General features: G+C 41.1%; 42 protein-coding genes, 1 pseudogene and 1 riboswitch. Of the genes and pseudogenes, 35 read left to right on the top strand and 8 right to left on the bottom strand.

The features are described 5' to 3' along the window. Positions 1–200 precede the first annotated feature (200 nt). Both ACIQ0C_RS15570 and tagD read right to left on the bottom strand, forming a co-directional pair. A complete protein-coding gene (locus tag ACIQ0C_RS15570; protein WP_403061476.1) occupies positions 201–1,364 on the bottom strand; it encodes a CDP-glycerol glycerophosphotransferase family protein in 1,164 nt (387 codons plus the stop codon). Continuing rightward, positions 1,357–1,755, bottom strand: coding sequence for a glycerol-3-phosphate cytidylyltransferase (tagD, locus tag ACIQ0C_RS15575; RefSeq protein WP_057278149.1), 399 nt, complete (start codon positions 1,753–1,755; stop codon positions 1,357–1,359). Before tagD ends, ACIQ0C_RS15570 begins: the two co-directional genes overlap by 8 nt. A gap of 917 nt (positions 1,756–2,672) precedes the next feature. Here tagD and ACIQ0C_RS15580 point away from each other — a divergent pair. From ACIQ0C_RS15580 to tagH, 5 genes and pseudogenes are all read left to right on the top strand, one after another. Then, positions 2,673–6,002, top strand: a complete 3,330-nt coding sequence (locus tag ACIQ0C_RS15580) for a CDP-glycerol glycerophosphotransferase family protein (RefSeq protein WP_403061479.1) — start codon at positions 2,673–2,675, stop codon at positions 6,000–6,002. Positions 6,003–6,098: 96 nt separating this feature from the next. Then, entirely contained in the window at positions 6,099–7,637 is a 1,539-nt protein-coding gene (locus ACIQ0C_RS15585) for a glycosyltransferase family 2 protein (protein ID WP_403061482.1), read from the top strand. Positions 7,638–7,774: 137 nt separating this feature from the next. Further along, positions 7,775–8,980 (top strand): annotated as a pseudogene (locus ACIQ0C_RS15590) (CDP-glycerol glycerophosphotransferase family protein); the annotation flags it as partial. Positions 8,981–8,983: 3 nt separating this feature from the next. Beyond that, entirely contained in the window at positions 8,984–9,781 is a 798-nt protein-coding gene (locus tag ACIQ0C_RS15595) for an ABC transporter permease (RefSeq protein ID WP_402835813.1), read from the top strand. Positions 9,782–9,798: 17 nt separating this feature from the next. Continuing rightward, on the top strand, positions 9,799–10,596 hold the full coding sequence (gene tagH / locus ACIQ0C_RS15600) for a teichoic acids export ABC transporter ATP-binding subunit TagH (protein ID WP_034315705.1): 798 nt from the start codon (positions 9,799–9,801) through the stop codon (positions 10,594–10,596). A gap of 37 nt (positions 10,597–10,633) precedes the next feature. On the opposite strand, the gene ACIQ0C_RS15605 is transcribed toward tagH, so the two are convergent. The 3 genes from ACIQ0C_RS15605 to ACIQ0C_RS15615 are packed head-to-tail and all read right to left on the bottom strand — an operon-like array spanning position 10,634 to position 14,786. Beyond that, complete coding sequence (locus ACIQ0C_RS15605) at positions 10,634–11,800, bottom strand: glycosyltransferase family 4 protein (protein WP_403061485.1); 1,167 nt, start codon at positions 11,798–11,800, stop codon at positions 10,634–10,636. 24 nt (positions 11,801–11,824) lie between these two features. Then, positions 11,825–13,351 (bottom strand): murein biosynthesis integral membrane protein MurJ, encoded by a 1,527-nt coding sequence (gene murJ / locus ACIQ0C_RS15610; RefSeq protein WP_403061488.1) that lies wholly within the window; start codon positions 13,349–13,351, stop codon positions 11,825–11,827. A 4-nt stretch (positions 13,352–13,355) separates the two neighbouring features. Then, entirely contained in the window at positions 13,356–14,786 is a 1,431-nt protein-coding gene (locus ACIQ0C_RS15615; RefSeq protein ID WP_403061491.1) for an O-antigen ligase family protein, read from the bottom strand. A 112-nt stretch (positions 14,787–14,898) separates the two neighbouring features. Here ACIQ0C_RS15615 and ACIQ0C_RS15620 point away from each other — a divergent pair, with 112 nt between their 5' ends. The 3 genes from ACIQ0C_RS15620 (at position 14,899) to ACIQ0C_RS15630 (ending at position 17,896) form a co-directional block, all read left to right on the top strand. After that, positions 14,899–15,642: a WecB/TagA/CpsF family glycosyltransferase gene (locus ACIQ0C_RS15620; protein ID WP_402835822.1), complete on the top strand. Its 744-nt coding sequence runs from the start codon at positions 14,899–14,901 to the stop codon at positions 15,640–15,642. An 18-nt stretch (positions 15,643–15,660) separates the two neighbouring features. After that, a complete protein-coding gene (locus tag ACIQ0C_RS15625) occupies positions 15,661–16,764 on the top strand; it encodes a glycosyltransferase family 4 protein (RefSeq protein ID WP_403061494.1) in 1,104 nt (367 codons plus the stop codon). 76 nt (positions 16,765–16,840) lie between these two features. Further along, entirely contained in the window at positions 16,841–17,896 is a 1,056-nt protein-coding gene (locus ACIQ0C_RS15630) for a glycosyltransferase family 4 protein (protein ID WP_403061497.1), read from the top strand. A gap of 205 nt (positions 17,897–18,101) precedes the next feature. Here the strand turns inward: ACIQ0C_RS15630 and ACIQ0C_RS15635 are convergent, their stop codons facing one another. Together ACIQ0C_RS15635 and ACIQ0C_RS15640 are read right to left on the bottom strand one after the other, a co-directional pair. After that, complete coding sequence (locus ACIQ0C_RS15635; RefSeq protein WP_402835828.1) at positions 18,102–19,124, bottom strand: LCP family protein; 1,023 nt, start codon at positions 19,122–19,124, stop codon at positions 18,102–18,104. Positions 19,125–19,302: 178 nt separating this feature from the next. Then, positions 19,303–19,938 (bottom strand): YigZ family protein, encoded by a 636-nt coding sequence (locus ACIQ0C_RS15640; RefSeq protein ID WP_402835830.1) that lies wholly within the window; start codon positions 19,936–19,938, stop codon positions 19,303–19,305. Positions 19,939–20,556: 618 nt separating this feature from the next. Between ACIQ0C_RS15640 and ACIQ0C_RS15645 the strand changes: the two genes are divergently transcribed. The 20 genes from ACIQ0C_RS15645 (at position 20,557) to ACIQ0C_RS15740 (ending at position 37,770) form a co-directional block, all read left to right on the top strand. Next, the gene (locus ACIQ0C_RS15645) at positions 20,557–21,699 is read left to right on the top strand and encodes a sensor histidine kinase (RefSeq protein WP_251426777.1); all 1,143 of its coding nucleotides are present in this window, start codon (positions 20,557–20,559) and stop codon (positions 21,697–21,699) included. A 47-nt stretch (positions 21,700–21,746) separates the two neighbouring features. Next, positions 21,747–22,430: a response regulator gene (locus ACIQ0C_RS15650; protein WP_402835833.1), complete on the top strand. Its 684-nt coding sequence runs from the start codon at positions 21,747–21,749 to the stop codon at positions 22,428–22,430. 188 nt (positions 22,431–22,618) lie between these two features. Further along, a complete protein-coding gene (locus tag ACIQ0C_RS15655) occupies positions 22,619–23,461 on the top strand; it encodes a DegV family protein (RefSeq protein ID WP_403061500.1) in 843 nt (280 codons plus the stop codon). 123 nt (positions 23,462–23,584) lie between these two features. After that, positions 23,585–24,976, top strand: coding sequence for an ATP-dependent helicase ComFA (locus ACIQ0C_RS15660; RefSeq protein WP_403061560.1), 1,392 nt, complete (start codon positions 23,585–23,587; stop codon positions 24,974–24,976). Next, entirely contained in the window at positions 24,969–25,661 is a 693-nt protein-coding gene (locus ACIQ0C_RS15665) for a ComFC family protein (RefSeq protein ID WP_403061503.1), read from the top strand. The genes ACIQ0C_RS15660 and ACIQ0C_RS15665 overlap by 8 nt, the downstream gene beginning before the upstream one ends. Positions 25,662–25,759: 98 nt before the next feature. Beyond that, the gene (locus ACIQ0C_RS15670) at positions 25,760–26,179 is read left to right on the top strand and encodes a TIGR03826 family flagellar region protein (RefSeq protein WP_403061506.1); all 420 of its coding nucleotides are present in this window, start codon (positions 25,760–25,762) and stop codon (positions 26,177–26,179) included. A gap of 224 nt (positions 26,180–26,403) precedes the next feature. Further along, the gene (flgM, locus tag ACIQ0C_RS15675; protein ID WP_253512259.1) at positions 26,404–26,667 is read left to right on the top strand and encodes a flagellar biosynthesis anti-sigma factor FlgM; all 264 of its coding nucleotides are present in this window, start codon (positions 26,404–26,406) and stop codon (positions 26,665–26,667) included. Positions 26,668–26,744: 77 nt separating this feature from the next. Continuing rightward, positions 26,745–27,233, top strand: a complete 489-nt coding sequence (locus ACIQ0C_RS15680) for a flagellar protein FlgN (protein ID WP_403061510.1) — start codon at positions 26,745–26,747, stop codon at positions 27,231–27,233. 30 nt (positions 27,234–27,263) lie between these two features. Next, a complete protein-coding gene (gene flgK / locus ACIQ0C_RS15685; RefSeq protein ID WP_403061514.1) occupies positions 27,264–28,823 on the top strand; it encodes a flagellar hook-associated protein FlgK in 1,560 nt (519 codons plus the stop codon). A gap of 15 nt (positions 28,824–28,838) precedes the next feature. Then, entirely contained in the window at positions 28,839–29,717 is an 879-nt protein-coding gene (gene flgL, locus ACIQ0C_RS15690; protein ID WP_403061517.1) for a flagellar hook-associated protein FlgL, read from the top strand. Positions 29,718–29,761: 44 nt separating this feature from the next. Beyond that, positions 29,762–30,331, top strand: a complete 570-nt coding sequence (locus ACIQ0C_RS15695) for a DUF6470 family protein (RefSeq protein ID WP_403061520.1) — start codon at positions 29,762–29,764, stop codon at positions 30,329–30,331. Positions 30,332–30,347: 16 nt separating this feature from the next. Further along, a complete protein-coding gene (gene fliW / locus ACIQ0C_RS15700; RefSeq protein WP_403061523.1) occupies positions 30,348–30,791 on the top strand; it encodes a flagellar assembly protein FliW in 444 nt (147 codons plus the stop codon). Continuing rightward, positions 30,791–31,024, top strand: coding sequence for a carbon storage regulator CsrA (csrA, locus tag ACIQ0C_RS15705; protein WP_402836347.1), 234 nt, complete (start codon positions 30,791–30,793; stop codon positions 31,022–31,024). The genes fliW and csrA overlap by 1 nt, the downstream gene beginning before the upstream one ends. Positions 31,025–31,162: 138 nt before the next feature. Continuing rightward, a complete protein-coding gene (locus ACIQ0C_RS15710; protein WP_403061526.1) occupies positions 31,163–32,428 on the top strand; it encodes a flagellin N-terminal helical domain-containing protein in 1,266 nt (421 codons plus the stop codon). Positions 32,429–33,400: 972 nt separating this feature from the next. Beyond that, the gene (gene flaG, locus ACIQ0C_RS15715) at positions 33,401–33,763 is read left to right on the top strand and encodes a flagellar protein FlaG (protein WP_403061529.1); all 363 of its coding nucleotides are present in this window, start codon (positions 33,401–33,403) and stop codon (positions 33,761–33,763) included. A gap of 14 nt (positions 33,764–33,777) precedes the next feature. Further along, positions 33,778–35,289 carry a flagellar hook-associated protein 2 gene (locus ACIQ0C_RS15720; RefSeq protein WP_403061532.1) on the top strand — a complete coding sequence of 504 codons (1,512 nt, stop codon included), beginning with the start codon at positions 33,778–33,780 and terminating at the stop codon, positions 35,287–35,289. 24 nt (positions 35,290–35,313) lie between these two features. Further along, positions 35,314–35,715: a flagellar export chaperone FliS gene (gene fliS, locus ACIQ0C_RS15725; protein ID WP_402835859.1), complete on the top strand. Its 402-nt coding sequence runs from the start codon at positions 35,314–35,316 to the stop codon at positions 35,713–35,715. Next, on the top strand, positions 35,715–36,059 hold the full coding sequence (gene fliT / locus ACIQ0C_RS15730) for a flagellar protein FliT (protein WP_403061535.1): 345 nt from the start codon (positions 35,715–35,717) through the stop codon (positions 36,057–36,059). Before fliS ends, fliT begins: the two co-directional genes overlap by 1 nt. Positions 36,060–36,311: 252 nt before the next feature. Continuing rightward, positions 36,312–36,869, top strand: a complete 558-nt coding sequence (gene hpf, locus ACIQ0C_RS15735) for a ribosome hibernation-promoting factor, HPF/YfiA family (protein ID WP_063233921.1) — start codon at positions 36,312–36,314, stop codon at positions 36,867–36,869. A gap of 644 nt (positions 36,870–37,513) precedes the next feature. Next, positions 37,514–37,599: riboswitch (cyclic di-GMP riboswitch) on the top strand. Between the two features lie 30 nt (positions 37,600–37,629). Beyond that, positions 37,630–37,770 carry an anti-repressor SinI family protein gene (locus tag ACIQ0C_RS15740; RefSeq protein ID WP_403061539.1) on the top strand — a complete coding sequence of 47 codons (141 nt, stop codon included), beginning with the start codon at positions 37,630–37,632 and terminating at the stop codon, positions 37,768–37,770. Positions 37,771–37,919: 149 nt separating this feature from the next. Here ACIQ0C_RS15740 and ACIQ0C_RS15745 read toward each other — a convergent pair whose 3' ends face one another. Then, positions 37,920–38,243: a helix-turn-helix domain-containing protein gene (locus ACIQ0C_RS15745; protein ID WP_061141195.1), complete on the bottom strand. Its 324-nt coding sequence runs from the start codon at positions 38,241–38,243 to the stop codon at positions 37,920–37,922. Between the two features lie 421 nt (positions 38,244–38,664). Between ACIQ0C_RS15745 and secA the strand changes: the two genes are divergently transcribed. The 7 genes from secA (at position 38,665) to ACIQ0C_RS15780 (ending at position 47,176) form a co-directional block, all read left to right on the top strand. Then, on the top strand, positions 38,665–41,178 hold the full coding sequence (secA, locus tag ACIQ0C_RS15750) for a preprotein translocase subunit SecA (protein ID WP_403061542.1): 2,514 nt from the start codon (positions 38,665–38,667) through the stop codon (positions 41,176–41,178). A gap of 152 nt (positions 41,179–41,330) precedes the next feature. Then, positions 41,331–42,429, top strand: a protein-coding gene (gene prfB, locus ACIQ0C_RS15755; RefSeq protein WP_402835870.1) for a peptide chain release factor 2 whose coding sequence is annotated in 2 segments (ribosomal slippage) — positions 41,331–41,393 and positions 41,395–42,429 — 1,098 coding nt in all. Because the reading frame shifts where the segments join, the coding sequence is not laid out codon by codon here. 153 nt (positions 42,430–42,582) lie between these two features. Then, a complete protein-coding gene (locus tag ACIQ0C_RS15760) occupies positions 42,583–43,446 on the top strand; it encodes a YitT family protein (RefSeq protein WP_402835872.1) in 864 nt (287 codons plus the stop codon). 49 nt (positions 43,447–43,495) lie between these two features. Continuing rightward, positions 43,496–43,837: a cytochrome c551 gene (gene cccB, locus ACIQ0C_RS15765; protein WP_403061545.1), complete on the top strand. Its 342-nt coding sequence runs from the start codon at positions 43,496–43,498 to the stop codon at positions 43,835–43,837. Between the two features lie 293 nt (positions 43,838–44,130). Further along, positions 44,131–44,817 carry a cell division ATP-binding protein FtsE gene (ftsE, locus tag ACIQ0C_RS15770; protein ID WP_061141190.1) on the top strand — a complete coding sequence of 229 codons (687 nt, stop codon included), beginning with the start codon at positions 44,131–44,133 and terminating at the stop codon, positions 44,815–44,817. Next, positions 44,807–45,700, top strand: coding sequence for a permease-like cell division protein FtsX (ftsX, locus tag ACIQ0C_RS15775; RefSeq protein ID WP_402835876.1), 894 nt, complete (start codon positions 44,807–44,809; stop codon positions 45,698–45,700). Before ftsE ends, ftsX begins: the two co-directional genes overlap by 11 nt. 93 nt (positions 45,701–45,793) lie before the next feature. Further along, complete coding sequence (locus ACIQ0C_RS15780; RefSeq protein WP_403061548.1) at positions 45,794–47,176, top strand: murein hydrolase activator EnvC family protein; 1,383 nt, start codon at positions 45,794–45,796, stop codon at positions 47,174–47,176. Positions 47,177–47,383 lie beyond the last annotated feature (207 nt).

Here is a 47,383-nt window from a genome sequence, read left to right on the forward strand (position 1 = left end):
GGGAAAATAGTATTATTTTACTGGTTTATATTGGTGGTGTTTGAGTATTGAAATCTACAATATTTTCTATATTATGAGTCTTTTTTCACATTGTGGAGTCTTGCGTTTTCATTTGTCATTCCCTGTAAAAATACCTCTGTTTATGGATTGTAAATTTCCATAAAAAAGAAAACCCACTTCGTTTTACGAAGTGGGTGGTTTTATTTAAAAAGGAAATCAACTAAATTCCTGCTTGAATTTCCCGTGGAGTACTCATTCCATTTTTGGTTAAAGGATGCGATCTTCATTAATGAATGATTGGCGGTACGGATTTTCCTTAAGAGATCTTCTGTGGTAGATACCACGGGTCCGGGCATGGAAGAGGAGTAATCCTCCCAGAATCCCCGTTCCTGCACATACTTTTCTAAATCATATGCAAAGAATATCATGGGTCTTTCCAAGAAAGAGAATTCAAATGGAATCGATGAGTAATCGGTTATTAAAAGATCCGTACTGATCAGCAGTTGATTAACGTGAAAATCACTATCGACAGGGTAAATGAATCCCGGGAATTTATCTTGTAAATCATGCTCCGCTTTTACAGCTGGATGCAATTTTAGTACTAACGCATAATTTTCGCCCTTAAGTTCCTTGTAGAGCAATTCCAAATCAAGTGCAATCTCTCCATTGTTCAAACCGTCATTACGAAATGTAGGGGCATATAATATGATTTTCTTATGCTCAAGCTCTGGATACTTGGCCAGCAAAGCATTACGGGCAGTTCTTTTTGATTCATCATTAAAAAAGAAATCGGTCCGAGGTATCCCGGTCCTTAGGATATGGGATGCCGGCAGTTGAAAACTTTCTTGATAAATCTCGGCCATTCTCTCCGAACCTGCAGTAACGTAATCAAATTTATTATATACCTCAAAAAATCTTTTCCTTGCACCGGCTGAACGGTTTTTAATGGAAGGATCTTTTGCTCCGAATTGCTTAATGGCACCTGCCGCATGCCACACTTGGACACAGGTCACTTGCTTTTTGAATGCAATGGCTGAAAGAAAGCCAAAATAATTATCGATGATAATCCATTTTGATGTAGCCAGATGATAAATCGATCGGATCATGGCACTGATATTTTTTGATTCAAACGGAAGGACGATGGTTTCCCCATCGTCCTTAACTTGTATAGAACTGCTTGATTTCATTAAAAATACCTTTTGAACGGAAATGTCCTGCTTGTCCATTTCATCTGCGATATATTGGCAATTGTCCCCGAATGATGTGACAAAGGTCGTTTTGTCATATAAAGGGAAAAGTTTAAAGATAGAGAATAAAACTTTGAAACAAAAAAGATAAATCCCTATCGCGAATTCTTTAGCCATTAGTGACTTGTAGAAGGTCATCTTTAATTTGGGAAGTCGAAATGCCGATTGTTCTTGGAAGGTAGACCACTTCACAAACTTCGGATAATTCATCGAATTGGCCTTTCCAGTCATCACCCATTACAAAGATATCCACACCTTCACGAACGATGTCTTCCCTCTTTTGTTCCCAATTGTCTTCAGGTATGACTTCATCCACATAACGAATTGATTCAAGGATCATTTTTCTGTTTTCAAAGCTGTGATAAGCTTTTTTATCTTTTAAAGCATTGAATTCATCCGTTGAAATGGCAACGATCAGATAATCCCCTAAATCTTTAGCGCGTTTTAATAGATTGATATGCCCCCAATGAAGCAAATCAAAGGTTCCGTAAGTGATTACTTTCTTCATTTTTATTCCTCCTTTAAGACTCTTAAACTGTTATTCAATCAATTAATATATATTTGGTCTAATAGAATATGAAATGGAACAATAAAACAGGCAACTAGCATTTCAATTCTGCTTGATGTTTTTCTATATTTTTAGGCAATGACATTCTCTAACTAATTATAACTTAATAGCTTTACAAATAAACCACAATTTTTTTACAAATAAACCACATTTTTTTACATTGATGATTATTGTAAATATTGATTTTTAAGTTAAAATTAAATGTTGACTAATTTGCATTACACTAAAGGGCATAATAAAGTGTCTATAATTAATGTAAGGATTTATACTGAATGGTATTTAAAAATAATTTTCCTCACATTAATGAATGAAGAAAGATTTCATTATCCTTGCTGCAATCAGAAAGGCCACACACAATTTTACCACGTTTAGTAGAGAACAACTAGAGGAGCTTCATGAATCCCTGTTTTCTAATAGTGAATGTGAAGCGGAAGAATCGCATAAAGGAAAGAGGATGGGTCATCTACAGGCCCTAAATCTATCGCTTAACATTTTATGGTTCCAATTAATGAAGGGCAAGGATAAACAGTTGGCCTGTTTTGAAAGCGTTCACTTTGATTATTAAGAAGCCTTCTTTGTAATTAAAAGATATGTTTTTGCTATTCCCTTTCCATTCTGGCAACATGGAAGGACATGCATATGATTTTTACGGTTTTTTAGTTTTTAGTATGTTCGTTTTCGACAATGAATCAACCCGATAGTCTTTTTTGTTCATAAGAAGACTCAAAGGGAATATATGGGTGATCCCCCTGTCTGTTTAATGATATTGAGGAAAAACCGAAAAAAGTTTATGATTTTAAAGTACAATGAATGATTCATTTTTATTTAAATAAATAATTTGTTATAGGTGGTCTAAAATGATTAAAAAGCTTCTTGGAAAAGGGAAAGCAAAAAAAACTCCTAAAATTAAGCTAAAACAAGTTCTGACCATTGCGCAAGAGGAAAATATGCTATTGATAAAAGGAGAATTTTCAATAGAACATTATTGCGCAAAAGAACTATGGCTATATTCTAGGGAAAACGAAGATCAAAAAATAAAAATAGCTGAATCAGTGAGCTCATCTAAATTTGAGTTTAGAGTAGATATGAAAGATTTAATGCGGAAATTAGCAGATGATGAACCGACTGTTTATGACTGTTATATAAAGGTAGCCGTTCCGGTTGAAAAGCTGAGCAAAAAAACAATACTTAATATCGAACATAAAGCTGAATATGTAGAAGTGAACGAACAGGTTCATATTGAATTTCCAATTCGTCTGGGGCGTTTTCAGGAGACATACACGAACAATTTAAGTATTTGCACCTATGAAGATAAACAAAGTATATTCTCGATTACCAATAAAGGGAATATATCTCTTTACTTCAATAAAGTCCCTAAAGTTCAGATTAAGTCTCAAATTGAAAAAATCAAAAACAATTCGAAAACCATGCAAGTTAATGGTCAAATCTTCACCAAGCATTCCGCGATCATAAAAGGCGAGGGCCTAGTTAGAGGAAGACAAAGTGGCAAAGAATATCAGGCAAATATATCTTTTATTCATAATAAGGAAATGAATATTAAGAAATTTGGACTGAATCGTTATATCTATGATTTGAAATTGGATTTAGAACAATTAGTCAGTGCGGATTTGGAAGATGATGTATATGACATTTACATGAAATTACATTTACATGATCAGGAAGAGCCGAAAATGGTACGCGTCGGAAGACCAACCACCAGAACTAAATTATTTACAAAAAAGACCGATGTCAGCTCGAATAATGTAGTTGCCATCGTCAATCCATATTATACCTTTAAAGCATCCAATTTATCTTTGGAAGTGTTTAACTTCTCTACAGAAAGTTATCGATATTTAAAAAAGATGATGGGGTGGAGGCGTTTTCTGGCTTTATTTAAAAAGAAAAAGGATGTTTGGCTAATTGGTGAAAGAACTTATAAAGCCCAGGATACCGGATATCACTTTTTTAAATATATGAGGGAAAACCACCCTGAAAAAGAAGTGTATTATGTAATAGAAGAAAATTCCGTGGAAGCCAAGAACGTCGAGCTCTTTGGAAATATACTTTATTTCAAGTCAAAGGATCATATTAAAAAAACAATGGAATCTACACGTATCATTTCATCACATCATCCGGATTATTTATATCCATTAAGAACATCTGAATTTAAAAATCGTGTTAAGGGAGTTAAGGTATTTCTTCAACATGGTGTTATGGGCACTAAGAATATGGTGGCAAACTACGGCAAAAATGCAGCCTCCGGTTTTAGTACGGATGTTTTTCTAGTGAGTTCAGACTTCGAAAAGGATATGATTGTAACGGATTTTGGGTACAACGAAAAGGAAGTATTCACAACCGGGCTTTCTAGGTTCGACTCACTGTTTAAGGATGATGTTTTAACAAAGCGGCAATTATTGATCATTCCAACATGGCGAGATTGGATTACATCCGATGAAATATTTTTGGAAAGCGAGTATTTTAAAAGGTATCAGAACTTGGTGAATCACCCGGTGTTACATGAGTTATCTAAAAATAATGGGTTTGAAATCATTTTTTGCCTTCACCCCAATATGCAGAAATTCACGTCTTATTTTAAAGATGCCCCAGTTCGGGTGATTAGTCAGGGTGAAGTGGATGTCCAAAGATTAATTAAAGAAAGCGCGATTATGATCACGGACTATTCAAGTGTTGCTTTTGACTTTAGTTTCCTGCATAAACCGGTTATATACTATCAATTTGATAGAGATCGTTTCATAGGGAAAAGACCGTCACATTTGGATTTGGATAACGATCTTCCGGGTGAAATCGTTGATGAATTGGATGGATTGTTAGGTGTATTAGCCGAATACGCCAACACTGATTTTGTCATGAAGAAAAAGTATATCGATAAGGCCAACCGTTTTATTAAATATCGCGATGTCCATTCTAATTCAAGGATATTCGAAGTGATTCAACATGCAGAGAAAGATCAGAATTCACTTATTAAATTATATAACCACCCGATATCAAAACTCATCATGAATCGATTTAGGAAAAGTGAACAGTATTTCCCTGTCATGAAAAAAGTTTATAAGATCATGTCCAGGATCATACCGGTTGACCGGAACCTTATTCTTTTTGAAAGTGGGATAGGGAAGCAATTCTCCGATAGTCCCAAGTATATTTATGAAGAACTGGTCAAAAGGGATAATAAATATAAAAAAGTTTGGGTGTATAATGGTAATTTGCCGATAAAAGGCAAAAATACGAAGCTGATCAAACGTCTAAGCCCGGAATACTATTATTATTTAGCCAAAGCAGGTTATTGGATAAATAATCAAAACTTCCCTACCTATTTAAGCAAAAGGAAGGAAACGACATATATTCAGACTTGGCATGGTACCCCTTTGAAAAAAATGCTGTTTGATATAGACAATATTCAAGGAAGAGACGAGGGGTACTTGAATCGGGTGCATGGTGCAACGAGAACTTGGGACTATTTAATATCACCAAGTCCATACGCATCCAAAGCCTTCAGGAGTGCTTTCAAATATGAAGGGGAAATACTGGAAACGGGATATCCAAGAAATGATTTGTTTTACAAGGAAGATGCTTCAATAATTGCCAACTCTGTGATGGAAAAACTGAAGATACCGAAAGGGAAAAAAGTCATCTTATATGCTCCTACATTCCGGGATAATCAAACTTCGAAAAACAATAAATTCATTTTCGAGCTGAAATTTGATTTGGAAAGAATGAAGGAAGAACTAGGGGATGAATATATCCTTTTGTTAAGGATGCATGTTGTTATAAGTAATAATCTCAGCATTCCAAGCGAATTCGAGGATTTCGTGATAAATGTATCCAATTATTCGGATATCCAGGAACTTTACCTGATTTCTGATATATTGATTACGGATTATTCTTCCGTAATGTTCGATTTTGCTAATACTGCCCGGCCGATTTTATACTACACGTATGACTTGGAAGATTACAGAGATAACATCCGTGGATTCTATATGGACTTTGAAAAGGAAGCACCAGGTCCATTTTTAAAAACGACTGAGGAGATTATCGATACTATTACCAATATTGATGAAATAAACATGCAATACAAAGAGAGATATGGTTTATTTAGAGAGAAGTATTGTGGAATAGAGGATGGTAAAGCTACACAGAGAATCGTGGATAAATTTTTTAATGATTGATTCCTTAAATAAAGGGTATTGTTGCTTTTAAGTAACTGGTAACTGGCTGCCTGATAGAAACATCTATGTTACCTCTACTTAAAAGGAGGGAATCGTATGAATTTCTTGGTACGTCAAAAAGCGAGGGAACTTTTAAAGAGCGGTAATATTTCAATAAAAAATAATCCTGTAGGCTTAAGGAATAAATTTTTAGGAAAAGTAAAAAAAGTCACTGTAGTCACTGCTGCTTATAATGCTGAAAAATTCATCAGAAAAACGATTGAATCAGTAATAAACCAAACCATGGGTATAGATCAGATTGAATACATCATTATTGATGATTGTTCGACTGATGCTACCAATAAAATCATTCAGGAGTATACAGCTAAATATAAAAATATCTGTTCAGTTACTCTTAAAGAAAATAATGGGTCACCTGGGACCCCCAGAAACATTGGAATAGAATTGGGAACATCCAAATATATAACTTTTTTAGACGCGGATGACTGGCTTGCCCATGATGGACTGGAAAGCCTCTATAACATCCTGGAGGAAACCGGTGATGATTATGTTGTGGGCAAAACGGTAAAAGTCGAATCTGAGGCAGAGAGTGTCATCGGTGAGTTTGCTTCCATTAAAGAAAGAAGAAGCATCACCCCAATGGATGTTCCGCACTTTTTTTATCATATGGGTCCAACGGCCAGGATGATGAATCTGCCTATGGTTAAAGAAAATGAAATTGGTTTTCCGAATATGAAATTCGGTGAAGATAAATGGTTTTTTACTGATGTTTTCTTTAAAGTCAGAGCAGTATCAACTACTAAAAAACCTATTTATTATGTCAATAGGACTTCAGAAAATCCCTCTTCTTTAACACGTGTTACGAATGTGTTGGAAAAAAGAAAAGCGGATATTGACATAATAAAGTATATTCAATCCAAGGACATTGCCATTGAATTGAAAAAGGCGGCCCTTAACCGGATTTATGAGTACGATATTGTCAAAACGTTCGACAGCCAAACTTTCGTGAAATCCAAGAATAAAGAAGATTTTATAGAAATGTTAAGGGAAGCTGTCGAAACTGCGAAAAACTTGTCATATGACTTTAAGAATGAATTTAAGGTGCCTATTTATAAATTAGCTCTTGAATTATTCATGGGGGATCGCATTGGGGATTTCGTAAAGTTATTTGAATGGTTAAAGCGGGATTCCAATAAAAAGTATCATATTAAAGATGGTTTACCATATTATGAACTTCCATTTCTGGAAGATGAATATCGCTTTATCAGGATACCGATGCTTGCCCGTGCAATGGATTCTTTCATCATGGATAATGTCTACCACCAAAGTTTTGAGATTTATGGTGATGATATAGACAACATAGATTCTGTATTGATACGTGATCGAAAAAGAATTGACAATGAAATCAATTGCGAAGTTCAAATAGAAGGTAATAGAGGTCAGTTTACTGTTTCTTTAGATGAAATTGATAAAATGGAAATGTCATTATTTACCGTGTTCATTCGCTACAATGATTATCAATTGGTGAATATTAAAAGGATCCTTAAAAATAAGATGACGTATAATAAGAAAAATGTGGAGTTTTATACAACAGTGGCAAATAATTTGGGACTGGCAATAAAGTCTTTGGAGTAGCTGTTAAAAGTACGCCAAAAATAAGCTCTCCCTTTTATTGGGTGAGCTTATTTTTAGTTCGAAATTAGCATGGTTCAATTATCATTAATCAATAAAAAGGGAGATCGGATATGTCAAATGAAAATGTACAAACCTCAAAGAGACCTTCCTTTCTATCGCTAGTTAAAAATAAGGCTAAAGCAATTATTTTAAGAGGATATAAAATGGCTTTTTCATTGGCGGGCACAGTGTTGCCAGTGGACCAGAAGCTTGTCATTTTTGAGAGCTTTTTGGGCAAGCAGTATAGCTGTAATCCCCGGGCGATTTATGAATACTTGCAGAGTAACCATCCTGAATATAAAATGTACTGGAGCGTAGATAAAAGATATGCAGCTCTTTTCGAAGAGGCAGGCATTCCATATCTCGATCGTTTTTCATTCAGTTGGCTGCTCAAAATGACAAGGGCCCGTTATTGGGTGACGAACAGCAGGCTCCCGCTTTGGATTCCGAAGCCGAGGCACACGATCTATTTGCAAACCTGGCATGGTACTCCATTAAAGAAACTTGCAGCGGATATGAATGAAGTTCATATGCCTGGAACAACGACGGATAAATATAAAGAAAATTTCCATGCCGAATCAAGTAAATGGGATTATTTAATTTCACCGAACGCTTATTCAAGTGAAATCTTTGCCCGGGCCTTCAATGTCGATGCCTCTAAAATTCTGGAAACGGGTTATCCTCGTAATGATATACTTTACAACGGGAATAATCGTGATACAATCGACTCATTGAAACAGAAGTTGGGTATACCAATAGAGAAAAAGATCGTTTTATATGCCCCAACTTGGAGGGATGATGAGTTTTATAGCAAGGGAAAATATAAGTTTGAAATAAAACTGGATCTGGATCGAATGAAACGGGAATTGGGGAACGAGTATGTCATTTTGCTCCGTCTTCATTACTTGGTTTCTGAGAACTTGGATTTATCGGCGTTTCAAGGATTCGCCTATGATTTATCCAGTTATGAAGATATTAGTCATTTGTATCTTATTTCGGATTTATTAATAACCGATTATTCATCCGTATTCTTTGATTACGCAAATTTACAGCGTCCGATGCTTTTCTATGTATATGATATTGAAAATTACAGGGACAAGCTTCGCGGGTTTTACTTTGATTTCGAAAAGAATGCACCAGGTTTGTTAGTCAAAACATCTGATGCGGTCATTGATAGTATCAAGACGATGAAATATGAAAATACCAATGATATCAATCATTTTCACGAGCGGTTTTGTGCACTCGAGGATGGCCAGGCTTCACGCCGTGTCGTAGAAAAAGTGTTTTTAGGAAGGTCTGTGTAATTTATGAGTTCAGCTTTGACCGTTTTAAAAGAACAAATCAAACATTTTTATTTGGTAAGGCGTTTATCTGTTTATGAGATGAAAAGTGCCAACAGCAGTAACTACCTGGGAATCCTATGGGAAATCATCAATCCGATGATACAGATTGCGATTTATTGGTTTGTATTTGGATTTATCATCTTAAATCGCGGGGAAAATTTCCTTCCGTGGCTGATGGCAGGGATCGTTGTCTGGTTCTTTGTGAACCCGGCCATAACCCAAACGTCCAAATCCGTCTATTCCCGAATGAATATGGTATCCAAGATGAGCTTTCCGATGAGTGTCATTCCATCGTATGTCATCTTTGCTAAGTTGTATCAGCATCTCATGCTGCTGGGAGTCATCATCATCCTATTAGGGTTTACAGGTTACCTCCCTACAGTCTACATCTTGCAACTGCCGTATTATGTTGCAGCGACGGTCTTGCTGTTATTTTCATTAGGTTTAATCACTTCAACATTATCAACCATCATTCGTGACGTTCATAATATAATCGTGTCCTTAATGAAAGTCATGTTTTATTTAACACCAATCCTTTGGGTATTGGATGCAAAGGAACACCCTACCATAGTCAACATCATGAAGCTGAATCCACTATATTATATTGTAGAAGGGTATCGAGCTTCGTTGTTGGGGGAATCATGGTATCTGATAGCGCATTGGGAATATACCCTTTATTTCTGGGCAGTCGTTATCATCTTATTTTTGATAGGTTCCTCGCTGCATGTCAGGTTCAGAGATCGCTTTGTTGACTTTAAGTAAACTGGAAGTGAGAAAAATTGGAAAAGTCGGTAATTGTCAAAGATATAACGAAAAAATATAAATTATATAATAAAAACTCGGAAAAATTATTGGATCTCCTTTTGCCTAAAAGCTATGGGGAAGAGTACTTTGCTCTGAGGAATGTTAGTTTTGAAGCAGAAAAGGGCGATGTAATAGGATTTGTCGGGGTCAACGGATCAGGTAAATCCACATTGTCCAATATTATTGCAGGCATTGTCCCGCCCACGGACGGAAATGTCCAAACTAACGGGAAAACGGCCTTGATTGCCGTTTCATCGGGCCTGAATAATCAGTTGACGGGCAGAGAAAACATCGAACTGAAAATGCTGATGCTCGGATTCGATAAAAATCGGATCAAAGAACTTGAGCCCGAGATCATTGAGTTTTCGGAACTTGGTAAGTTCATTGACCAACCGGTGAAATCCTACTCAAGCGGCATGAAGTCCAGGCTTGGTTTTTCCATTTCCGTGCATATCGATCCAGATATCCTGATTATTGATGAAGCCTTATCAGTCGGGGATAAAAACTTTGCTGAGAAGTGTTTAGAGAAAATGAACGAATTTAAGGCAAAGGGCAAAACGATGTTCTTTGTCAGCCATTCAATCGGTCAGATGAAGAAATTTTGCCAAAAGGCGTTATGGCTTGAATATGGAGAGTTAAAGGCATACGGTGCCATGAAGGAAGTAATGCCGCAATATGAGGCATTCTTAAAAGAATATAACGCCATGTCTAAACAAGAACAGAAAAAATACCGTGAAGAGCAAATGAAAAGGCGTAGTTCCGCACTGGTATGAAAGTGAAAGGCAGACCCGGGCTTCGGGTCTGCTTTTTTTAGTTAATCACTTCAACATAAGCTTTCTCAAACCGCTCGGCAGCTGAAAGGTGGGAGTATTCGTTTTCCATTTTATATCTTGCTTTCGCAGCTAACTTTGTTGCATATTCAGGGGCATTAAGCAGAATGGAGATGGCTTGTGCAAGTGCTTTTTCATTTTTTTCCTCTACTAACAGACCATCTTCTCCATCAATGAGAATCTCCTTTAAACCTCCGATTGCGCTTGCAATGACGGGTGAGCGGCAACTCATCGCTTCTAAAGCGGAAATGGAAGTCGCTTCTTCCACCCCGTGGGAATGAACGCTTGGGATGAGTACGATGTCCGATGCTTCATAGAGGTTATGCATTTTCTCGAACGGCACTGAACCCAGGAAAAGTACGGAATCGGATATTTTGAGCCTGGCCGCGGTTTCTTCAAGCCGGCTTCGCTGTTCTCCTGTACCTGCATAGACCAATACCGTTTCACGATGGTTTTCCAGCACCTCCGGCAGGGCAAGGAGCGGGTAGATGACACCGTTCTTTTCCGTCATTCTTCTCGGAACGAAAAGCATCTTTTTATGTAGGGGTATTTGAAAGTCCAGGCGAGTTTGCTCCCGCTTTGCCATCTCCGGTTTAAAAGCAGACACGTCAATGAAGTTCTTGATCGTATCAGCCTCTATATGTGCCAAATGATTTATATAGTCTTTGATCCTTTGATCGACCGTCACAACTTTTGCAGCGGACTGATAAGCTTTTCTTTCTAGCTCGCGAATGATCAAATCTTCTTCACTGTCCGGAAGAAGGGCGCCCCTGCTGACTGCCTCGAATGAATAATACCCATGGACGGTTTGCACCGTCGGTATCCCGGATTCGATGGAGGCAAGCGTTGCGAAAATGTCTTGAGCATTAATGACATCATAGTTCTTTTTCAAGGCATTAATAGATGAAGCCAATAATTTTTGGCGTTGACGGTCATTGAAAAGCTGGCCGCTCCCCTGTTTTACTTTATTTAATAAAAATCCTGGAGCCTGGGCGAGCATCTTCCTCTTGAAAGGTGGTAATTGAGAGAAAGATAATATGTCCACATCATGGCCCCGCGACATTAAACCCTTTTTTAACGTAGTGATATGGCTCGATAGCCCTCCTTCGTGAGGGTAGTTGAAAATCGTTGTGATTAAAATGTTCATATTGGCACTCCTTCTTCTAATGTATTACTTTGATGATCTGATCCTTTTCATCCCTTGCAGGCTGCTTACCTTAAAAAGAATGGATAATGCGAGATATAATCCGAATACCAGCAGCGAGATGATCACCAATTCCATGATGATGGGCAACGTTAGCGTAAGCGGATGGATCCAGAGAGCGATTCCGTAAATGGTGGCCCCGATGATGGTAAGCTTGCCGCTTTCCTGAAAAACATCCAAGAAAGCTGCCTTGTCCGTTCTTTCTGTCTTCAGCCATAGGTAGCCGAAAAGGTAGAGAGATTGCAGGAGCATGGAAATCCCCGATGCTAGAGCAATTCCGCCGACGCCGAGATAACGTGACAGAACCCAGCTGAGCAGCACGTTAAGCAAAACGGCAATCAGGCAGGAATACATGGCCGCTTTCGTTTTCTTCAAGGCGTAGAAGGCATTCATCAAATAATCCCTCAGTGCAAAGAACGGGAGGCAAGCTGAATAAAAGAGGAATGCCCTATAAGTCATATCAGTTGCTGAAGCATCGAAAGCCCCGCGTTGGAAAGCGAGAGTGATTAAGCTGTTTCCGCTGATCAACATGACGACCATGAACGGAATCGCTAAAAATAACAGCGATTTCAACCCTTTTAAGGTCAAATTAAGGAAAGATTGATAGCCTATAAGCGCGCGCTCGACGATTGAAGGGTACAATACGGTAATCAGCGGCGTGAGGACAATGCTCAATGGCAGCCACAGCAGGCGATTCGCATAGTTCAGGGCCGATACGCTTCCGGTTTCGAGCGAAGTCGCGATAATCCGATCGACGACACTATTCAACTGGATCGCCAAAGCGGCGATAATGATTGGATAAAAGGTGAACAGTGTTTGTGCGATCTGCCTTTTATGAGGCAGGAAAGAGACGATGGGCCGGATTCCGTATTTCTTCAATGATGGGTATTGGATAAGGAACTGGCTTGCTGCACCAAACACAAACCCCCAAGCCAATCCTTCAATGCCAAAGGGAGCAGCGAACAATACGGTGGCTGCTATAATGACCGTGTTTTGTGCAGTTGAAGTGAGTGCCGGCAGTATAAAACGCTTATTCGCATTCAGGACCCCCGTCGCCATGTATGAAAGCGTGAAAAATAGTAAACTTGGCAGCATGATCCGGGTCAGTGACTCCGTCAGGGCAAGCTCTGAATCGGAGAAACCCGGGGCTGTCAACATGACGAGCGGCTTTATGAAAATCATGCAGGCAATGGTCAGGACTCCGGCAACCAGCATAAAGAAAGAACCTAAAACACTGATGAATTCATCCGCTTTCTTTGGGTTATCCGCTTTCTTTTCCAAGTAAATAGGAATGACGCCGGCCTGAAGACCGCTGCCGAGAGCCGTAAAAAGAATGGTTGGTATGAGACTTGCCACGAAAAAAACATCCGCCATGGATGATGCCCCGAAATAGGCGGCTATAATCGATTCCCGCCCGAATCCGAGGACTTTTCCAATGGCTGCTATAATGGTGACGAGCCCGACCGATTTAATGACATTTGAAAGAGTAGGCATATTTTCAATCCTTTAAAATGATGTCCTTCTGTAAACAGAATCCCAAACAACTATAAAATATCAGCGTAAACGTTTTATCTTCGAGAATATTGTAGAAAAGTCCTGCTAATAATGCAGCCAACATCAGGCAGATGGTGAACGCAGCTAAAGTGCCTTTTCTCGATTTCAGGATTTTCCTGCAGGTGAAAAAGATGAATGCAAGAACCGCAAGGAAGCCTAGGACACCAGTTTGGACCAGAACCTGGATATATTGATTATCGGTATACATCCTTTCACCAATTTGGTATTCCTGATAGATTGGTGAGGAAAAGGAAAGTGTGGCAGAATCTCCGAAGGTTCCTAGCCCGGTGCCGATTATCGGGTGATCTTTGAAAATTTCAATTCCCTTGATTAGGACATATAATCGGCCCCATTCCGTACTTTGGTGCAGAGTCTTATCAGAGAACATTTCTGAAAAGCGATTGGAGAGGGCATGTTCGTGTTCGGAAGAGGGAGTGCTGCCGATTACCACATTTTCCATCGGAATCGATGCGGATACCTCCACTTTACTTGATGCAAATAAAACTGGGTAATAAATAAGAAGCAAGCCGAGACAAAATGCTCCTGCGGCATATTTGAGAAATGGTTTATTTCTAGTCCAAATCATAAAGACAAGCGCAGCGAACCCGAATGCAATCATCGTGCCCCGTGAATAGGTAAGCAGTAACGTTCCGGAAAGCAGGATGGCTGCCAGAAAGACGATCCATTTATATTTTTTCAGTGACTGAAATAGAAAGAAACTAAGGAATAACTGGATGCTTAAGAATAAGGCAAATACATTAGGATTGGCAGGTGCCCCATAAATCCTCATCCGGTTTGTTGGAGAAAGATTCCACATTTCCCATGCGTGGGGAAGCAGGATCGTACGTGAAAAGATTTTCTCCACTATGCCATGCAGGCAAAGTAAGATTGTGAATATTAGGATTACCTTCAAAAAGCGAAAGATATCCTTTCTTTCTAGATTTAATTCACCGATAATGTAAAGAAGCAAGAATGTAATAAGCAATGCACGGAGTTCAAATAAGATGGGGAGGATTCCCACTCCGTTAATGAGTGCAGCACCGGCACCAATTAAACAAAACAACCAAAATGGCGCAGTAAAATGATATTTCGAAAATGGCCATTCGTTCTTTTTGAGACTTTCAATAAGCAAAGAAATGAATAAGGTGAGGATGATCAGGTCACCTGTATAGGTTAAGCCGCTATTCAGTTCCGTCAATATGGGACGGGCAGGGAAATAAATGAATAGAATTAATAACAGGTTTTTTTTATTTATACCGATAAAAACGAGCATCAACGCCGTTGCCATGTAACCGGCGATAGGGTGAGGCACTGCCGATGGGACGAGCAGGCACAGAAATAGAATGGGTAACGATTGTTTTTCTATAAACTTCAATTGATTAACCACCTTTGAATCAAAAATCATGTTCTATGATGTGTATGAAAAAATTTCTTGAATAATACCCCACCCTTTAGATGTATAGTACATATGAAAGGCTGAAGTGAAAATGACAGAGAAGTTTGTTGAGATACTATCGATACCATTCATTGATAGCAATATGGATGAATTCATGAATGGAATGATCTATCCAAGATTGATGAATCAGGAAAAAACGTTTGTCGTTACGGCAAATCCGGAAATAGTTGAGTATGCAAATGAACATCAGGATTATAAAGACATCATTATATCGGCTGATTACATCACTCCGGATGGCGTTGGTATTATTATGGCCTCTAAATGGCTAAATCAACCTTTACAAGAGCGGATTACAGGATTCGACTTGATGAATGAATTATTTCGGGTCGCTGATGAAAAAGCGCTGAAGGTATATCTGCTTGGAGCGGAGGAAAACGTGATTGAAGCAGCGGCCCTGAAAGTAAAAAAATTATATCCGGGTCTCGAGTTGGTGGGATACAACCATGGTTACATTGATATCAAGGATGATACCCTGCCTAAGTCGATAGCGGAACTTGAACCTGACATCATATTGACTGCATTAGGATTCCCTAGGCAGGAGAAATGGGTTTCCAGACACTATGCGTTATTCAATAAAGGGTTATTCATGGGAGTAGGGGGAAGCTTTGATGTCCTTGCGGGAAAGGTGAACCGTGCCCCGGTTTTCTGGCAAAAAATGCGTCTTGAATGGTTGTACCGACTGATCCAGCAACCTTCACGGTGGAAACGGATGCTTGCGCTGCCAAGATTCGTTTTAAAGGTTAGGCGGTTAAGGAAAACGGTGCAGCGTTCCTGAACATAAGGAGTGGACTGGATGAGAATCTTGCACTTAAACGCTGGTAATGAAACCGGCGGCGGTATGTTTCATATTATGTCCTTACTGAACCAATTGAATAAAGAGGAGTGTTTGCTTGGTGTATTTGAAAAGGGTGAACTATACCGGCGGGCCATGTCCTCCGGGATACAAACTGAACTTTTCAAGCAACATTCCAAATATGACCTTTCAATTTTGAAACCTTTAAGGGACTTTATCCGTCTAAATAATATAGACATCATTCATACACATGGTCCGCGGGCGAATATATATGGTGCTTTTATAAAGCGCCTCATTAAATGCCCATGGCTTCTTACTGTTCACAGTTCGCCTCATCATGATTTTTTAGGGCAGGGCGTAAAAGGAAAATTGTTTACGGGCCTTCATGTAAGGTCATTTCAATATGCCGATCATATACTGGCGGTTTCCGACCGCTTTAAGCAGGACTTGATTGACCAAGGAATCCATTCGACCAAAATAACAAAGATCCTGAATGGAATTGACTTTGAAAAGGAACTGCCTTTCCCGTTTCAAAGAGAAGATTTCGGGTTCGGGAAAGATGATTTCATCATCATCATGCCTGCAAGGCTTGAACCGGTGAAAGGTCATGAATTTGCTTTTGCGGCACTAAGTGAAGTGGTATCGGAATTCCCTCATGTAAAGCTGATCCTTGCAGGGGACGGGAGCAGGAAATCCGCTCTGGAAGAGATGGTCTCGGAAAGGGGATTATCCGATCACGTATACTTTTTGGGGTATCGTGAAGATTTAGATCGAATCTACCCGTTGGGGGACATCACATTATTGACTTCCTTAAGCGAAAGTTTTCCGCTCGTTTTACTTGAAGGAGCAAGATCGGGCCTTCCGGCAATCACTAGTGACGTCGGCGGTGTACAGGAATTGATTCCCGATCGGAGCAAGGGCTGGGTAACGGATATCGGCAATGTCGAACAGCTGAAACTGGCCATCTGCAATGCTTTGGAATTGAAAAAATCCGGGGACCTGACAAAGATAGGGTTGGATTTACAAAAATTTGCAAAAAACAACTTTTCTATAGAGATTTTAGCCAAAAACGTATATAATGTTTATTTGAGGATGAAAAATTAAAATAAGCATTTATATATAGGTTTTCTTATAGATCGTAACGGGTATTAGATTTTTAGTTGAATTGAGGTGGTTTTTGATGTTAGGGGCCTTGTTGGTAGCCTTTTTATTATCCATTTTTTTGACTCCTTTTGTCGCAAAGCTGGCCTTTAAATTAGGAGCTACCGATAAACCGAATGAGCGAAAAGTGCATAGTAAAATTATGCCGCGCATGGGCGGTTTAGCTATATTTTTGAGTTTTTTCATTACCTTCTTGCTTTTCATGGATGATTTTGGTAGTTTTGGGGAGCAGCTGCCCCTTCTGGTGGGAGCCCTTGTCATCATATTGATCGGGATGGCTGATGATATTTTTGAATTAAGGGCTGCACCCAAATTCCTGGGTCAGGTTTTGGCGGCCCTCATTATCGTATTATGGGGCGGTCTTGAAGTGGAATTCATTAATTTGCCGTTCTTTACCGATACACTTGAATTTGGTGTTTTAAGTATACCGATCACCATTTTGTGGATTGTCAGCATCATTAATGCAATCAACCTGATAGATGGACTGGATGGTCTTGCAGGCGGTGTTTCAACGATCGCATTAGTGACAATTGCAACTATGGCCCTTATTAAAGGGGACCTATTTGTTGCCATGGTCGCATTGATCGTGATTGGAAGCACCCTTGGCTTCTTGAAATATAACTTTCATCCGGCAAAGATTTTCATGGGAGATACAGGCGCATTATTCTTAGGTTACATCATTGCCGTTCTGTCCCTGCAAGGGTTTAAAAACGTTACGATGATTTCATTGATCGTACCGATCATCATTTTGGGTGTTCCCATTTCGGATACATTTTTCGCGATTATCCGCAGGGTCGTCAATAAACAGCCGATTTCGGCTGCTGATAAATCCCATTTACATCACTGTTTGATAAACTTGGGATTCACTCATAAGCAAACTGTCTTGCTCATTTACGCTTTAGCTGCTTGCTTTGGCTTAGCGGCAATAATCTTTCAATTTGCAACGGTGTGGGGGGCTTTGTTTCTTGTAACGGGACTTCTCCTGATCATAGAGATTTTTGTGGAGAAAATTGGTTTGGTCAATTCAAACTACCAGCCGTTGCTCAAGATGCTCAACTTTAAAAACAAGCCATGATCATTTTGGAATAGATTACTAGATTCGCTAGTTTTATTGGAAGCCACCAATCGTTTGAAGTAACGGTTGGTGGCTTTTTTGCTGCTAACTACTAAAAGGGGCTAGATCATATTAGAGCCATTCTTGCAGCAGCATGTGACTTCATATAAGAAATGGTAAGGAATGCATCAAAAAACCCCCACTCATGACGAGTGGGGGTTTCACTTTATTCTTGTATTTGTGATTGAACTGCTTCAGTTTGATTGCCTTCAGCTGGTCCCAGGTTCAAGTGGGATTGAAGCAACAGCTTAGTATTCGCTAATGATGTTTCGTTCAGCTGATAATAATAGGTTCCATTAATGGTAGAATCCTGACCTTCAAGTTTGATGGTTTCAAGATTGATGCCTTTATCGGTAGTCACATATTTTATGAAACCTCTCATTTGCGAGAATTGAAGGTTCGTTGTCATATTGTCGCCGACAGCTTCCATTACGTCTGTATATTTCGTTAGTGATCCAGCAGAGGTTGCTTTGGCGATGATGGCTTTCAGGACTTCCTGCTGACGCTCACCACGTTGGATATCACTGTCCTTTTTACGTGTCCGTGCAAACGCTAATGCTTCTTCACCATCAACGGTCTGTAATCCTTCTTCAAGATGGATGGCATTCTTTTTGTCATGTGAATCGATTTCATACATTTCATAAGGGACGTCGACTTCGATGCCATCCAATGAATCTACGACATCGATGAAAGCGTTGAAGTTCATGCGAACATAATAATCGACAGGGACATCGAGTAACTCCTCTACGGTGTCCATCGTCGCTTTCGGTCCGCCGGCTGCATGGGCCGCGTTGATTTTCGTGGTTACGCCCTTGGCTGGCACGTACACATATGAATCACGCGGAATGCTTAATAGTTTTATAGACTTTTGATCTTTATTGAATGTGGCCAGCATTAAAGCATCCGAGCGGGAATTTCCTTTTAAGTCACGGTCCTTGCTATCATCGATCCCTATGAAGAGGATCGAGAAATTATCTTCGAGCGGGTCGATCGCTGCACTTCGCTTTGCTGATGCTTCCACAGGGTCATAGGAATCATTGAATACATTCTGGGCTTTCATATACAGGGTTGCAGCATACGTAGAGGCTCCCAGACCAAGTACCAGCAGGGGAACAAGCAATAACCAAAGCCTCTTTCGCCTTTTTTTCTTTGTTTTTTTAATTTTATAAACACGCCTAGTAGTAGACATCTTTTTCTTCTCCTTTTAAATAACGAACATCAGACATATATCGCTATTTTTCGAATCCTGCAGTTTATATTTCGTCATATATTACACCTAATTTTACAATGATTTAATAATTTCGTAAAATAAATATTTCTTTTCAATTATATTACAGCATAAAAATGGAAAAATATGCAGGAGTATATCAGGAGAATGCCTCTTCCAAATAAAGCATTTCTTCTTCGGTGATATGGCCTTGACCATTTGTCAGCTCTGTAATCCAAGCGTTATATGTCTCTTTTTGTGTTTCCTCAACATATACAAGGATATTGACCTGATCAAGGTATTGGATTTCCTTTATTTGATAAATGGAAGATCGCAATTCGTTTTCCAATTTTCCAAGCCAGGTATAGTCGACGGTTGTCGAAATGACCCGCATTAGTTTCCTAATGACCACACCAGTGGTATTTATCCCTTCTGAAGTCGCTTTGCTGTAAGCGCGAATGAGACCTCCAGCACCAAGTTTGATGCCGCCAAAATACCGAGTGACCACAACAGCGGTGTCTTTCAGTTCTTTTTTCTTAAGCACTTCCAGGATAGGGACGCCTGCCGTTCCGCTTGGTTCCCCATCGTCGAGGGCCTTTTGAATTTGATTTTGTTCCCCGATCATATAAGCTGAACAATTATGTGTAGCATCTTTGTGCTTTTTCTTGATTTCCTGGATAAAGGCCTGTGCGGCATCTTCGGTTTCGACCCGGGCGATATGGGAAATAAAACGGGATTTTTCAATGACGATTTCATGTTCGCCGCGACCTGCCACCGTTAAATATTGAGTGAGCATTTCTATTCCACCTTCGTGCTTCCTATTAGTTGATTTATTATAAGGCTTTGCGGAAAAAGTGGCAATGATGATTCATTTACATACCGCATGTGTAAAGAAACTTTAATATAAGATAAAGCTGTACGTGTTATAATTAATTTCATTGCCTGTTATTGTTATTAGCTGGCCATATATATGCTTAAAAGAATAACATTGTAGGAAAAAAATGAGTTCTGTGCCATTATCCTGGCTTTACCTTAACGTGTCCTCTCATTTCAAGGATTTTGCCATTTAATAAATGCATCTGTTTCATATGATAATCAATGGAGCGGAATATCCCATTTGATTGAAAAGGATATTTTGTATCAGGATAATAGATATGGCTTTCTGCCTTTAATAGGCAGACTTAATGCCTGGATTATGAGATGTATAGTAAATATGTACATTTTATGGAAATCACAAAAGGAAATTAACGTATTTTTAATCTTTTTTTGGTACAATATGTTCATGAAGGTGACTTCATACAAAAGTTTCCTGAAATTTAACCATTCATGAAAAAGGGAAAGAACTTTTTTCCATATACATAGTCTTTAAGACAATAAATTGTTCAAGTCTTTTGATTTAAGTGGAGGGGTCTTAATGTCCATAAAAAAGGTTGATGCTAAAGCATTGGACAAGATCTTAGAAACAATGGTGAGCACTGTTAGTGAAAGTAAGGATGAAGTCTTTGATATCGGCGAACAATGCCGAAAGGATTTCGAGTCATTATCAAAAGAGCTTGATGATGTGAAAATCAGGGTTGCCATTGTGATAACCGACAGCGATGCACTGGATTCAAAAGCCAGGTTTGCTCGAAAAAGGCTTTCAGAAGTCAGTATGCACTTCAACCATTTTTCTGAAGAACAGGTGCGCGATGCATATGAAAGGGCACATAAGCTGCAAGTAGATTTACAAATTAACCGGCAATTGGAAAAAGAGCTCCGTAATCGCCGGGATGAGCTTGAGTTAAGGTTAAGGGGTTTGCAGCAGACGATCGATAAAGCGGTGCATCTCGTCTCGCAAATATCGGTAGTGCAGAATTATTTGACACAGGATCTTAAATTTGTGGGGGAAGCCCTTCAAGAAGCGAAACGCAAACAGGACTTCGGCCTGAAAATAATTGAAGCCCAGGAGCAGGAACGTAAAAAGCTCTCACGTGAAATTCATGATGGTCCGGCGCAAATGCTGGCAAACGTCATGATGCGCTCAGACCTGATAGAACGGGTGCAACGGGAGAGAGGGCCTGATGAAGCGTTAGTGGAAATCCGCAGTTTAAAGGTCATGGTAAGGAATGCTTTATATGAAGTGCGAAGAATCATCTATGACCTTCGTCCTATGGCGCTTGATGATTTAGGGCTTGTTCCTACCCTCAGAAAGTACCTGCAAACGACCGAAGACTATAATAATGGCGTGAATCTGAATTTCGTCAACCTTGGGCAGGTCAAAAGGCTCCCTTCCGATATGGAGGTCGCTTTATTCAGGCTGGTTCAAGAGGCTGTACAAAATTCATTGAAGCATGCGGACCCAAAACAGATTCAAGTAAAACTGTCCATTTCCAAGGAGATGGTGACCGTCGTCGTCAAAGATGATGGAAAGGGGTTTGACTCTTCGATTCAAAAAGAAGGTTCATTTGGCTTGGTGGGAATGAGAGAAAGAGTCGAGCTGCTGGAAGGTGAAATGACGATCGATTCACAACCGGGGGCGGGCACTTTGGTATTTATCCAAATTCCCTACCATTTATAAATTATAGAGAATAGACATATTAAATAGAAACTAGGAGGAAGAAGCCGTTGAAGACTAGTATCATCATAATCGATGACCATCAGCTTTTCCGTGAAGGCGTAAAGCGCATATTAGATTTTGAATCATCCTTTGATGTTGTTGCCGAGGGTGATGACGGAAGCGAAGCTATGGATCTCGTTGAAACACATAAACCTGATGTTGTTATCATGGATATCAACATGCCGAACATGAATGGGGTCGAAGCAACAAAAATGCTCGTGAGCCGTTACCCTGAAACAAAGGTCATCATCCTTTCCATTCATGATGATGAAAACTACGTGCAGCACGCATTGAAAACAGGAGCACAAGGTTATCTGTTGAAAGAAATGGACGCAGACGCATTGATTGATGCTGTTCGTGTAGTCGCTGAAGGCGGCTCATACCTTCATCCGAAGGTCACCCATAACTTAGTTAAAGAATATCGCCGCTTAGCAGCTGAAGAGGGTACTGATCGTGATTCCGTACATACGATAGAAATCAGGAGGCCGCTTCACCTATTGACTCGACGCGAGTGTGAAGTGCTTCAGCTTTTAGCAGACGGGAAAAGCAACCGGGCCATCGGCGAAACCCTATATATCAGTGAAAAAACAGTCAAGAACCATGTGAGTAACATTCTTCAGAAGATGAATGTGAATGACCGTACACAAGCGGTTGTCCTAGCTATTAAAAACGGCTGGGTAGAAGTGAAGTAATTAAAGCGTTCGATAAGTCCGGCTCTTCAGATTTCGCAATGCGTGCTGAAGGGCTGGATTTTTTTATTGGATGGATGATAATATTCAAATTTTTGGAAATACAGAAAGCTATTTAATGCAAATAAAGGCATTTTCAGATAGAATGTTGAATATGATACGAAGTAAATTTTTATAAGGATGGTACTATTATGAAAACCGCAGTCGTAACAGATAGCACTGCATATATACCAAAGGAAATGCGTGATCGTTTACATATACATATGATGCCGCTTAATGTCATTTTTTCCAATGAAGCTTACCGGGAGGAAGTTGATATTACTGCGGATGAGTTTTATGAGGAAGTAAAGAGGCAGGAGAAATTGCCGACCACTTCACAGCCTCCAATCGGAAAGTTTGTCGAGAAGTTCGAGGAACTGCAAAAAGAATATGATGATGTAATTTCCATTCATTTATCGAGCGGCATCAGCGGAACCTATCAAGGAGCGGTATCTGCAGGTGAAATGGTCGAGGGAATTAGGGTTCATGCCTTTGATTCGGAAATCAGCTGCATGGTGCAGGGGTTTTACGTGATCGAGGCTGCAAAGCTGGCACTTGATGGTAAAGGTCCAGAAGAAATCATGGCCAGGCTTGAAGAAATGAAACCATCGGTCAGGGCATACTTCATGGCAGATGACCTATCCCATCTCCAGCGCGGCGGCCGCTTAAGCAGTGCCCAAGCTTTGATTGGCAGTCTGCTTCAAGTGAAGCCGGTCCTCCATTTTGTTGATAAAGTCATCGTCCCATTCGAAAAAATCCGTACAAGAAAAAAGGCGCTGAAACGGATTGCCGATTTACTTGGAGAAGACGCGGCGAGCGGCGAGAAATATAAAGCCGTCATCATTCATGCTAAACGGGAAAGTGAAGCTAAAGACTGGAAAGCAGAACTTGAAGCCCGGTTCCCAAATGTCGAGTTCGACATCAGCTACTTCGGTCCAGTAATCGGAACGCATCTGGGCGAAGGCTCGATGGGGATGGGCTGGTATAAGATTTAAGCTGTGACGCCTTTACTAAGTGAAAGGCGTTTTTTTATGGAGCAAAAAGGAATCCGGGAGTTAAAAGCGAATGATAAGGGGGAGTGTAATTTATCAAGATATGGAGGTTTCAGTTTGAAAAAAATGAGCATTTCCCCGCCTTATTCCCCGGAACTTCAGAACCATCTCATCGGAAAACATCTTTTGGCCTTCGAAATCCCCTTCTCCCAAGAACTCCTCGCAGAGCATATCAAGAATGGGTATGTCTCGGAAACTTGCGGCGTGCAATCCGGGAACGGCGGTTATCACTGTGTACGCTGCGGTAACAAAGATCAAACCTTGTTTTATACTTTCCCTTGCAAGATTTGCAATCAAGATTGCACTTACTGCCGCTCATGCATCATGATGGGACGGGTCAGTGAATGTGCAAAGCTTTATAGGTGGACAGGTCCGGGCATTCAATTTAAGATTCCTGACAATGTACTGAGGTGGGCGGGCACTTTATCGGCAGGTCAAAAAAATGCCTCCGACTGTGTCGTTGAAGCCATAAATGGAAAAGATGAATTCCTGGTATGGGCTGTATGCGGGGCAGGGAAGACGGAGATATTATTTCCGGCGATTGAGGCAGCCTTGCATGCCGGGAAACGGATTTGTTTGGCAACACCGCGAACCGATGTCGTTCTCGAACTTTCCCCAAGGTTAAAAAAAGCTTTTCCTGGCATTGGAGTCACGACCCTCCATGCCGGGAGTGAAGATCGCCATGGTTTTTCGCCACTGACCGTTTCCACGACCCATCAGCTTTTCCGTTTTATTGAAGCTTTCGATGTCATCATCGTTGATGAAGTCGATGCGTTTCCCTACTCAATTGATGATTCGCTGCATTATGCGGTTAATAAATCGAAAAAGGTATCCGCGGTAACCATCTACTTGACCGCCACACCTTCGAAAAGGATGCAGCGGCTATACCGAAGCGGCAAATTGAAAGCCGTCATAATCCCGGCCCGTTATCATCGTAAGCCAATCCCCGTCCCTGAAATGAAGTGGAGCGGCAATTGGCAAAAACTATTTCTTCAAAAAAAGATTCCCCCAAAAATCAACGGATGGATAAGTGAACGCCTTAACCGGAATATTCCCTTCCTATTGTTTTTTCCAAGCATTAGAGTGATGGAGCAGGTCCTTCCGCTGTTTCAAGGGCTGTCCCCTGAATTATCGATTGTCCACTCCCGGCACCCTGATCGAAAGGAAAAAGTAATGGCACTAAGGAATGGAATTGTTCCAGGATTACTGACCACGACCATCCTGGAGCGGGGCGTGACAATTGAGCGGTTGGAAGTAGCCGTGATCGGTGCTGAACATGAAGTGTTTTCCGAAAGTGCGCTCGTTCAAATTGCCGGCAGGGTAGGAAGAAGCTTTGCTTATCCTGCCGGTACAATCACCTTTTTTCATTATGGTAAAAGTAAAGCGATGGTCGAGGCGGTTCAGCATATACAAATGATGAATAAAGATGCCATGAAAAGGGGGCTGCTGGATGAATAGATGTCTTGTTTGTGATGAAGGAATGGAGCAAGCCTTGACATGGAGGAGCCTCCTAAAGCAGGCAGAGGCAAGGGCAATTTGTGAAGGATGTGAGGGGAAACTCAATAGGATAACCGGAGAAACATGTTCAATGTGCTCAAGGGAGCTGGGAGGGGATCATATGAACGGTGACCTCTGTCTCGATTGTTCAAGATGGGAAAGGAATAGGGAATGGGGAGGCTATTTGTCGAAGAACATATCGCTATTTCATTATAATGAATACTTAAAAGACATGATTGCTAAATATAAGTACCGGGGTGATTATGCGTTAGCTGAGGTTTTCGTCCCCTTTTTGAAAGAAAGGTTAAAGGACATGGAATTTGACCTGGTAACGGCCATCCCGCTTAGTGATGAACGGCTTAAGGAGCGGGGATTCAATCAGGGACAGGCTTTGGCAGATCTAGCTGGGCTTCATCCGGTTGAGACCTTGACAAGAATCCATACGGAAAAACAATCAAAAAAATCTCGTCAAGAGAGAATGTCATTACCGCAGGTTTTTCAGGTCATGCAATCTGATTTGCTGGAGCAAAAATCTATTTTGATCATCGATGACATATACACAACAGGCACAACTCTCAGGCATGCAGCCAAAGCATTGATGACGGCTGGGGCAAAAGAAGTATCATCCATCACCCTGGCTAGGTGAAAAAGCTTATTTTAATAAACATCCTAAAGTATCGCCGGGATTATTCGATATATACAGTACTGAAGAATAATCGCCGTGATGGTGAAGGAGGGGCCTCGATGGATGTATTCAACTGTCCAAACTGTAATTCGTTATTCGTCATGACGAAATTCCGTGATGTATGCGATGCCTGTTATAAAGAAGAAGAAGCCCAATATGATAAAGTTTATGCATATATTCGCAAGAAAACAAATAGAACGGCGTCCATGATGCAGGTGGTTAAGGAAACCGGCGTTAAAGAAACGTTAATTATTAAATTTGTGAGAACCGGAAAGCTGAGAATTTCACAGTTTCCCAACCTCGGAATTCCATGTGAAAAGTGCGGCGCTAACATCAAGAGCGGAAGGTTATGCGACAAATGCGGCGATTCACTGCGTACGGATTTACAGGCATTTGAAATTGAAGAAAAGCGCCTCAGTGAAATTCAAGGACATGATAAAAAAAGTACGTACTACATGAAGGATGATCAAAAAGGGTAATTCATTCATGGAAACATGATGCAGTATTTGTTAAAATATTCGATATTGAGAACAATATTCGACAATGGGTGTCGAAGGAAAGATTACAGCAAACAATTAAAGAAATCCGTTCCTTGTCGATAATAAAGATAGGGAGAATAACACAGTCCAGAGCCATTTTCATGTGTTAATGAATCGAAACATAATGGGATTTATAAAATCGAACGAAGGAGAGGATCTGGAATATGAAAATCAATAACGTCGGTATGACAGGTGTTAACCCTTATAATCTTCAAGCCAATAAAACGGGGAATATCAAAGAATCCAAGGTCAAATCCTCGGATAAAGTTGAAATTTCCTCAGCGGCAAAAGAAATGCAGCAATCATCTCCGATTCTTGCTGCAAGACAAGCAAAAGTGGATGAACTGAAAATCCAAATTGAAAAAGGAAATTATAAATTGAATGCACAAGCAACGGCTAAGGGTCTTATCGATTTTTACCGGAAATGAATTTTCAATGAAAAAGCTAGAATGAAGCGGACGGAGCCATTTTCCGTCCTTCATTTATGAGCGGAGGAGGCAGCGAAATGTCTGCACGGAACATCATCGGATCGCTTGAAAAATTGATCAAGCTTCATAAAAGCTTCAATCAATTGGCGATAAGAAAAACGGCCATTTTGAAAGCAAATGATACCGAGGCGATTACTGCCCTGCTGATTTCGGAACAAAAGCATATTAAAGCGATCGGCCAGACGGATAAGGAACGAGAAAGGGCAGTCGAGGAATTTCTTGCAGCCAATGGAACGGCTGGACAGCATGCCCCCATCCATACCGTGACGGAACTGACAGGACCAGAAGAAACGGAAGTCCTTGAAATGCTAAAAGCGGAATTGATTGATGAAGTGGCAAAGCTGAAGGAGCGGAACGGTTTAAATCAGCAATTGATCTATCAGTCCCTTCAATTCATCAATATCTCTTTGGATATTCTGAGACCTCTGCACCAGAACCTGAATTATGGGGATTCAGTTGGGAAAACGGCGAAAATCGGCATGGGAATGTTTGATTCCAAAGCATAAGAAGCAGAAAAAAGATGGAGGTGCGTGCAAATGATTTCAACCTTTATGGGTCTTGAGACCGCCAAACGCGGATTATCCACCTCTCAAGGGGCCTTGTATACAACAGGAAATAACGTGGCCAATGCCAATACATTAGGATATTCAAGGCAGCGGGTCAACTTGGTCCAGACGTCGGGCTTTCCTACTGTCGGTTTGAACAGCCCGCGCGTTGCCGGCCAAATCGGGACAGGGGTGGCAGCTGAAACGGTTCAGCGGATCCGTGACAGTTTCCTGGACGCACAATACAGGACGCAAAGCAATAAAATCGGTTATTACGGGGCCATGAGCGAATCCCTGACGAAAATGGAAGGTGTCATGAACGAACCGACCGACAGCGGATTGGCCGCCACGATGGAGAAGTTCTGGAATTCGCTGCAGGGGCTGACGGCGAATACGGAAAACTCCGGAGCGCGTGAAGTCGTTGCCTCGACGGGCGTTATGGTCGCGGATACCCTAAACTACTACTACAACTCGCTGACGAATGTTCAAACGGATATCGGCAATCAGATAAACGTCAAAGCGAACGAAATCAATACGCTCATCAGCAGTATTGATCAGCTTAACCAACAGATCAGCAAAGTGGAGCCGCATGGATATATCCCCAATGACCTTTATGATAAACGTGATGTGCTCGTAGACAATCTCTCACAGCTTGTCAGCATTAAAGTGAATAACGTCATTCCGACGGATTACGGCAGAGCCAGTGATGTGGCCACAGGGCTATACAACATCGAATTGATGCAAGAAGACGGTTCGTCTTTTGTGCCGCCCATCAATCTAGTCAGTGTTAACCAAACCGGGATGGTGGGAACTTCGAAAGTTGAAGTTAGCCATGATAAAACGACAGGTATGGTGGACGGATTGAAGTTTGGTTCGAAAACATTGACCGATTACAAATTCTCGGGAGAGCTATCCGGTTTGATCAAAAGCTTCGGCTATAAGAAGGCTGATGGGACGATCGGCGGCGCTTATCCTGATATGCTGAAAAAGCTCGATAATATGACGACGGCTTTCGTGAATGAGTTCAATGCCATCCATAAACAAGGTTATGCCTTAGGTGATGACAACACTTCAACTTTGAATTTCTTTGAACTTGAACCAGGTAAGAGTGCCGCCCAAAGCATCAGGGTGAATGGTGAAATCGTGAAGGATCCCACAAAAATTGCCGCCGGTGGAAAAAGCGGAGGGGCATCCGGTGATAATGAAAATGCCAAACTCCTGGCTGACCTTAAAAAGAAGGCGTTCAGTGAGTACTCGACTAAAGACCAAAATTCTGACGAATTGACGGGAAGCTTCGACACCTATTATTCCGGTATCATCGGAAAGCTTGGGGTGGATTCCCAAAGCGCCCAAAAGAACCTTTCCAACTCTGTCGTCCTTGCTGCCTCCGTCAATCAAAATAGGGAGTCTGTCAGTTCCGTATCCCTTGATGAAGAAATGACGGACATGATCAAATTCCAGCAGGCATACAACGCATCTGCAAGAATGATGACGATGATGGATGAAATGCTCGATAAAATCATAAACGGAATGGGTACAGCAGGCCGTTAATAGGAGGGGACGAATATGCGGGTAACGCAATCGATGCTAACCAATAATATGTTGAGCAATTTAAGCAGCAGTTATGAAAAGATGTCCAAGCTGCAAGAGCAGGTTTCCTCTCAAAAGAAGTTCTCCAAGCCATCCGATAACCCTGTTGCGGCCATGATGGGAATGGGGTACCGGACAAATCTCAATCAAATAGGGCAGTATCAAAGTAACATTGCCGAGGCGACCAACTGGATCGACAGCACGGATGATGCCATTACGGAAGCGGTTTCCGCCATGCAGCGGATTCGTGAATTAACCGTTCAAGGCAGCAATGGTACGTATGAAGGGGAACAACTGAAAACCATTACAGAAGAAATTAAACAATTAAAAGAGCATCTCATAACTCTTGGCGACACACAGATCGGCGGGAAGTATATTTTCAACGGCCAGGATACGAATGTGAGACCATCTTCCGTTAAAGATGGCAATGGAAATACGGTGTATGGCACAGGGGACATAAAACTTGAAGTGTTTTCCGGGATTTCCCTTAAAATAAATACGGACGGTTCCAAGATTTTTGGTGATGCACTCGCTGCCGGCGGAAGCATCGACCAGACAATCGCGGCACTCGAAAACGGCGGGGACGTAAGCGGCACATTGGAAGGACTTGACGCAACGATAAACACCTTCTTAGGCATGCAGGCACAGGTTGGCGCAAGGCAGAATCGGATTGAGCTGATGACGGACCGCCTCAAGCAGCAGGAGGTTTTTGCCACTGAAATCCTTTCGAAAAATGAGGATGTCGATATCGAAAAGGCGATCATGGATTTGACGACCCAGGAAAGTGTCCATAGTGCGGCATTAAGTATCGGCGCAAAAATCATGCAGCCGAGTTTATTGGATTTTCTTCGTTAAGCTATTCTTAAATGGATAGCTTTTTTCTATAAGGAGTGATGATGATGCAGATTCCACAAATCAGATTGCAATCCACCCCAATGAAGATTGGATTGAATATAGAGCAGCCTGTACAGCAAATCGAACAGAAGGCGGCGGTCCAATCCATTAATCAGCCGCAAGCGACCCTGGAGATTCAAACCACCCCAGGCAAGCTGACAATCGATCAGTCACAAGCAAGGGAAGACATGGATTTGAAAAGCCTATCAAGAAGAGTCGATGAATTTGCGCAGCAGGGATATCAAGATTGGCTGGCGGGTATGGCGAGACGTGCCCAGCAGGGGACGGAGCTGAGGCATATTGAAAAAGGCGGTAATCCACTGGCAGATCAGGCCAGGCAAAACAGCAAAGGACCTGAGAAGCAGTTCAATCTCGGCTGGATCCCCTCTCCATTCAGCGTAAAGCTTGACTACCAGCCAGCGGAAGTGAAGATTGAAGCAACCGCCCAAAAACCGATCATTGATGCTCAAATCAATAGGGTGAACCATACATACACACCAGGCAGTGTGGATGTCGAAATTCTACAAAAAAATGCGCTGGAAATAGACTTCATCAATCTATTTCCGGATGAATAAGGTAGTGAAAACATAGATGATTCTACAAACAAAATTTCATGGCGAACTCGAATTGGCAGAGAAAGAGATTTATGTATTTGAAAGCGGGATACCAGGATTTTTAGAAGAAAAAAAGTTTTGCTTGCTAGCTTTGGATGACACGCCCTTTTTCGTCCTGCAATCGACAGAAACAAAAGAGCTTGCCTTCATTGTGACAGATCCTTTTGAAGCGTTTCATGATTACGAAGTGAAGCTTACTGATGAGGTATTATCTTCTTTACAAATAGAAACGGAACTGGAAGTCATTACTTTCGTCATCTTAACGATCCAGGACCCTTTCAATGAAACGACGGCGAATCTCCAGGCCCCAATCATCATGAATGGCCCAAAAAAAGTCGGAAAGCAATTCATCATGAATGCTAGTGAATACCGTACAAAGCACAGACTGTTTGAACCTCCAGCAGAACAGGGGGGCGAATGATGCTCGTATTGACCAGAAAACCGAATGAAGCGATCATGATTGGCGATGATATCGAAATTACGATCCTGTCCATTGAAGGGGAACAGATCAAACTCGGAATCAATGCCCCGAAAAACGTCGATATCCATAGGAAGGAAATCTACCTTTCCATCCAGCAGGAAAATAGAAAAGCCTCCAAAACAGAAACCAATTTTCTGGAAGGCATAAATGAGTATTTCAAGAAAAAATCGTAAAATACGCTAAATATGTTTCTAAGCAGGTCGATATTAAGTATACAACGATGAGCAGTGAAATAGGCGGCCGACTTATTCACTGCTTATTGTAAACAACCACATGGATGTGGGGACTTAAGACTCAAGGAGGAAACATAAATGATCATCAATCACAATATCTCAGCTCTAAACACGCACCGTCAATTATCAAGTGCGACGAATGCACAATCCAAATCAATGGAGAAACTAGCTTCAGGCATGCGCATCAACCGTGCAGGCGACGACGCTGCCGGTCTTGCAATCTCTGAAAAAATGCGTGGGCAAATCCGCGGATTGGACCAAGCTTCCCGTAACTCACAAGATGCTATCTCTTTAATCCAAACTGCTGAAGGTGCATTGAACGAAACGACTGACATCCTTCAACGTATGCGTGAACTTGCTACACAAGCATCAACGGATACTAATACAACTAGTGACCGTGGAGAAATCCAAAAGGAAATGGATTCATTAACATCTGAAATCAACCGTATTGGTAATACTACTGAATTCAATACTCAGAAACTATTGAATGGTTCTAAGGATTCAGCCACTGCAGCTCAAGCAGCAGTACCAGCTGCTCCTGCTGTTAAAGGTAGCGTTACAGCAACAGGTACATTAAGTACAACTGCAGGCGACACAGTAGTAGTAGATGGAAAAACTTTTACAGTTGCCGCGGCTAATGATGCCGCAGCTGGAAAGTTCACGGATCTTGATGGATTAATTGCTGCCATTGGAGCAGATGCTGAATTAAGCGCTAAGTACACTGCAACTAATGATGGCGGACAACTTAAACTAGAACAAAAGCCTGGAACTGAATCTGCAACTGCAGCAACTATCGCTGGAACTGGCGGTCTATCTGTTGACGGAACTAAAACAGTAGCTGGCTCTGCAGCGGTAGAAGCTAAAGATGCTGTTGAAGCTGGAGCAGGTCTTCAATTCCAAATCGGTGCAAACGAAAACCAAAGCCTGACACTTGAAATCGGTGATATGCGTGCAAGTGCTCTTGGGTTGACTGGTACTGGTACAGGCTTCACAGCTGGTACAAATGTAAGCAATGGTACAGATTCTAAAGGTGTTGAATCCGGCCTGGATGTTTCTAATGCTAAAAACGCATCAGCAGCTATCACAAAAATCCAAACAGCGATTGATACAGTATCAGCTGAACGTTCTAAACTAGGCGCTAACCAAAACCGTTTAGAGCATACTATCAACAACTTAGGTACTTCTTCTGAAAACCTGACAGCTGCTGAATCACGTGTCCGTGATACAGATATGGCTAAGACTATGATGGAGCAAACTAAGAACTCAATCTTGGCGCAAGCATCTCAAGCGATGCTAGCTCAAGCGAACCAGCAACCGCAGGGCGTTCTTCAGTTACTTCGTTAATTGAATAGCTAGCCTAACAAGAAAGGGTCTGACACTTTGTGTTAGGCTCTTTTATTTGTACTGATTGAAGTGTGTAAGGGACACTACGATGCAGAGACAAGAGATTACTGACCCTTAAAAAATAAGGGACCGTTCATTTGTTTATCTGTCACCAACGAATCTTATGGCTACAATCCTAATGATATTATCTCATTGAGTATGACGGTACTACAAAATACATAGCTGAAGATGACAGTAATGTGTATGGTAAAATGACTGGTGAATCCAGCTATCGATCACTAGCCGGATGGGATATATCAACTCCTAGTATGTTCGCAGATTCATTTGAATAAAAATGGAAGTCCTATGATTGAAATCATCAGTCATAACTTTTTCCAAAATATCACCTCAGTTTTAATCCTTCTATTTTAAAAAAAGACTTAGGTAAAAGGAGCAATCTACCGATTAAAACAAAGTTGACTGGAACGGAAGGTGCGAGACTCCTGCGGGAATACGCGTCCAAGGGAGACCCCGCAGGCGCAAAAGCGCCGAGGAGGCTCCCGGGACCGCCCGCGGAAAGCGAGTGCCTGGAGTGGAAGTGAACGGTCACAGTATAAACTCTAAAAAAACGTGTGGTCAATTGGGGTTCCATCTTAGATTTCTGGAGATCTGATTGGAACGCAAGGTACGAGACTCCTGCGGGAGATATGTGTCTAAGGGAGACTCCGCATGGCGCAATGGTGCCGAGGAGGCTCCCGGGATCGCCCACGGAAAGTGAGCGCCCTACGTTCCAATCAACGGTCAACTATTAAAAATCCGAAAAAAACTGTACTGTAGACTCCAGATATTTTTCTGGAGTTTTTTTGTTAGAATCTCTTTTATAGCAATGGATCTTTAATGAATGTCTGCAGGTGCAACCAAAATCTAAGAGTAACTAAATATAAAACCTTAATTACCGATATAAAAAGTAAAGACGTATTGGGGGCTATTTAGATGCTGGAGAGTTTGTCCACGAATATTCTTTCCTCACAACTTAGAACAGCAATCTCGGAAGGAATCAGTTCATATTATCAGCGGGAAATGAATACGCTTGCCTATTCGGAGCAAAGTGTGGAATCTACTGATGTACCTTCAAAAGAAAAGGTGCAGGAAATAGTGGATAGTTTGAACACCTTCCTGAATCCGACACATACGGCGGTTCGTTTTGAATATCACGAGAAGTTGAATGAGTATTACGTCAAGGTAGTGGATGATGTAACAGATGAGACGATCAGGGAAATTCCCCCGAAGAAGTTATTGGACTTCTATGCGGCAATGACGGAGTTTGTCGGCATAATGGTGGATGAAAAAATATAAGCGGGTGATCAATTTTGGTACGAATCAGCGGTTTAGCAAGCGGGATGGACATTGATGAATTAGTTAAGAGCATGATGCAGGCGGAACGGGTGCCATTGGATAAACTGACACAGAAAAAGCAGTATTCCGAGTGGCAGCGGGATGATTACCGTTCGATAAATACAGCTTTATCAGAATTGGATACACTCATTCGTGATGGAGTTGGAAAGCAGTCTTCCTTCATTAAAAAGAAGGTGACGGTATCGAATCCAGATGCTGTATCAGTGAGAAATGTGAATTCGACCAGTGATTTTTCCGGGAATATAAAAGTGAATGGACTTGCCAAAGCAGCAACCATGACAAGTACGGAAAAATCAGCTGTTACCGATCCAAAAAAGAAACTATCGGAATTGGGAATCACGACACCTCAAGATATTACGATATTGGCCATCAATAAGGATGGCGGTTTTGATACGGAAGTAAAAGATGGAGCAACAGTGGAAAAACCGTACACACTTACCCTAAATGCGGACGATACGTTAGAGAGTGTCATAAATAAAATTAATGCTAACTCGGGAGTGACTCTATTTTTCGATGAAACGTCCCAGAAATTTTCCATTACTGCTAAAAACACAGGTGATGTAAAAGATCGGCCTGAAATTGAATTAGGGGGTACCGGAGATTTCTTCAATATGCTAAAAATGAGCAGTAACAATGAAGGGACTGGCGGCACAATAGGGGAAAATGCATCGATTACTTATAATGGCCTGGACATTTCCCGGCCTTCGAATACGTTTCAGATTAATGGAGCGGAAATAACAGTAAAACAAAAAACGGCGGATACAGTCACATTCTCATCAACAGCTGATGTGGATGCCATCCTGGATACGATCACTCAGTTTGTGAATAAATACAATGAAGTCATTAAAAAGGTTCAAGATAAAACGGGTGAAGCGAAATATCGCTCCTTTACCCCGCTTACCGCTGAGCAAAAAAAGGCAATGACAGAGGATGAAGTGAAGCTGTGGGAAGAAAAAGCGAAGAGCGGAACGTTAAAAAGCGATTCGACATTAAAAAGTCTCCTGACGACTATGAGGTCATCCCTATACACTTCGGTGGATGGGATCACTGGAAAAAACAATCTCAGCAGTTTGGGAATCACCACCACCAAAAATTATTTGGAGGGCGGTAAATTAACCATTGATGAGGACAAGCTCCGGGCAGCCATTAGTGAGGATCCGAATGCGATATATGATATGTTCATGGCCAATGGGTCGGAAAAGAGTGACAAAGGCCTCGCGCGCCGGTTAAGGGACGATATAGAATCATCCATGAAGGCGATTACTGAAAAAGCCGGGAAGGCCGGATATGTTAATAACAATTTTACAATCGGGAAATTGGTTGATGGGCTGGATAAGAAGATTTCAACATTTGAAGCCAAGTTAACGAAATTGGAATCGCGTTACTACAGCCAATTCACGGCGATGGAAAAAGCGATACAAAAGGCAAACAGCCAAAGTGCATCGTTAGCTTCTTATTTTAGTTAAGGTAAGTCGGAAAGGAAGTTAAATATGGCGGTAAATAATCCATATCAATCGTACCAGCAAAATTCAGTCAATACAGCATCACCGGGAGAGCTTACATTAATGCTTTATAATGGCTGCCTAAAGTTCATCATGCTTGGGAAGAAAGCCATTGAGGCAGGAAATATTGAAGCGAAGAATACGAACATCATCAAGGCGCAAAATATAATCCGCGAATTGATGGTGACGCTGAATATGGATGCGGATGTATCCAAAGATATGATGAGCCTGTATGATTTCATGAACCGGCGTCTGATCGAAGCGAATATGAAAAATGATGTTTCTGCTTTGGAAGAAGTGGAAGGACTTGTTACGGAGTTCCGGAATACTTGGAAGGAAGTAATTCAGATCAACCGGAAAAAACAGTTCACCCAAAGCGGTCAAGTGTGATGGTGATTAGAACCTTTCATGATTTGACTGCTGAATTGCTTGCCGTTCTGGAAGATCGCACGATTACAGAACGTGATGATAAAATAGAAAGGGTCACACAGCTGATTGATCAGCGAGATGGACTTCTTCCTCAAATCAAACCGCCGTTTACTGGTGAAGAGCAGCAGCTGGGACGTGCAGTACTGTTGCTCAACCAACAGGTCGATCACTTGCTGAAGCTCCAAAAGCAGGAGATACAGCGGGATATCCAGGAAATAAATAAGAAGAAACGATCATCCAATAAATACACGAACCCGTATGAAAGTCTATCAGTGGATGGCATGTTCTATGATAAAAGAAATTGATTCCCTTACCATTTGGATTTCAAACGGTTTTCATGTTAATTATTTTTAAATTTTCTGTAAATAAAGTGGGCTTAATTTTTTCTTTCTAGCATAGCATTTGATATAATGAAGCTAGGGCAGACATCAACCCTTTCCAAACCTTCCGACAATTGTTTCATTATTTCGACATATTTCATGATGTGTTTCTAAAAGGAACCGGAGGGGTATTGTAGAATCTAACTGTATAGTCTTAATTTAAGGAGGACTCACTTTATGAATTACAACGTACGCGGTGAAAACATTGAGGTAACTCCAGCAATTCGAGAATACGTCGAAAAGAAAATTGGCAAGTTAGAACGATATTTTAACAATACACCAGATGCAAATGTGTTAGTCAATTTAAAAGTGAACAATAATACATCAAAGGTCGAAGTGACGATTCCCATGCAGAATTTGGTTCTTCGCGCTGAAGAGGAAAATGCGGATATGTATGCTGCCATTGACTTGATCAATGATAAGCTTGAACGCCAAATTCGTAAACATAAAACGAAGGTCAATCGCAAGTTCCGAAACAATCTATCGACTACACCGGATGCATTCGCCTTCAATACGGAAGTTGACGAAGTGGTGGATGAATTCGAAGACGATAATGATATTGAAGTGGTCCGCAATAAGCGCTTTGATTTAAAGCCAATGGACAGTGAAGAAGCGATTTTACAAATGAATATGCTTGGTCACAGTTTCTTCGTTTACACGAATGCGGATACTAATACAACAAACGTAGTATACCGCCGAAAAGATGGACGCTATGGATTGATTGAACCTAGTTAATTATTATTCTAAGATCAAAAGCACAGCCCAGCCTCTGGGTTGTGCTTTTTAAATGCATGTTGATAGAATCCGTTTGAAAAGTAAAAAAATGATTGCTTCTTTTTTCTCTGAAAAACCCAAAAGTTCATTTAAAAGAACAAAATTTGTTCATTATTAAGATAAATAGTTAATTTTACCTATTCAAATACCCCTTTCTTTTGCACTATACTCGAATTGTTAGTTCTTTAAAGAGAACGACTGGTTATTTATAAAAAACAATTTGATCAAGGTGCAGAGGGGTTGGATTATTTGTATCGAAAGAATTGCCATACATGCCATAGGGCTTCTTTTAGCAGTGCGGAATATGGAAAGTGGCTTTGCCCGACCTGCGGTGGGGACTTAACTGCGCAAAAAGCCCTCGATGCATTTACAATTGAGAGAATCAATACACCACAACGAAGTATTAAGATGAGCAATATTTGCTATTATATGAAAAAAAGAGATTGAATGCTACAAAATCACCTGGAATTAGAATTTTCCCAATATTGTAATATTTTGTCGGATGAAAGTTTTTGCATTTATGTGGATTACCGACATAAAATAGCAATATATGGAGTGTCTATCCGTTATAATATGAATATAGGTAATGTATTTGGTAATAAATACCACGATAAAGGCAAACTCATTGAAAAATGAGGGCGCAAAGGCACAGGTCTAAGGTTCTGGTGACTATGATGGCTGGTCTGCCTGAAATACAAGAGTATTTTAGGAGGTAGAAGAGGTGGCTAATGTGGAAATAGATCAAGAATGGGTGAAATTGATTTCTGAAGCAAGGAGCTTGGGTTTCAAAAAAGAGGAAATCAGTGCTTTTTTTAAAAGGGAAAGCCTTGAGGCAACATTTGAGGAGAACGATGGAAAATAGGTTCCGAACAAATTTGAGAACATCCCTATAAACAGTGGTTCGCTTCATTTACTGTTTATAGGGTTCATTCTTCCTTGAGATTCTTGTGAGCCTAGCTTATTCAAACTGTATTCTTCAGGATTATGTAGGTAAACTAGTGCACTGCCACTCTACTCTTCTTTATCTTTTCTCCATTTATTAAACTCGATGAACTCCCTGAATTGTTGTTTAGAAACACCCGAATTCATGGCTTCCTCAACGATTTTCATCCAGTCATTGTCCAAGGTTTCCTTATTTGGTGCATCGTAAAGCAGGGCATCAACAGGGATATTAAGTACGGCGGAGATTTTTTCAAGAAATTGAATAGAAGGATTCGTTTGTAAGTTCCGCTCGAGCGAACTTAAATAAGACTTTGCCACACCGGCTTTATCGGCAAGTTCAGTCATTGACATTTTCTTTTCTTCTCGCAGTTTTTTTACACGTTCACCAATCATCAATACCACCTCGAAACATGTTCTATTTATCTTCCGCTAATAAGTTTCGGCAAGCCCACCTTATCATTCAAAACATGACGCCTGTAAGGTTGGATTACCTTGACATGCTATCTCTAGAGAGGACACAGCATCTAGTGATGGAAGGTTATGGATAATTCCCATTTGCATATGGAGATAGTGGGGAGTTTGCAACATAAGTTTTATACTTCCTCCTATTTTAACAGTTTTCCTCCTCATTTATCCATTGTTTTTCGCAAGAATTGAATTCCGGTCTATACCAGGGAAGTGACATGAAGTTGTACCTCTATGATAGAAGTGGTAAAATTAAGCGTGCATTAGTAATAATAGAAGGTGTGTTCCTTCTTACTTATATGAATTTTGTCATTGAACGATCATTACCATAATAGAGGAGCGTTATTGAATGCTTAATATATTAAATAAAGTTTTTGATCCGAATAAGCGAGAAATCAAACGTTTAGAAAAAATCGCCGATCAGGTCGAAGCGCTGGCTGATGAGACTGCTGCGCTATCGGATGAACAGTTGCGTGCCAAAACGGATGAGTTTAAAGAGCGTTATCAAAATGGGGAAACCGTTGATGATTTGCTTGTCGAGGCTTTTGCGGTTGCGCGTGAAGGGGCAAAGCGTGCTCTGGGCTTATATCCTTACCGTGTTCAAATCATGGGTGGGGCATCCCTTCATGATGGAAATATCTCCGAGATGAAAACAGGGGAAGGTAAAACCTTAACATCCACAATGCCGGTTTATTTAAATGCGATTACCGGTAAAGGTGTACATGTCGTTACTGTCAATGAATACTTGGCACACCGTGATGCCACCGAGATGGGTGTATTGTATGATTTCCTCGGTTTGACCGTGGGATTGAATTTGAACAGTCATTCTAAAGAAGAAAAGCAGGCGGCGTACAATGCCGACATTACGTACAGTACGAATAATGAGTTAGGTTTTGATTATCTTCGTGACAATATGGTGTTATATAAAGAACAAATGGTACAGCGTCCGCTGCACTTCGCGGTCATCGATGAGGTCGATTCGATTTTGATTGATGAGGCGAGAACGCCATTGATCATCTCCGGTTCGGCACAAAAATCGGCTCAGCTTTACATCCAGGCCAATGCGTTTGTGAAAACCTTAAAAAAAGAAACGGACTACACATATGATGAAAAGACAAAAGGTGTTCAGCTGACGGAAGATGGGATGAATCGAGCTGAAAGAGCGTTTAATATCGATAATTTATTCGATATTAGTCACGTTACTTTGAATCATCATATCAATCAGGCGTTAAAGGCTCATGTTTCCATGCATTTGGATGTGGATTATGTTGTCCAGGAAGGCGAGATAGTCATCGTTGACCAATTCACTGGCCGTTTGATGAAAGGCCGCCGTTACAGTGAAGGTCTCCACCAGGCGATCGAAGCGAAAGAAGGACTTGAAATCCAAAATGAAAGCATGACTCTTGCGACGATTACATTCCAGAACTATTTCAGGATGTATGAAAAACTTTCAGGTATGACCGGTACAGCCAAAACGGAAGAAGAGGAATTCCGCAATATTTATAATATGAATGTCATTGCAATCCCGACAAACAGGAATATCATTAGGGATGACAGGGCAGATCTTATATACGCGACAACTGATGGGAAATTCAAGGCTGTTGTGGAAGACATCGCCGAACGTTATACAAAGGGTCAGCCTGTGCTTGTCGGTACGGTTGCCATCGAAACATCTGAAGTCATATCTGCCTATTTATCCAAAAAAGGAATCCCTCATGATGTTTTGAATGCCAAGAACCATGAGCGTGAAGCGGAAATCATTGCGAATGCAGGTAATCAAGGCTCAGTTACGATCGCTACGAACATGGCAGGACGCGGTACGGACATCAAGCTTGGTGAAGGTGTCAAGGAGCTTGGGGGCCTTGCTGTAATCGGCACGGAACGTCATGAAAGCAGGCGTATAGATAACCAGCTGCGTGGTCGGTCCGGCCGTCAGGGAGATCCAGGGGTCACTCAATTCTATTTATCAATGGAAGATGAATTGATGCGCCGCTTCGGTTCGGATAACATGAAAAACATGATGGCGCGCCTTGGTATGGATGATTCCCAGCCAATTCAAAGTAAAATGGTGACGAGGGCCGTTGAATCCGCACAGAAACGGGTCGAAGGCAATAACTTCGATTCACGTAAGCAATTACTGCAGTATGATGATGTTCTCCGTCAACAACGGGAAATTATCTATAAACAGCGTTTCGATGTCATGGAAAGTGAAAACTTACGTGAAATCGTCGAAACGATGATTACGGCATCCATCCAGCGAAATGTAGTCGCGTTTGCACCAATGGGCGATGAGGAAGGCTGGAATTTACAAGGCCTTGTCGATTACCTGAATGGTAACCTATTCAATGAAGGTTCAATCACTGTAGCTGATTTGGACGGGAAAAACGAATCGGAATTGGTTGAGTTCATTTTAGCAAAAGTGAAAGAAAGCTATGACCAAAAAGAAGAAGAACTATCTGAAGAACAAATGCGAGAATTCGAAAAAGTAATCGTTCTTCGTGCAGTCGATAGTAAGTGGATGGACCATATTGATGCAATGGAGCAATTGCGTCAAGGGATCCACCTTCGTGCATATGGCCAGATCGATCCGCTTCGTGAATATCAATCTGAAGGTTTCGCAATGTTTGAAGCCATGATTGCTTCAATGGAAGATGAAGTCGCCAAATACATCATGAAGGCTGAAATTCGTAACAATTTGGAACGTAAGGAAGTCATAAAAGGACAAGCGGTCAATCCGAAGGAAGAAGACGGGGGAAAAGTGAAAAAAGCCCCTGCCCGTAAAAAGGAAAACGTTGGCAGAAACGCGTTATGCCCATGCGGAAGCGGTAAAAAATATAAGAATTGCCATGGCAGTTTAGGCTAAAGTTAGGTGTATAATGAATATGGGACGGTTAAGTCTAAGGCTTGCCGCCTCTTTTCATGTTTAGTTTGCATATAGTTTGAAGAGGTTTATTTGTAATGAAGGGAATCCCTCTTCAGGGATTTTTTTTAACATACTTAATGAGGTGAAGAGAAATGGAATTAGCAGAAATAAGAAATGAACTTGAACGGACAGCGCAACGATTAACGGACTTTAGGGGGTCTCTTTGACTTAGATGAAAAAGAGGCACGAATCGCACAGCTTGAAAATGAGATGACACATCCCGATTTTTGGAATGATCAACAAAAAGCACAAACTGTCATCAATGAAACGAATGCTTTGAAAGAACAAGTCAATCGATTGTCCGAACTGAATGAATCATATGAAAATCTGGATTTGACATATGAATTAGTGAAAGAGGAGAATGATCAAGAGCTTTTGGCTGAGCTGGAAGAAGAAATCACGGTTCTTGCACAAAAGATGAATGACTTTGAACTTCAACTTTTACTAAGTGAAGAATATGACTCGAAAAATGCCATTCTTGAATTGCATCCTGGTGCAGGCGGAACTGAGTCCCAGGATTGGGGTTCCATGCTGTTGCGCATGTATACAAGATGGGGTGAAAAAAGAGGCTTTAAAGTGGAAACCCTTGATTACCTTCCAGGTGATGAAGCTGGAATCAAGAGTGTCACTTTAATCATCAAAGGCCATAACGCCTATGGTTATTTAAAAGCGGAAAAAGGGGTACACCGTCTTGTCCGTATTTCTCCTTTCGATTCCTCAGGGAGACGCCACACTTCATTCGTTTCATGTGAAGTCATGCCGGAATTCGATGAGACCATCAATATAGAAGTACGTACGGAAGATTTGAAAATCGATACGTACCGGGCAAGTGGTGCAGGTGGTCAGCATATCAATACAACGGACTCGGCGGTCCGGATCACCCATATACCTACGAACACCGTGGTAACGTGCCAAAACGAGAGATCTCAAATCAAAAACAAGGCCCAGGCCATGAATATGCTGAAAGCCAAATTATATCAACGTGAAATTGAACAGCAACAAGCGGAATTGGATGAAATCCGCGGGGAGCAAAAGGAAATTGGCTGGGGAAGCCAAATTCGTTCTTATGTTTTCCATCCGTATTCCATGGTTAAAGATCACCGTACTGGTGCGGAGACCGGAAACTTGGGAGCTGTCATGGATGGGGATATCGATATGTTCATTGATGCGTACTTGCGTTCAAAACTATAAGCTCAGCCAGTCGGACCGTTTTTCCCGGTCCGGCTTTTTTTATGATTTCCTTTTTAACGAATCTTGGCTGACATTTACAGGATTGAAAAGGGATGCTCTACCTCGTTCGGCCAATACTAGATAATAATGATGGTTCGAGGAGACTTATGCAAAATGAAAAGAAGATACCGGGAGCAGAGGCACCCTTTCATTCAAAAGTTAACGGAGTATGGACTGGTGATTGTCGGTTCGTCCATAATTGCCATTGGTTTTAATGTATTTTTACTGCCTAACCAGGTCGCATCCGGAGGGGTCAGCGGGATTAGCACGATTCTCGATTCAACTCTCGGTTGGGAGCCGGCTTACGTTCTTTGGGGTTTTAATATCCCTTTGTTCATTGCGGGGCTTATTATCCTCGGAAGGCATTTCGGAGCCAAAAGCCTGATTGGAACCTTGTTTCTACCTTTAGTGGTATTTCTGACAAAGGATTGGGATGCATGGACGAATGATGCATTGCTTGGTTCCATTTGCGGGGGTATGATGGTCGGGCTTGGGCTGGGGATCGTCTTTCGCGGCAAGGGTTCCACGGGGGGGACCGATTTGGCGGCACAGATTTTCCATAAGTATACCCATCTGTCATTGGGGACCTGTGTGGCTATCATTGATGGAATCATCGTTCTAAGTGCTGCCATCGTTTTTGATATTGAAAAAGGGCTTTATGCATTGATTGGATTGTATGTGACAAGCAAGACGATCGACCTCGTCCAGATTGGATTGAACCGTTCGAAGATGTCACTAATCATCACGAATAAAGAAATGGAAGTAAGGGATGCTATCATACATGAGCTGGACCGGGGTGTAACAGGCATATCCGGGTATGGCGGCTATACGGATGATACTCGTCCAATTTTGATGTGCGTAATAGACCAGTCGGAATTCACCAAATTGAAACAATTGGTGAAACTCGTTGACCCTAAGGCGTTTGTAATTGTAATGGACGCATCGGAGGTACTTGGGGAGGGTTTTAAACTGGATTGAAATTGGTATAATGTTCTTGTGCTGGTATAAATCAGAGGGGGTAAATTCAATGAAAATAAAGTGGTTAGCCTTAGTTTTGGGTACTTCTTTGGCCTTGGCTGCATGCGGTGGGAACGATGATGCTGCAGATAAAGAGCCTGCAAGTGAAAATAATGAAACGACTACGGCAGGTGCCGGTGATGCCGCAAAAATTTATGAAAACAAATGTTCAAGCTGCCATGCAGTGAATCTTGAAGGCGGCGTGGGACCGAACTTAACAAAGGTCGGATCTAAGCTTTCAAAAGAAGACATTGAACAAGTCATTGCGAATGGTCAAGGTGGAATGCCGAAAGAAATAATCAAGGGCAAGGAAGCGAGCATGGTCGCTGAATGGCTTGCTGGACATAAATAATGATTAATGAAACGTCCTGCTTAGCGGGACGTTTCATTTGGCCTCCTTTAAACCCTCGAAACAACTCACGGTTACTCCCTTTATCAAGCAATCAAATCCTGGAATTATTACATAGATGTTGATATATGTCTAACTGAAATGAAACTGTAATATTTTTTATGCTTAATTTGACAAAATATGATGTTATAATGTTTCTGTGCTCAAGTAAGAGAGATTCCTGTCAGATTTCAGTGAAAATTGTCGAAAAGCTGTAGATACATAGTTATAATCCAAGCAAATTAGGTGGTTTTAGAATGATAGAAATGATAGATGTGAAAAAGACATACCCAAATGGCGTAATTGCCATTAATGGAATCAATGTGAAAATAAAGCCAGGCGAGTTCGTTTATGTAGTGGGTCCGAGCGGTGCCGGAAAATCGACCTTCATCAAAATGATGTATAGGGAAGAAAAGCCTACAAGCGGTAATATCTTGGTCAATGGTCTTAGCCTGCCAAGTATCCGCAATTCGAAAGTTCCTCTATTCCGCCGTAATATCGGTATGGTATTCCAAGATTTTAAACTCCTTCAAACATTCACTGCATATGAAAATGTTGCTTTTGCCATGGAAGTTATTGAAAAGGAACCAGAAGAAATCAAAAAGAGAGTCATGGAAGTCCTTGATCTGGTTGGCATTAAACATAAAGCGAGAATGCTGCCTTCCGAGTTATCTGGTGGGGAACAGCAAAGGGTTGCAATAGCCCGTTCGATCGTCAATGATCCCAAGGTAGTCATAGCCGACGAGCCTACAGGTAATCTTGATCCCGAAACATCATGGGAAATCATGAACATATTTGAAGAAATTAATAAACGCGGAACTACACTTGTCATGGCCACACATAATAGGGACATCGTCAACAATATTAAACGACGTGTCATTGCCATTGAAAGTGGAAAAATAGTTCGCGATGAACATCGAGGTGATTACGGATATGAAATTTAGAACATTGCTCCGTCACTTCCGTGAAAGTTTTAAAAATATTGGCCGTAATGGTTGGATGACGTTTGCTTCAGTCAGTGCAGTAACGGTCACTCTAACTTTGGTTGGCGTCTTTTTAGTGCTCATGATGAATTTAAATCATATCGCGGGAAATGTGGAGAAAGATGTCGAAGTTCGTGCACATATTGATAATGCGGCGAATGATGACGATATAAAAGCTATAGGTAAGCAAATTACGGAGATAAACGGCATTGAATCAGTGATTTTCTCTCCAAAAGATGAAGAGCTTACTAATTTAATAGATGATTTAGGAGATAATGGTGAGGCTTTTAAACCATTTGAACAGGATAACCCATTAAGGGACGTTTATGTTATCAAAACGAAATCTCCGCAAGATGTCATCAAGGTGGCAAAAAAAATCGAAGGTATGGAATATATCCAAAGTGTTAAATATGGACAAGGCTACGTCGAGAAACTATTCAGCTTTGTTAATATTGCTAGAAACATAGGGATCGTTCTTATTGTAGGCTTACTATTTACTGCAATGTTCCTGATTTCGAATACGATTAAAATTACCATTGTAGCAAGAAGAAAAGAAATTGAGATCATGAGATTGGTAGGAGCAACGAATACATTCATCCGTTGGCCATTCTTCTTGGAAGGACTTTGGTTGGGAGTCCTCGGTTCCATCATTCCGATAGGTCTGATTGCAATACTCTACTATAATCTTTATAAATATGCAGCACCGCAGATTACGTTCAAATTCATAGATTTCTTGCCTGCAAATCCGTTCATTTATCAAGTTTCGGCCATCCTCATCATAATTGGTGCCGTTATCGGGATATGGGGCAGCTTGATGTCCGTCAGGAAGTTCTTGAAAGTATAAAAGTGTATCTTTAATAAAAGCCAAAAGAAACCAGACATAAATAGAGAGACGTTACAAGGCACGGATGTAACGGGTTGAAAGGGGAAATGAAACGTGAAAAAAAATATCATTGCCATGAATGCCTCCATCATGATCGGGTTGGGAAGCATTCTAGCGGCACCTTCGGTTTATGCTGAGTCGATTTCGGATTTAGAAAAACAGAAAGAATCCATCCAGGAAAAACGTTCAGGAGTTGAATCGAATATTTCCGAAACGGAAAAGAAAATCGATAACCTGCAGGACAAGCAAATGACAGCAGAAGACCAAATCGCTGCCATTGAAGCGAAAATCGCAGAGTCCGCAAAAAAAATCGATGCTAAAAATGCTGAAATTACACAAACGAAAAAAGAAATCGAGGCATTGAAAGAAGAGATTAAAGTATTAAAAGAGCGGATCGCCAAACGTAATGAAGTATTGAAGGAAAGGGCACTTTCTTTCCAGGAGACTGGCGGGGACGTGAACTACCTTGAAGTATTATTCGGATCATCCAGTTTTGGGGATTTAGTTGACCGTGTCGGAGCTGTAGCGACAATCGCTGAAGCCGACCGAGATATTTTAAAGCAGCATGAGCTAGATAAAAAGGATTTGGAAGAAAAGCAAAAAGCCGTTGAAACGAAGCTTGCCAGTTTAGAAGTGGCAAAAGCTGAACTATTGGAAATTCAAAAGCAACAAAAACAGCAGAAGCAAGAAAAGGATGCATTGGTTAAGAAATTAAAGCAACAAACTGAAAAGCATGAACATGAGAAGATGGGTCTAGAGGAAGAAAAAGCGAATCTTGCTGCTCAAGAAAAAGCTATCAAATCAGCCATCAGCTTAGAACATCAACGTCTTGCAGAATTGGAAGCGGCTCGTAAAAAAGCGGCAGCCGAAGCGAAAAAACGTGCAGAGCAAGAAGCGGCACAAGCGGCTGCACAAGCAGCATCACAAGCATCCGAATCAAAAAAACAATCCACTTCTTCAGGATATAGTGCAAAAAGCAACAGTTCATCATCATCTTCACCCGCTTCGTCTAATGTAAGTCAAGCGCCAGCTGTATCATCGGGTACTTTCACTAGACCTAGTGCAGGATATGTATCTTCAACAATGGGTGAACGTTGGAATAAACAGCATGCCGGCATCGATATCGCTGCTAGCGGAACGGTTCCAATTGTAGCTGCAGCCGACGGAGTCGTAAGCCGTTCTTACTTCTCAAGTTCATACGGTAACGTTATCTTCGTTACCCATTCGATCGGCGGTCAGCAATGGACTACTGTGTATGCACACTTAAGTTCTAGACAAGCAAGCGAAGGTGCGGTAGTTGCCAAAGGTCAACAAATCGGCATCATGGGTAACACAGGACATTCATACGGTCAGCATTTACACTTTGAGCTACATAAAGGCCCATGGAATTATAGCAAGTCAAATGCCGTTAATCCATTAAACTATATACCTAATTAATACCCAATATATCAAATGAAAAACAGATCAGGATAAATTCTGAACTGCACCCCAATTGTTAGACACCATCTAACAATTGGAGGTGCTATTTTTTATGACAAAATATTCATTTGAGTTGAAATTAAAAGCTGTCCTTGCTTATTTAGAAGGAGTTGACTCATTTAGAACTGTAGCGAATCAATTTAATACCAGTTTGACTCCTTTAAA

Origin of the sequence: Peribacillus sp. NPDC096448 (assembly GCF_044762675.1) — a bacterium.
GTDB lineage: Bacteria > Bacillota > Bacilli > Bacillales > DSM-1321 > Peribacillus > Peribacillus frigoritolerans_B.

What these genes read in the sequence shown, in the direction of transcription:
- flgK (WP_403061514.1), top strand. Translation starts at nt 27,264, where the DNA reads ATGATTTCAACCTTTATGGGTCTTGAGACCGCCAAACGCGGATTATCC.
- ACIQ0C_RS15585 (WP_403061482.1), top strand. Translation starts at nt 6,099, where the DNA reads ATGAATTTCTTGGTACGTCAAAAAGCGAGGGAACTTTTAAAGAGCGGT.
- ACIQ0C_RS15580 (WP_403061479.1), top strand. Translation starts at nt 2,673, where the DNA reads ATGATTAAAAAGCTTCTTGGAAAAGGGAAAGCAAAAAAAACTCCTAAA.
- ACIQ0C_RS15660 (WP_403061560.1), top strand. Translation starts at nt 23,585, where the DNA reads ATGAGCATTTCCCCGCCTTATTCCCCGGAACTTCAGAACCATCTCATC.
- ACIQ0C_RS15595 (WP_402835813.1), top strand. Translation starts at nt 8,984, where the DNA reads ATGAGTTCAGCTTTGACCGTTTTAAAAGAACAAATCAAACATTTTTAT.
- hpf (WP_063233921.1), top strand. Translation starts at nt 36,312, where the DNA reads ATGAATTACAACGTACGCGGTGAAAACATTGAGGTAACTCCAGCAATT.
- ACIQ0C_RS15670 (WP_403061506.1), top strand. Translation starts at nt 25,760, where the DNA reads ATGGATGTATTCAACTGTCCAAACTGTAATTCGTTATTCGTCATGACG.
- cccB (WP_403061545.1), top strand. Translation starts at nt 43,496, where the DNA reads ATGAAAATAAAGTGGTTAGCCTTAGTTTTGGGTACTTCTTTGGCCTTG.
- ACIQ0C_RS15640 (WP_402835830.1), bottom strand. Translation starts at nt 19,938, where the DNA reads ATGCTCACTCAATATTTAACGGTGGCAGGTCGCGGCGAACATGAAATC.
- ACIQ0C_RS15620 (WP_402835822.1), top strand. Translation starts at nt 14,899, where the DNA reads ATGACAGAGAAGTTTGTTGAGATACTATCGATACCATTCATTGATAGC.
- ACIQ0C_RS15710 (WP_403061526.1), top strand. Translation starts at nt 31,163, where the DNA reads ATGATCATCAATCACAATATCTCAGCTCTAAACACGCACCGTCAATTA.
- ACIQ0C_RS15630 (WP_403061497.1), top strand. Translation starts at nt 16,841, where the DNA reads ATGTTAGGGGCCTTGTTGGTAGCCTTTTTATTATCCATTTTTTTGACT.
- ftsE (WP_061141190.1), top strand. Translation starts at nt 44,131, where the DNA reads ATGATAGAAATGATAGATGTGAAAAAGACATACCCAAATGGCGTAATT.
- ACIQ0C_RS15645 (WP_251426777.1), top strand. Translation starts at nt 20,557, where the DNA reads ATGTCCATAAAAAAGGTTGATGCTAAAGCATTGGACAAGATCTTAGAA.
- ACIQ0C_RS15695 (WP_403061520.1), top strand. Translation starts at nt 29,762, where the DNA reads ATGCAGATTCCACAAATCAGATTGCAATCCACCCCAATGAAGATTGGA.
- flgL (WP_403061517.1), top strand. Translation starts at nt 28,839, where the DNA reads ATGCGGGTAACGCAATCGATGCTAACCAATAATATGTTGAGCAATTTA.
- tagD (WP_057278149.1), bottom strand. Translation starts at nt 1,755, where the DNA reads ATGAAGAAAGTAATCACTTACGGAACCTTTGATTTGCTTCATTGGGGG.
- ACIQ0C_RS15605 (WP_403061485.1), bottom strand. Translation starts at nt 11,800, where the DNA reads ATGAACATTTTAATCACAACGATTTTCAACTACCCTCACGAAGGAGGG.
- ACIQ0C_RS15570 (WP_403061476.1), bottom strand. Translation starts at nt 1,364, where the DNA reads ATGGCTAAAGAATTCGCGATAGGGATTTATCTTTTTTGTTTCAAAGTT.
- ACIQ0C_RS15745 (WP_061141195.1), bottom strand. Translation starts at nt 38,243, where the DNA reads ATGATTGGTGAACGTGTAAAAAAACTGCGAGAAGAAAAGAAAATGTCA.
- ACIQ0C_RS15655 (WP_403061500.1), top strand. Translation starts at nt 22,619, where the DNA reads ATGAAAACCGCAGTCGTAACAGATAGCACTGCATATATACCAAAGGAA.
- fliW (WP_403061523.1), top strand. Translation starts at nt 30,348, where the DNA reads ATGATTCTACAAACAAAATTTCATGGCGAACTCGAATTGGCAGAGAAA.
- flaG (WP_403061529.1), top strand. Translation starts at nt 33,401, where the DNA reads ATGCTGGAGAGTTTGTCCACGAATATTCTTTCCTCACAACTTAGAACA.
- fliS (WP_402835859.1), top strand. Translation starts at nt 35,314, where the DNA reads ATGGCGGTAAATAATCCATATCAATCGTACCAGCAAAATTCAGTCAAT.
- ACIQ0C_RS15635 (WP_402835828.1), bottom strand. Translation starts at nt 19,124, where the DNA reads ATGTCTACTACTAGGCGTGTTTATAAAATTAAAAAAACAAAGAAAAAA.
- fliT (WP_403061535.1), top strand. Translation starts at nt 35,715, where the DNA reads ATGGTGATTAGAACCTTTCATGATTTGACTGCTGAATTGCTTGCCGTT.
- ACIQ0C_RS15760 (WP_402835872.1), top strand. Translation starts at nt 42,583, where the DNA reads ATGAAAAGAAGATACCGGGAGCAGAGGCACCCTTTCATTCAAAAGTTA.
- ACIQ0C_RS15665 (WP_403061503.1), top strand. Translation starts at nt 24,969, where the DNA reads ATGAATAGATGTCTTGTTTGTGATGAAGGAATGGAGCAAGCCTTGACA.
- ftsX (WP_402835876.1), top strand. Translation starts at nt 44,807, where the DNA reads ATGAAATTTAGAACATTGCTCCGTCACTTCCGTGAAAGTTTTAAAAAT.
- murJ (WP_403061488.1), bottom strand. Translation starts at nt 13,351, where the DNA reads ATGCCTACTCTTTCAAATGTCATTAAATCGGTCGGGCTCGTCACCATT.
- csrA (WP_402836347.1), top strand. Translation starts at nt 30,791, where the DNA reads ATGCTCGTATTGACCAGAAAACCGAATGAAGCGATCATGATTGGCGAT.
- secA (WP_403061542.1), top strand. Translation starts at nt 38,665, where the DNA reads ATGCTTAATATATTAAATAAAGTTTTTGATCCGAATAAGCGAGAAATC.
- flgM (WP_253512259.1), top strand. Translation starts at nt 26,404, where the DNA reads ATGAAAATCAATAACGTCGGTATGACAGGTGTTAACCCTTATAATCTT.
- ACIQ0C_RS15625 (WP_403061494.1), top strand. Translation starts at nt 15,661, where the DNA reads ATGAGAATCTTGCACTTAAACGCTGGTAATGAAACCGGCGGCGGTATG.
- ACIQ0C_RS15680 (WP_403061510.1), top strand. Translation starts at nt 26,745, where the DNA reads ATGTCTGCACGGAACATCATCGGATCGCTTGAAAAATTGATCAAGCTT.